Source organism: Rhizobium sp. A37_96, from assembly GCF_053521765.1.
The window spans coordinates 559,318-615,453 of the sequence record NZ_JBNWDS010000002.1 but is presented as its reverse complement, the minus strand read 5'-3'; the positions used below and the strand labels follow the sequence as shown (position 1 = coordinate 615,453).

General features: G+C 62.0%; 51 protein-coding genes and 1 tRNA gene (2 of these 52 cut by a window edge). 15 read left to right on the top strand and 37 right to left on the bottom strand.

The window, feature by feature from the left end:
- The 4 genes from ACQZ6J_RS09430 to ACQZ6J_RS09415 form a co-directional block, all read right to left on the bottom strand.
- On the bottom strand, nt 1-96 hold the start of the coding sequence (locus ACQZ6J_RS09430; protein ID WP_163984618.1) for an MAPEG family protein. Its footprint begins 327 nt before the window's first position; only the first 96 of its 423 coding nucleotides appear in the window; the start codon lies at nt 94-96; the stop codon falls past the left edge of the window.
- Between the two features lie 42 nt (nt 97-138).
- Nucleotides 139-729, bottom strand: a complete 591-nt coding sequence (locus tag ACQZ6J_RS09425; RefSeq protein ID WP_449083566.1) for a hypothetical protein — start codon at nt 727-729, stop codon at nt 139-141.
- Between the two features lie 3 nt (nt 730-732).
- The gene (gene guaB, locus ACQZ6J_RS09420) at nt 733-2,217 is read right to left on the bottom strand and encodes an IMP dehydrogenase (protein WP_163984620.1); all 1,485 of its coding nucleotides are present in this window, start codon (nt 2,215-2,217) and stop codon (nt 733-735) included.
- A gap of 180 nt (nt 2,218-2,397) precedes the next feature.
- A complete protein-coding gene (locus tag ACQZ6J_RS09415; RefSeq protein ID WP_449083564.1) occupies nt 2,398-3,270 on the bottom strand; it encodes an MBL fold metallo-hydrolase in 873 nt (290 codons plus the stop codon).
- Nucleotides 3,271-3,616: 346 nt separating this feature from the next.
- Here ACQZ6J_RS09415 and ACQZ6J_RS09410 point away from each other — a divergent pair, with 346 nt between their 5' ends.
- Nucleotides 3,617-5,059 (top strand): MFS transporter, encoded by a 1,443-nt coding sequence (locus ACQZ6J_RS09410; RefSeq protein ID WP_163984622.1) that lies wholly within the window; start codon nt 3,617-3,619, stop codon nt 5,057-5,059.
- A gap of 34 nt (nt 5,060-5,093) precedes the next feature.
- Here ACQZ6J_RS09410 and ACQZ6J_RS09405 read toward each other — a convergent pair whose 3' ends face one another.
- The 6 genes from ACQZ6J_RS09405 to ACQZ6J_RS09380 form a co-directional block, all read right to left on the bottom strand.
- Entirely contained in the window at nt 5,094-5,477 is a 384-nt protein-coding gene (locus ACQZ6J_RS09405; RefSeq protein ID WP_449083562.1) for a VOC family protein, read from the bottom strand.
- Between the two features lie 65 nt (nt 5,478-5,542).
- Complete coding sequence (locus ACQZ6J_RS09400) at nt 5,543-6,262, bottom strand: SAM-dependent methyltransferase (RefSeq protein ID WP_163984624.1); 720 nt, start codon at nt 6,260-6,262, stop codon at nt 5,543-5,545.
- A complete protein-coding gene (locus ACQZ6J_RS09395; RefSeq protein ID WP_163984625.1) occupies nt 6,259-7,839 on the bottom strand; it encodes a Ppx/GppA phosphatase family protein in 1,581 nt (526 codons plus the stop codon). Before ACQZ6J_RS09395 ends, ACQZ6J_RS09400 begins: the two co-directional genes overlap by 4 nt.
- Nucleotides 7,840-7,983: 144 nt before the next feature.
- Nucleotides 7,984-8,787 carry an anti-sigma factor family protein gene (locus ACQZ6J_RS09390; RefSeq protein ID WP_449083559.1) on the bottom strand — a complete coding sequence of 268 codons (804 nt, stop codon included), beginning with the start codon at nt 8,785-8,787 and terminating at the stop codon, nt 7,984-7,986.
- Nucleotides 8,780-9,424 carry an RNA polymerase sigma factor gene (locus tag ACQZ6J_RS09385; protein ID WP_449083557.1) on the bottom strand — a complete coding sequence of 215 codons (645 nt, stop codon included), beginning with the start codon at nt 9,422-9,424 and terminating at the stop codon, nt 8,780-8,782. Before ACQZ6J_RS09385 ends, ACQZ6J_RS09390 begins: the two co-directional genes overlap by 8 nt.
- Nucleotides 9,425-9,486: 62 nt before the next feature.
- Nucleotides 9,487-10,029 carry a tetratricopeptide repeat protein gene (locus ACQZ6J_RS09380; protein ID WP_449083555.1) on the bottom strand — a complete coding sequence of 181 codons (543 nt, stop codon included), beginning with the start codon at nt 10,027-10,029 and terminating at the stop codon, nt 9,487-9,489.
- A 198-nt stretch (nt 10,030-10,227) separates the two neighbouring features.
- On the opposite strand from ACQZ6J_RS09380, the gene ACQZ6J_RS09375 reads away from it, so the two are divergent.
- The 3 genes from ACQZ6J_RS09375 to ACQZ6J_RS09365 all read left to right on the top strand — a co-directional run bounded on the left by ACQZ6J_RS09375 (nt 10,228) and on the right by ACQZ6J_RS09365 (nt 13,153).
- Nucleotides 10,228-11,280 carry a type III polyketide synthase gene (locus ACQZ6J_RS09375; RefSeq protein WP_449083553.1) on the top strand — a complete coding sequence of 351 codons (1,053 nt, stop codon included), beginning with the start codon at nt 10,228-10,230 and terminating at the stop codon, nt 11,278-11,280.
- Entirely contained in the window at nt 11,280-11,777 is a 498-nt protein-coding gene (locus ACQZ6J_RS09370) for an isoprenylcysteine carboxyl methyltransferase family protein (RefSeq protein WP_449083551.1), read from the top strand. Before ACQZ6J_RS09375 ends, ACQZ6J_RS09370 begins: the two co-directional genes overlap by 1 nt.
- A gap of 128 nt (nt 11,778-11,905) precedes the next feature.
- Nucleotides 11,906-13,153, top strand: a complete 1,248-nt coding sequence (locus tag ACQZ6J_RS09365; RefSeq protein WP_163984630.1) for an NAD(P)/FAD-dependent oxidoreductase — start codon at nt 11,906-11,908, stop codon at nt 13,151-13,153.
- Nucleotides 13,154-13,162: 9 nt separating this feature from the next.
- Here the strand turns inward: ACQZ6J_RS09365 and ACQZ6J_RS09360 are convergent, their stop codons facing one another.
- The 11 genes from ACQZ6J_RS09360 to ACQZ6J_RS09310 all read right to left on the bottom strand — a co-directional run bounded on the left by ACQZ6J_RS09360 (nt 13,163) and on the right by ACQZ6J_RS09310 (nt 24,626).
- Nucleotides 13,163-13,690 carry a gluconokinase gene (locus ACQZ6J_RS09360; RefSeq protein WP_449083549.1) on the bottom strand — a complete coding sequence of 176 codons (528 nt, stop codon included), beginning with the start codon at nt 13,688-13,690 and terminating at the stop codon, nt 13,163-13,165.
- A 74-nt stretch (nt 13,691-13,764) separates the two neighbouring features.
- Nucleotides 13,765-14,718 (bottom strand): peptide ABC transporter ATP-binding protein, encoded by a 954-nt coding sequence (locus ACQZ6J_RS09355; protein ID WP_163984632.1) that lies wholly within the window; start codon nt 14,716-14,718, stop codon nt 13,765-13,767.
- The gene (locus tag ACQZ6J_RS09350; protein ID WP_163984633.1) at nt 14,715-15,731 is read right to left on the bottom strand and encodes an ABC transporter ATP-binding protein; all 1,017 of its coding nucleotides are present in this window, start codon (nt 15,729-15,731) and stop codon (nt 14,715-14,717) included. The genes ACQZ6J_RS09355 and ACQZ6J_RS09350 overlap by 4 nt, the downstream gene beginning before the upstream one ends.
- Nucleotides 15,731-16,624, bottom strand: a complete 894-nt coding sequence (locus ACQZ6J_RS09345) for an ABC transporter permease subunit (RefSeq protein WP_163984634.1) — start codon at nt 16,622-16,624, stop codon at nt 15,731-15,733. Before ACQZ6J_RS09345 ends, ACQZ6J_RS09350 begins: the two co-directional genes overlap by 1 nt.
- Before the next feature lie 9 nt (nt 16,625-16,633).
- Nucleotides 16,634-17,638: an ABC transporter permease subunit gene (locus ACQZ6J_RS09340; RefSeq protein WP_163984635.1), complete on the bottom strand. Its 1,005-nt coding sequence runs from the start codon at nt 17,636-17,638 to the stop codon at nt 16,634-16,636.
- 90 nt (nt 17,639-17,728) lie between these two features.
- Nucleotides 17,729-19,324, bottom strand: coding sequence for an ABC transporter substrate-binding protein (locus ACQZ6J_RS09335; protein ID WP_449083546.1), 1,596 nt, complete (start codon nt 19,322-19,324; stop codon nt 17,729-17,731).
- Nucleotides 19,325-19,665: 341 nt separating this feature from the next.
- Entirely contained in the window at nt 19,666-20,154 is a 489-nt protein-coding gene (gene rirA / locus ACQZ6J_RS09330; RefSeq protein WP_449083544.1) for an iron-responsive transcriptional regulator RirA, read from the bottom strand.
- Nucleotides 20,155-20,264: 110 nt separating this feature from the next.
- Entirely contained in the window at nt 20,265-21,350 is a 1,086-nt protein-coding gene (locus ACQZ6J_RS09325) for a M48 family metallopeptidase (RefSeq protein ID WP_449083542.1), read from the bottom strand.
- A complete protein-coding gene (locus ACQZ6J_RS09320) occupies nt 21,340-22,410 on the bottom strand; it encodes a YjgN family protein (RefSeq protein ID WP_449083540.1) in 1,071 nt (356 codons plus the stop codon). The genes ACQZ6J_RS09325 and ACQZ6J_RS09320 overlap by 11 nt, the downstream gene beginning before the upstream one ends.
- Before the next feature lie 229 nt (nt 22,411-22,639).
- Nucleotides 22,640-22,987: a VOC family protein gene (locus tag ACQZ6J_RS09315; protein WP_163984640.1), complete on the bottom strand. Its 348-nt coding sequence runs from the start codon at nt 22,985-22,987 to the stop codon at nt 22,640-22,642.
- A gap of 142 nt (nt 22,988-23,129) precedes the next feature.
- Nucleotides 23,130-24,626, bottom strand: coding sequence for a CoA-acylating methylmalonate-semialdehyde dehydrogenase (locus ACQZ6J_RS09310; protein ID WP_449083538.1), 1,497 nt, complete (start codon nt 24,624-24,626; stop codon nt 23,130-23,132).
- A 112-nt stretch (nt 24,627-24,738) separates the two neighbouring features.
- Between ACQZ6J_RS09310 and ACQZ6J_RS09305 the strand changes: the two genes are divergently transcribed.
- Entirely contained in the window at nt 24,739-25,620 is an 882-nt protein-coding gene (locus ACQZ6J_RS09305; RefSeq protein WP_449083536.1) for a LysR family transcriptional regulator, read from the top strand.
- 48 nt (nt 25,621-25,668) lie between these two features.
- Here the strand turns inward: ACQZ6J_RS09305 and ACQZ6J_RS09300 are convergent, their stop codons facing one another.
- On the bottom strand, nt 25,669-25,878 hold the full coding sequence (locus ACQZ6J_RS09300) for a hypothetical protein (RefSeq protein WP_163984643.1): 210 nt from the start codon (nt 25,876-25,878) through the stop codon (nt 25,669-25,671).
- Between the two features lie 179 nt (nt 25,879-26,057).
- On the opposite strand from ACQZ6J_RS09300, the gene ACQZ6J_RS09295 reads away from it, so the two are divergent.
- Nucleotides 26,058-26,204, top strand: coding sequence for a hypothetical protein (locus tag ACQZ6J_RS09295; RefSeq protein ID WP_449083534.1), 147 nt, complete (start codon nt 26,058-26,060; stop codon nt 26,202-26,204).
- 52 nt (nt 26,205-26,256) lie between these two features.
- Here the strand turns inward: ACQZ6J_RS09295 and ACQZ6J_RS09290 are convergent.
- Together ACQZ6J_RS09290 and ACQZ6J_RS09285 are read right to left on the bottom strand one after the other, a co-directional pair.
- Nucleotides 26,257-26,333: transfer RNA gene (locus ACQZ6J_RS09290), tRNA-His, on the bottom strand.
- Between the two features lie 214 nt (nt 26,334-26,547).
- Nucleotides 26,548-26,994 (bottom strand): phasin, encoded by a 447-nt coding sequence (locus ACQZ6J_RS09285; protein ID WP_163984644.1) that lies wholly within the window; start codon nt 26,992-26,994, stop codon nt 26,548-26,550.
- A gap of 222 nt (nt 26,995-27,216) precedes the next feature.
- Here ACQZ6J_RS09285 and ACQZ6J_RS09280 point away from each other — a divergent pair, with 222 nt between their 5' ends.
- Nucleotides 27,217-30,900 (top strand): ATP-binding protein, encoded by a 3,684-nt coding sequence (locus ACQZ6J_RS09280; RefSeq protein WP_449083532.1) that lies wholly within the window; start codon nt 27,217-27,219, stop codon nt 30,898-30,900.
- Nucleotides 30,901-30,918: 18 nt separating this feature from the next.
- On the opposite strand, the gene ACQZ6J_RS09275 is transcribed toward ACQZ6J_RS09280, so the two are convergent.
- Together ACQZ6J_RS09275 and ACQZ6J_RS09270 are read right to left on the bottom strand one after the other, a co-directional pair.
- The gene (locus tag ACQZ6J_RS09275) at nt 30,919-31,320 is read right to left on the bottom strand and encodes a GFA family protein (RefSeq protein WP_449083530.1); all 402 of its coding nucleotides are present in this window, start codon (nt 31,318-31,320) and stop codon (nt 30,919-30,921) included.
- A gap of 170 nt (nt 31,321-31,490) precedes the next feature.
- Nucleotides 31,491-32,381, bottom strand: coding sequence for a LysR family transcriptional regulator (locus ACQZ6J_RS09270; RefSeq protein WP_449083528.1), 891 nt, complete (start codon nt 32,379-32,381; stop codon nt 31,491-31,493).
- A gap of 190 nt (nt 32,382-32,571) precedes the next feature.
- On the opposite strand from ACQZ6J_RS09270, the gene ACQZ6J_RS09265 reads away from it, so the two are divergent.
- Nucleotides 32,572-33,468: a DMT family transporter gene (locus ACQZ6J_RS09265; protein ID WP_449083526.1), complete on the top strand. Its 897-nt coding sequence runs from the start codon at nt 32,572-32,574 to the stop codon at nt 33,466-33,468.
- Between the two features lie 16 nt (nt 33,469-33,484).
- On the opposite strand, the gene ACQZ6J_RS09260 is transcribed toward ACQZ6J_RS09265, so the two are convergent.
- From ACQZ6J_RS09260 to ACQZ6J_RS09250, 3 genes are all read right to left on the bottom strand, one after another.
- Nucleotides 33,485-33,973 carry an AAA family ATPase gene (locus ACQZ6J_RS09260; protein ID WP_449083524.1) on the bottom strand — a complete coding sequence of 163 codons (489 nt, stop codon included), beginning with the start codon at nt 33,971-33,973 and terminating at the stop codon, nt 33,485-33,487.
- A 137-nt stretch (nt 33,974-34,110) separates the two neighbouring features.
- Nucleotides 34,111-36,033 carry a DEAD/DEAH box helicase gene (locus ACQZ6J_RS09255; RefSeq protein WP_449084157.1) on the bottom strand — a complete coding sequence of 641 codons (1,923 nt, stop codon included), beginning with the start codon at nt 36,031-36,033 and terminating at the stop codon, nt 34,111-34,113.
- Between the two features lie 354 nt (nt 36,034-36,387).
- A complete protein-coding gene (locus tag ACQZ6J_RS09250) occupies nt 36,388-38,340 on the bottom strand; it encodes an acetoacetate--CoA ligase (RefSeq protein WP_449083522.1) in 1,953 nt (650 codons plus the stop codon).
- Between the two features lie 166 nt (nt 38,341-38,506).
- Between ACQZ6J_RS09250 and ACQZ6J_RS09245 the strand changes: the two genes are divergently transcribed.
- Nucleotides 38,507-40,411, top strand: coding sequence for an AsmA family protein (locus ACQZ6J_RS09245; protein WP_163984650.1), 1,905 nt, complete (start codon nt 38,507-38,509; stop codon nt 40,409-40,411).
- A gap of 33 nt (nt 40,412-40,444) precedes the next feature.
- Here ACQZ6J_RS09245 and ACQZ6J_RS09240 read toward each other — a convergent pair whose 3' ends face one another.
- From ACQZ6J_RS09240 to ACQZ6J_RS09225, 4 genes are all read right to left on the bottom strand, one after another.
- Nucleotides 40,445-41,260 carry an ABC transporter permease subunit gene (locus tag ACQZ6J_RS09240; RefSeq protein WP_112802704.1) on the bottom strand — a complete coding sequence of 272 codons (816 nt, stop codon included), beginning with the start codon at nt 41,258-41,260 and terminating at the stop codon, nt 40,445-40,447.
- A 3-nt stretch (nt 41,261-41,263) separates the two neighbouring features.
- Complete coding sequence (locus ACQZ6J_RS09235) at nt 41,264-42,175, bottom strand: ABC transporter permease subunit (RefSeq protein ID WP_163984652.1); 912 nt, start codon at nt 42,173-42,175, stop codon at nt 41,264-41,266.
- Nucleotides 42,176-42,177: 2 nt separating this feature from the next.
- On the bottom strand, nt 42,178-43,320 hold the full coding sequence (locus ACQZ6J_RS09230) for an ABC transporter ATP-binding protein (protein WP_163984653.1): 1,143 nt from the start codon (nt 43,318-43,320) through the stop codon (nt 42,178-42,180).
- A 129-nt stretch (nt 43,321-43,449) separates the two neighbouring features.
- A complete protein-coding gene (locus ACQZ6J_RS09225) occupies nt 43,450-44,547 on the bottom strand; it encodes a polyamine ABC transporter substrate-binding protein (protein WP_163984654.1) in 1,098 nt (365 codons plus the stop codon).
- 323 nt (nt 44,548-44,870) lie between these two features.
- Here ACQZ6J_RS09225 and ACQZ6J_RS09220 point away from each other — a divergent pair, with 323 nt between their 5' ends.
- Nucleotides 44,871-45,869, top strand: coding sequence for an aldo/keto reductase (locus ACQZ6J_RS09220; RefSeq protein WP_449083518.1), 999 nt, complete (start codon nt 44,871-44,873; stop codon nt 45,867-45,869).
- 36 nt (nt 45,870-45,905) lie between these two features.
- Here ACQZ6J_RS09220 and ACQZ6J_RS09215 read toward each other — a convergent pair whose 3' ends face one another.
- A complete protein-coding gene (locus ACQZ6J_RS09215; protein WP_449083516.1) occupies nt 45,906-46,778 on the bottom strand; it encodes a LysR family transcriptional regulator in 873 nt (290 codons plus the stop codon).
- An 88-nt stretch (nt 46,779-46,866) separates the two neighbouring features.
- On the opposite strand from ACQZ6J_RS09215, the gene ACQZ6J_RS09210 reads away from it, so the two are divergent.
- Nucleotides 46,867-47,124, top strand: coding sequence for a hypothetical protein (locus ACQZ6J_RS09210; RefSeq protein WP_449083514.1), 258 nt, complete (start codon nt 46,867-46,869; stop codon nt 47,122-47,124).
- Here ACQZ6J_RS09210 and ACQZ6J_RS09205 read toward each other — a convergent pair.
- From ACQZ6J_RS09205 to ACQZ6J_RS09195, 3 genes are all read right to left on the bottom strand, one after another.
- Nucleotides 47,100-49,637, bottom strand: coding sequence for a methyl-accepting chemotaxis protein (locus ACQZ6J_RS09205; protein WP_163984658.1), 2,538 nt, complete (start codon nt 49,635-49,637; stop codon nt 47,100-47,102). The two genes, ACQZ6J_RS09210 and ACQZ6J_RS09205, sit on opposite strands and share 25 nt — an antisense overlap.
- Before the next feature lie 322 nt (nt 49,638-49,959).
- Nucleotides 49,960-50,103, bottom strand: a complete 144-nt coding sequence (locus tag ACQZ6J_RS09200; RefSeq protein ID WP_204326221.1) for a hypothetical protein — start codon at nt 50,101-50,103, stop codon at nt 49,960-49,962.
- 155 nt (nt 50,104-50,258) lie between these two features.
- Entirely contained in the window at nt 50,259-51,455 is a 1,197-nt protein-coding gene (locus tag ACQZ6J_RS09195; RefSeq protein ID WP_449083511.1) for an NAD(P)/FAD-dependent oxidoreductase, read from the bottom strand.
- A 122-nt stretch (nt 51,456-51,577) separates the two neighbouring features.
- Between ACQZ6J_RS09195 and ACQZ6J_RS09190 the strand changes: the two genes are divergently transcribed.
- The 4 genes from ACQZ6J_RS09190 to pgl all read left to right on the top strand — a co-directional run.
- Nucleotides 51,578-53,014 carry a glutamine synthetase family protein gene (locus tag ACQZ6J_RS09190; protein WP_163984660.1) on the top strand — a complete coding sequence of 479 codons (1,437 nt, stop codon included), beginning with the start codon at nt 51,578-51,580 and terminating at the stop codon, nt 53,012-53,014.
- An 11-nt stretch (nt 53,015-53,025) separates the two neighbouring features.
- Nucleotides 53,026-54,324 carry an FAD-dependent oxidoreductase gene (locus ACQZ6J_RS09185; protein WP_449083509.1) on the top strand — a complete coding sequence of 433 codons (1,299 nt, stop codon included), beginning with the start codon at nt 53,026-53,028 and terminating at the stop codon, nt 54,322-54,324.
- Nucleotides 54,325-54,455: 131 nt separating this feature from the next.
- Entirely contained in the window at nt 54,456-55,931 is a 1,476-nt protein-coding gene (gene zwf, locus ACQZ6J_RS09180; RefSeq protein WP_163984662.1) for a glucose-6-phosphate dehydrogenase, read from the top strand.
- 15 nt (nt 55,932-55,946) lie between these two features.
- Nucleotides 55,947-56,136 carry the start of a 6-phosphogluconolactonase gene (gene pgl / locus ACQZ6J_RS09175; RefSeq protein ID WP_449083507.1) on the top strand. Its footprint extends 509 nt past the window's final position, so 190 of the gene's 699 nt are visible here — the first part of the coding sequence; the start codon lies at nt 55,947-55,949; its stop codon lies off the right edge, out of view.

Genomic DNA, 56,136 nt, shown 5'->3' with positions numbered 1-56,136 from the left:
TACCAGGGTGCGGCGGCGCCACCCCAGAAGGGCATAAAGAATGAAGACCAGCACCGCATGCGCCACCATGGGCCAGAACATTTCGTAGCCTGTCACGCCGCCAACTCCTTTAGAATTTCCGAAAGCCGATAGGATCGATCAGGACGGTCTGGAGCCGTCTGGCGACAGGTAGCGAAAAATTGCGAAACGGGCCAGTAGAATAACCGTCACCACCAGCGTCAGGAATTTCAGCCTGACGATGATCGGTAGCAGGCCCGCCAGCAGCGATATCGTGGCATCGGATGGCGTTGCCGGCGGGTAAAGCATCAGGCCGGCGATATTCTCGGCATAATCGACAATCGTATAAAAGATCGGCAGGCAGAAAATGACTGTCGCCGCGCCGGGCGGGATGGGGCGGCCGAAGAAGAAGCCGCCGGGGCCGACCAGCCGCATCAGGCAGAACAGCAATCCACCCAACACCAGCGGGAAGATCAGTTCCGGTCCGAGATACATGGAGTGCAGGATCGTCGCCGGATCGGGATGATCCTTGAGATAGCGCAGCATGGCGATGACGTCGTCGCGCTCATAGCCGCCGATGCGCACGTCGAGCATCGACTGCCCGGCTGCGGCATCGCTGAATGCCCTGACGAAACCAGCCTGGATCCAGGCGAAAAGAGCGAGCGAAAGAGCCGCGAGGATCGCCGCCAGGCCCTGCAAGGACCTGGCGTTGCCCTGAGCGCGATCCGCCATCGATCAGCCGCCCGCGCCCGGGTAGTTCGGGCTTTCGCGGGTGATCGTGACGTCATGGGCGTGGCTTTCGCGCAGGCCCGCGCCGGAGATGCGCACGAAGGTCGCGCGCCGCTGGAAATCCTTGATATCGGCGCCGCCGACATAGCCCATCGCGGCCTTGAGGCCGCCGGCGAGCTGGTGCAGCACGCCGGAAACGGACCCCTTGTAGGGAACCTGACCTTCGATGCCTTCCGGCACGAGTTTCAGCGTGTCGCGGACCTCGGCCTGGAAATAGCGGTCGGCCGAGCCGCGCGCCATCGCGCCGACAGAACCCATGCCGCGATATGCCTTGAAGGAGCGGCCCTGGTAGAGGAAGACTTCGCCCGGGCTTTCGTCCGTGCCGGCCAGCAGCGAGCCGATCATGACGGCCGATGCGCCGGCAGCGATCGCCTTGGCAAGATCGCCGGAGAACTTGATGCCGCCATCGGCAATGACGGGGATGTTCTGTTCCTGCGCCGCCTCGACCGCTGACATGATGGCTGCAAGCTGCGGCACGCCAACGCCGGCAACGATGCGGGTGGTGCAAATCGAACCGGGGCCGATACCGACCTTGACGGCGTCGGCGCCGGCATCGATCAGCGCCCGCGTGCCGTCATAGGTGGCGACATTGCCGGCCATGATGCGGACGGAATTGGAGAGCTTCTTGACGCGGGTGACGGCGTCGAGAACGCGCTGAGAATGGCCGTGGGCGGTATCGACGACCAGAAGGTCGACGCCGGCCTCGATCAGGCGCTCGGCGCGCTCGAAGCCATCGTCGCCGACGTTGATGGCGGCGGCGGCGCGAAGGCGGCCCTGTGCGTCCTTGGAAGCGTTCGGGTTAAGCTGCGACTTCTCGATGTCCTTGACGGTGATCAGGCCGACCAGGCGACCGTCGCCATCCACGACCAGCAGCTTCTCGATGCGGTGCTTGTGGAGCAGGCGCTTGGCTTCCTGCTGCTGCACGCCATCCGTGACCGTGATGAGGTTTTCACGGGTCATCAGCTCATAGATCTTTTGCTGGGGGTCGGAGGCGAAACGAACGTCGCGATTGGTCAGGATGCCGACGGGGCGCTGCGACTTCTCAACGACCGGAATGCCGGAGATGCCGTTTTCCTTCATCAGGCCGAGCGCATCGGCAAGCGTTGCCTCGGGGCCGATGGTCACGGGATTGACCACCATGCCGCTTTCGAACTTCTTGACCTGGCGAACCTCTTCGGCCTGCTGCACCGGCGTCAGATTGCGGTGGATAACGCCGATACCGCCGGCCTGCGCCATGGCGATCGCCAAACGGCTTTCGGTCACCGTATCCATCGCCGCCGAAATGATCGGAAGGTTGAGCTCGATGTCCTGGGCGATACGGGTGGCTACGTTGGTCTGGCCGGGCATGACCTCGGAGTGTCCCGGCTGCAGGAGCACGTCGTCGAATGTCAGCGCATCCAACCCGGTTGACGTTTCAATAATGCGTGCCATGGCCAATTCCTTCGTCTGTGAAAAACAGGAAAGCCCGGAACGAATCGTCTACCGGGCGATCTTGCAAGTGTTGCTTGGAAGTTGGCGAGGGCTGGTAACACGTTCATGACAGGAAGGGAATAGCAAAAAGGCGCCCGGCAGATATGCCGGGCGCGCAAGCTTCTTCCCGGCCTTCCGGCGTCAGATTTCCAGCTGGTAGGTTTTCGGAATGTAACGGAAGCCTTCCGGCTGCTTCTCCACGAAGCCGACAGCAGGGAAAGGCATATGGAAGCCGAGGAAGGGAATGCGGTCGGCGGCGATCATGTCGAAGATGCGACGGCGGGTTTTCGCGGCCTGCGTCTTGTCCGCATCGAACCGGACCTCCCAATCGGGGCGACCGACCGACAGGATATAGTGATTGGCGGTATCGCCGGTCATGACCAGCTGCTTGCCGTCCGATTCGAGATGAAAGACGAGATGGCCGGGCGTGTGGCCGGGCGCCAGCATCGCGGTCATGCCGCTGACGATCTGGTCGCCGTCCTTGAGGAAGGTCATCTTTTCGGCGAAGGGCACGATATTGGCAAGAACGGCCTTCTGTCCGCCTTCCGCCGGCGTTCCCTCGCGCGCCTTGTCGGTCCAGAAGGCATATTCGATCTCGCCGGCAACATAGCGGGCGTTCGGAAAGGCCGGGGCGCCCTCTTCCAGCAAGCCGCCGATGTGATCGCCGTGCAGATGGGTGAGAGCGACGACGGTCACCTGCTCCGGCGTGTAGCCGGCAGCCTTCAGCCCCTCGCGGAAACGGCCGAAGCCGCGGGCGCGGCCGGCTTCACCGAAGCCGGTGTCGACGACGATCACATCGGAACCGGTATCGATGATGGCGGGCGTATAGCTGTTGACGAACTTTTCCGTCGGCAGGAAATTCTGCTCCAGCAGTTTACGCACGGTGTCGGGCGTCTGGTTCGAGCCGAAGATTTCCCAGGGATTGTCCATGACGTTGGCGCCGTCCCTGACGGCGGTGACGGTACAGGATCCCAATTTGAACTGGTGCGTCTCTGGGGGCGGGACAGCAGTCATGATCTCACTCCTTGTTATAAGGCGTAGCGTAAGCTGCGCCTATCGCCGTCGCCGGCAGCAGCGGTACCGGGCGTCATCGTGCTCGACCGAAAGTTTGGTCATGACAATCCCATACAAATCCGCTAATACACCGAACGACGTTTTATGCGTTTAGCATTTCCATGCTCTTAGCATATGTCAAATCTTGCGTTCCGCACCATGCGGCAATGGATATCACGAAGACGTGATCCCCAAGCAGTCATGGAGCAAAATCCGGGATTGGCAGCAGCCTCGCATAGGACTACAGAGCGGCTGACCGCCCTTGGCGGCAGCCTTCCCGAAGACAGACCTATCAAGGCAGATGCCTATGAATCGCATCGTTCCATTGATCCTCGCCGTAGCTCTCTTCATGGAACAGATGGATTCCACGGTCATCGCGACAGCGCTGCCGGCCATCGCCAACGATCTCCATGTCGGCCCGATCACACTGAAGCTGGCGCTTACCTCCTACATGGTGTCGCTGGCCGTGTTCATACCGATCAGCGGCTGGATGGCGGATCGCTTCGGCGCGAAGAACATCTTCCGCGTCGCCATCTGCGTCTTCGTCATCGGCTCCATCATGTGCGCCGTTTCCGGCGGCCTGCTGGAATTCGTCTTCGCCCGCTTCCTGCAGGGCGTCGGCGGCTCGATGATGACGCCGGTCGGGCGTCTCGTGCTGGTGCGCACGACGCAGAAGAGCGATCTGGTTTCCGCGATGGCGCTGCTGTCCATTCCTGCCCTTGTCGGCCCGCTCGCCGGCCCGCCGCTTGGCGGCTTCATCACCACCTATGCCTCCTGGCACTGGATCTTCCTGATCAACGTGCCCGTCGGCATTCTCGGCGTCATCCTGTCGTCGATCTTCCTGCCCGACGTCGAAGCGACCATGCCGCCGAAGCTCGATGTCATCGGCTTCCTGCTGACGTCCTTTGCGGCGTCCGGCGTGGTCTTCGGCATGTCCGTCATCAGCCTGCCGGCGTTGCCGCCCTATATCGGCATCTCGGCCGTCGTGATCGGCTTCATCTGCGGCTTTCTCTATGTCGGGCATGCGCGCCGCCACCCCGCGCCGATCCTCAACCTGTCGCTTCTGAAAAACACCACTTTCCGCGCGTCGGTCACCGGCGGCACGCTGTTCCGCATCTGCATCGGCGCCATGCCGTTCCTGACGCCGCTGATGCTGCAGCTCGGCTTCGGCCTCAATCCGTTCCAGTCCGGCCTCATCACCTTTGCCGGGGCGATCGGCGCGATTACCACCAAGTTCATAGCCCGCCGGGTGTTTACCGCGGTCGGCTTCAAGACCGCGCTGCTTTCCGCTGCGGCCGTGACGACGGTCACGACGATCTGCACCGGCCTCTTCCAGCCTTGGACGCCGCATCTCGTCATCATCGCCATATTGCTGGTCGGCGGCTTCTCGCGCTCCTTCTTCTTCACGGGCATCAATGCGCTTGCCTTTGCCGATATCAGCGACAAGCAGGCCAGCCAGGCGACGTCCATGAGCTCCGTGATGCAGCAGATCAGCCTGGCGCTCGGCGTGGCCGTGGCTGCGATGATCCTGGAAACCTCCACATTCTTCCGCGGCACGGAACTGCAGGTCAGCGATTTCCACGTCGCCTTCTTCTGCATCTCGATCCTGACTGTCGTTGCGACCATCCCGTTCATTCGGATGGATCGCAATGCGGGCGCCATGGTCTCCGGCCACAAGGCCGGCCTGAAGCGCGTCGCCGCCGCGCAGCCGCAGCCGCAGCCTCAAGTGCAGCAGCCTGCTGCAAAATGAGCCCATCCCGGTCGCGTCTCAGCGCAATCGGGATCTATTCCGGTCTTTCACAGACGGCGCTCAGCTTGTTGCCGTCGGGGTCGCGGACGTAAGCCGCATAGAAATTGGCGTGGAAGGAGCGCAGGCCCGGCTTGCCTTCATCCGTGCCGCCATGCGCCAGGGCCGCGGCATGAAAGGCATCGACGGCAGCGCGGCTTTCGGCATGCAAGGCAACCATTGAGCCATTGCCGATGGTTGCCGCTCGCTGATTATAGGGCATGACCACCCAGAACCGGCAACGCGTATCACCATCGGCGGCATAGCCGATTTCCTCATCCGATTCACGCTGACGCCGATAGCCGAGCACAGGCATAACGGCATCATAAAAACCTTGAGCGCGAGAGATGTCGTTGGAGCCGAGCGTTACGTAGAGGAGCATGATGGGGTCTTGATCGTCCGTGATGCCTTGGGAACCGGCATCATCGGACGAAAGAGACAATGGGATCAAGCCTGCGTGTCTTCCCCATCGGCCTTGCGTCCCTTGAAGCCCTTCGCCAGCAGGAACATTTCCACCGATTCTGCTCTGGAGGCGCCCGGCTTCACATGGATAACCTGACGGAAGTTCTGCTTCAGGAATGCCAGAAGATCGCGCTCCGTACCGCCCTGGAACGTCTTGGCGAGGAAATGCCCGCCTTCCGCCAGCACTTCGACGGCAAAATGCGCCGCGACTTCGCAGAGATGCATGGTGCGCAGATGGTCGGTGCGATGATGGCCCGTGGTCGGCGCGGCCATGTCCGACAGGACGAGATCGGGCGTACCGCCGACCGCATCGATCAGCCGCTGTGGCGCATCCGGCTCCAGAAAGTCGAGCTGCAGGATGGCAACGCCTGGCAGAGGCGCCATTTCCAGAAAATCGATGGCTGCGACGCGGATTTCCTCTTCGGTCGATCCGGTCACCTTGGCGGCGATCTGCGACCAGCTGCCCGGTGCGGCCCCCAGATCGATGATGCGGCGCGCACCCTTCAGGATCTGATGCTTCTCGTCGATCTCCAGCAGCTTGAAAGCGGCGCGGGCGCGATAACCTTCAAGCTGGGCGCGCTGGACATAGGGATCGTTGATATGCCGCTGCAGCCATTGGCGCGAGGAGGCTTTCAGCTTCTTCTTCTTGACGCGCTGGCCGAGCTTACGGCCCGTGCGGTTGCCGGCGATGGTTGGCTTGGTCACGTCTGCGGCCCCTTCATATCCCTCGGTCGATGGCCGCCGCGGCGCGCGCGGCCCCGCCGCCACACGCCATCGTCTGCCATCATGTCGGTCAGCAATCCCTCGCGCAGGCCGCGGTCGGCAACCCGCATGCGCGGGCTCGGCCAGCGGCGGCGGATCGCCTCCAGAATGGCGCATCCGGCCAATACCAGATCGGCGCGATCCGGCCCGATGCAGGGATTGGCGGCGCGGCCGGCAAAATCCCAGGACAGGAGCTTGGCCTGCATCGCGCTCACTTCGTCATCCGACAGCCAGACGCCGTCGACCCTGCGCCGGTCGTAGCGCGGCAGATCGAGATGGACGCCGGCGAGCGTCGTCACCGTGCCGGATGTCCCGATCAGATGGAAATCGCCGCTATCGCGCGCGGCACCGTACACCGGCGGGCAATCGAAACGCTCGAGCATGCGCTGGACTTCGCACACCATCGTCTCGAACAGCTCCGGCGTCACGTCGCGTCCGCCATGCCGCTCCGAGAGCGTCACGACGCCGACAGGCAGCGAGGTCCAATGGGTGATATGGTTGGCAAGCCGGCTGGAGCGGTTCTCGCCGATCCGGATGACGGCGATTTCGGAAGAGCCGCCGCCGATATCGAACAGCACGACCGAGCGCGCCTCCGGCCCGACCAGCGACGAGCAACCCGAGACGGCAAGCCGCGCTTCGGTTTCGCGATCGATGATCTCCAGCCGCAATCCCGTCTCCTCGGTCACCCGCGAAAGGAAAGCTTCGCCATTGTCGGCAGCACGGCAGGCCTCGGTCGCGATCAGCCGCATACGGCGGATTTCGCGCGTCTTCAGCTTGGCCGCGCAGATGCGCAGCGCCTCGACAGCCCGATCCATGGCATCGCCGGATAGCCGTCCGCTGGCGCCGAGCCCTTCGCCGAGGCGTACGATCCGCGAAAAGGCATCGACAACCCGGAACTGTCCGGGGCGGGTCGGCTGCGCTATGAGCAGGCGGCAATTGTTGGTGCCGAGGTCGAGGGCGGCATAGAGGTCGAGCGGACGGGAATCGGCGTCGGCATGATGATGTTGCCCCTGCCCCTCGCGTCGCGGCTGCGACTGCCGGTTCTGACGGTGATCGTCATAGGCCGGAGCGTGCGCGTTTGAAGGCGTGGTTGCGGGAGCGACGACCTGCGCCGTCTTCTCATGCGCCAGCGGCCGGCCCTGCAGGCCGCGCTTGCTGCGATGCTTGCGCCGGTTCTTGCCGCCTTTGTGCGATGAGGGATGGCCGTGATCCGCCGCGATCCGGTGTTCGGGCGCGGACGAAGGTTGTTGCGTCTGGGAAGCAGGTTGCGCACCACCCTGGGCTCCGCCGCGTGCACGGCGTCGGCGCTTGCGCTTTCGGGCCGGTGAGCCGGCATCATCCTCTGCTGGGCGTTGCGCCACCTGGCTGGACTTGCCTGCCTGGCTGGCCTCCGCAGAATGAGCGTTCGGGCGGCCATGGCCACGCTTACGCTTCGCGCGCCGGGAGGATTTACCCTTCCTGCGCTCTGCTGCCGACGCCCCGTCTGCCTGCGGCGCTGAGCCGCTGTCGGGGTCACTCACGTATCTTTTCCACCACGCCGCGCAAGGCCCTGGGGCATGCAGCTGGCGCTCGTTCGATTTTCGTTGGGCAAAGAATACCAGCAGGAAGGGTTTTCGCCAAATTCTTTTTGAATCACGCCGGTTTGGACGTGCGGGAAGCAGCCATCAGGCGATCAGATGCGCCCTGACATCAGCCGCAAGTTGCTGCATGCGATCGATCGGCGCATGGCCGATCAGCATGAAGGCATGGGTGGGGCTCGACCAGTAGACGACATTCATGCCCCGGCGATTTTCCATATCCGGCGCGGATGCCCCCTTGGTGGACTGGACGATGCAAAGCGCCATGGGGCCGCTTTCCGGATCGAGATAGGCGATCTGGGCCAGCGGCTTGCTGTCATAATTCAGGATCTGGGCGCGCTTGAATTCGACGCCCGGCATGGCAACGGCTTCCGGCTTCAACGGCAGGTCCAACTTCGCGCCGACATCATTCAGCTGCGCGACCTGCTGCGCATGGTCGCCGGCCGGGGCGCTCAGCGTATCCGCCGTATAGAGCGAGAGATATTCCGCGACCACGGCTCGCCATTCGGTATCCTCATCCGGTTTCGAAAGCCGATGGCCGATGTCGATCACCGCGCGGTCTATGGCAATGGCCGCGACAAAACTGGCCGCGACCGCCGCAAGGAAACCACGGCGACCGAAGCCGACAGAGCGTGCAGTGCTTTCCCGTCCGGAGGGAATGGCCGCAAGCATGGCCTCGAGCTTTGCCGCCGGGGCTTCGGCAAGTATCGGCTGGAATGCCTCCGTGAAGGGCAGCGAGCTCCGCGACAGGAAATCGAACCGCTCCGCCACACGCTCGTCGTCGGCGATCAACCGTTCGATCCGTTCACAATCGGCCACATCCAGCTCGCCATCGATGAAGGCGGTAAGCTGCTCGTCCGTGGGCATCTGTCCTTTGTTCAATTCACTCATTTCCATTCCCCAGTCGCCCGCTCCCGGAAGGCCCGGCGCCGGCCATCGTCCCCATGCCCTCCGCGAGCTTTGCCCGCGCCGCCGCCAGCCGGCTCATAACCGTGCCGATCGGCACCTCCAGGATCTCGGCCACTTCGCGATAGGAGAGCCCCTCGACATAGGCCAGGAACACGGCGGTACGCTGCGCCTCCGGCAATGTCTGCACGCGCTGCAGCACCTGCCCGGCCAGAATATGCGTTTCGGTTTCATGCGCACCGTCGAAAACCAGCGTCTCGTCGGCATCCACGAAGCCCTGCCCCATGCGCACCCGGCGCGAACGGACCTCGTTCAGCCAGATCGAATGGAGGATGGCAAACAGCCAGCGATCGAGCCGCGTGCCTGCCGTAAACTGGGCCGCCCGCTCCAGGGCCCTGACGCAGGTCGCCTGAACGAGATCGTCGGCGACGTCCCGCTGGCGCGACAGCACCACGGCATAGCGCCACAGCCGCGTCAGGTGCTGGGACAGACCTGCCCTGATATCCTCTTCACTCGCTATGGCATCCTCCGCCGCATTGGCACGTCCGGGAGCCGCCGACCGTTTCGGCGGCTCCATTGCGGACCGACTATAAGCAGAAATAGCGCCTCGAGCGACTGGCATCACTCCCATATCTCTCGCAAAGCTCCCTGCTCACCGTCGTCATCGTTGATCTGAACCCGTGTTCAGAGGCTGGAAGGATTGAGGATCGCGGCGTGAAGGTCGCGATATTCCTCGCAGCTCGTGTTGCCGCAGAGCGTCTTGATCGTGCTCAGCTGATCCTTGGCGAGATCCATCTGACCCTTGATGACGTAGGCTTCGCCGAGATATTCGCGAACCAGCGTATACTTCGGGTCCATGGCCACGGACTTCGTGTAGTAGGAAATGCCTTCGTCCGTGCGACCGAGCTTGCGGGTGGCATAGCCGCGATAGTTCAGCGCCTCGGCCGTGTTCGGGTTCTTCATCGTATCCAGAACCGCCAGGGCTTCCTGATAGCGATGATCCTTCTTGGCCAGCGAATAGGCGTAGTCGGCGCGATTTTCATCGGTGACGTTGGCGCCCTGCTGCTTGACGCATTTCTTCGTCTTCTGATCGTAGATCTCGCCCTTCTTGCAGGTCGGCGTCGTGCTCGAATCGTCGCCGGCGGCAAAGACGGGAACGGCGAAGGCGCCGAGTGTCAGGCTTGCGCCGAGGGCGATGGAAGCCAGGCGAAATGCTTTGGTCGTCATGGAATGTCTCCTTGGCAAAATGAACGTTGCGAGAGGAGAACACACCGGCCGCGCCTTTTATTCGGACGGGCGATGAATTTTTTCCGTGCGTTGCGGGCTTGGCAGCCGTCACTCTTTCGTGACTGCGCCGATATCGAATAGACCGCCGTCATCGCGTGTTTTCGCCGACATGCCCTTCAAGGGCCGCAGGAGAAAATCGTGAACGATACCGTCAAACTTCTAAGCCTCGCCGTCGCAACGCCTGATAACATCATTCTCCAGACGGAGGCCGCCGAGACGGCGAGCCGCCTGTTTTCACAGCGCTTCCAGGACTTCAAATACCTCGCCCGCGTATTCGAGAGCGCGGGTATACGCAAACGCCACGCCGCTCGTCCGCTTTCCTGGTTCGAGCAGCCGCATGGCTGGCAGGATCGCATGGGCGCCTATACGGAGGTCGCGTCCGAGCTTTTCCGCCGGAGTGCGACCACGGCGCTGCAGCGCGCAGGCGTCGAGGCCAATCAGGTGGACTGCATCGTCACGGCATCATCCACCGGAGTTGCGACGCCGAGCCTGGAGGCACGGCTTGCCGGCGAGATGGGTTTCCGCTGCGATATCGAGCGGGTGCCGATCTTCGGCCTTGGCTGCGCGGCGGGCGTATCCGGCCTTGCCGTCGCGACGAAAATGGCGCGAAGCCGGCCGGGCGCCGTCGTCCTTTTCGTTGCGATCGAACTCTGCTCGCTCGCCTTCCGCCTGGACGAACTGACGCGGCCCAACATCATTGCGACGGCGCTGTTTGGCGACGGTGCCGCAGCCTGCGTGCTGCGGGCCGGTGAAAGCGGCATCGTGGAGATCGAATCAACCGGCGAACACCTCTTTCCCGACAGCCTTGGCATCATGGGCTGGAAAATCGACGACACCGGCTTCGGCATCGTGCTCGAACAGTCGCTGCCGGTCTTTGCCGAGACCCATCTGAGAGGTGCCGTCGCCGGCATTCTGGAACGATCCGGGCTTCTGCTCTCGGATATCGATCGCTTCATCTGCCATCCCGGCGGGGCCAAGGTACTTGCAGCTCTCGAGCGCGCGCTTGGCCTCGAAAGCGGCTCTCTCGATGTCGAGCGCGAGGTGATCGGCGACTACGGCAACATGTCCTCCCCCACCGTGCTGTTCGTGCTGGAGCGCATGATTGCGTCGGGATTGCCGGACCGCTCGGCCTTGCTCGCCATGGGCCCGGGCTTCTCGGCAAGCTGCATCACCCTGAGGAGGGCCGCCTGATGCTGTGGCCATCGATCGCGCTTCTGACATTCGTGACGCTGCAACGACTGGCGGAGTTGGTCCATGCCCGGCACAACACCGCCGCCCTGCTTGCCCGCGGCGCCCGGGAATACGCGCCGGAGCACTATCCCCTCATGGTGGCGATGCACGCAGCCTGGCTGATCGGATTGTGGCTCCTGGCCATCGGCAAACCGGTCGATCCCGCCTGGTTCCTGCTGTTCATGGTTCTGCAGGGATTGCGTCTCTGGGTGCTGGCGACGCTGAAAGAGCGGTGGACGACGCGCATCATCATTCTGCCCGGCGCGGCTCTCGTGAGGAAAGGACCCTATCGCCTCCTCAGCCATCCGAACTATGCGATCGTCGTGGGCGAGATCGCCGTATTGCCGCTCGCCTTCGGCATGCCGCTTTACGCCGCGATCTTTTCGCTGCTGAACGGCATCATTCTGACAATCCGCATTCGTGCCGAAAACGCCTGCTTGCGACAGAGTGTGCACTGATCGCATTTTTCATTTGCGCCGCCGAAATTTGGCAGGCATTTTCGATGCTTAGAGCACGGTCCGGGCAATGGCAGCCAGCCTTGAAGAACCGCGGGGCCGTGCAATGAGCATGCGGATAGCAGGATAAAATGACAAAGGACGCAATCGTTCTCGGTGCGGGCATCGTCGGTGTTTCGACGGCAATTCATCTCCAGCGGCGGGGCCGCCAGGTCGTTCTCGTCGACAGGAAGGAGCCCGGCCGGGAAACCTCCTTCGGCAATGCCGGCCTCATCCAGCGCGAAGGCGTCGTTCCCTACGGCTTTCCGCAGCAATTCGGCCTGCTGCTGCGCTATGCCTTCAACAATCGCGTCGATGCGCATTATCATCTGCGCGCCCTGCCCGCGCAGATCGCCTTCCTCGCGCGCTATTGGTGGAACTCCAATACGAAGCGCCACGAGATGATCTCGCGCGCCTATGCGCCGCTGATCGAACATTCCGTCAGCGAGCACAACGACCTTATCGAAGCCTCGCATGCCGAGGAACTGATCCGCAAGAACGGCTGGGTCGAGCTGTTCCGGTCGAACGAGAAGCGCGACGCGGAATTTGCCGAAGCCGAGCGCCTCAACCGCGAATTCGGGATCGGTTCCGACGCTTTGAGCAGCGCGGAACTTGCGGCCGCCGAGCCGCATCTGAGAGGCAGCTTTGCCGGCGCCCTGCGCTGGCGCGATCCCTGGTCCGTTCTGGACCCGCATGGGCTGACGGCGGCCTATCGCCGCTACTTCGAGAGCATCGGCGGCCGTGTGACGACGGGGGATGCGGTCTCGCTCGGCATGGCCGGCTCTTCCTGGAGAATGGTGACGGCGGAAGGGTCGATCGAGGCGGAGGATGTCGTCGTCGCGCTCGGTCCCTGGGCCGACCTGGTGACGAAACGCTTCGGCTACGCCTTTCCGCTCGGGGTCAAGCGCGGCTATCACATGCATTATGCGGCCGAGGGCAATGCCGTCCTCAACAACTGGACGCTGGATGCCGAGCGCGGCTATCTGCTGGCGCCGATGAGCCGCGGCATTCGCCTGACGACCGGCGCCGAATTTGCTCTGCGCGATGCGCCGAAGACGCCGGTACAGCTGGATCGCGCCGAAGCCATCGCCCGCGCCGCCTTCCCGCTCGGCGAGCGGCTCGACCCGGAACCCTGGATGGGCGCCCGCCCCTGCACTCCCGACATGATGCCGATCATCGGCAAGGCTCCGCGCCACAACGGTCTGTGGTTCGCCTTCGGGCACGCCCATCACGGCCTGACGCTCGGGCCGGTGACCGGCCGAGTGCTTGCCGAACTCATCACCGGCGAGAAACCGTTCATCGATATTTCGGCTTACGCTCCGAACCGGTTCGCGCCCTGAGCCGTTGATTCAGAGAATTGCCTTGAGGCTCTTGACGGCCGCATCGACGATCGCATCGATCGTATCGTCGATATCAACGGTCACGACGCCGGGCTCGCCGGTCGGCACTTCCAGCGTCTGCAGCTGGCTTTCGAGCAGCGAGGCCGGCATGAAATGCCCCTTGCGTTCGCCCATACGCTTCGTCAGCAGCGCCTTCGAGCCTTCGAGATAGATGAAATAGAGATGGCCGCCGGCGGATGCCCGCAGGCGCTCGCGATAGGAATGCTTCAGCGCCGAGCAGGAGACGGCGATCCCCTCGCCCTTGGCAAGGCTTGCGGTGATCACCTCGCCGATCTTTTCGAGCCAGGGCCAGCGATCCTCGTCGGTCAGCGGAATGCCCTTGCTCATCTTCTCGACATTGGCGGCCGGATGCAGCGCATCGCCTTCGATGAAATGGACGCCGAGCCGAGCCGCCACACCCTCGCCGATCGAGGATTTGCCGCTGCCGCTCACACCCATGACGATGATGGCGAGGGGCGTGTCTTGGTTATCGTGCATCGGGCCTGTCCGGAATCATTGAACTGAACCGGGCAAGACCGCTCTCGCTGGCCATGCCCGATTCGCAACTTGGATCAATCCAGCGGAAAGAAACAGGAAAATTTATGTGTTCCCTCGCCCGCCAGTTCCGGCGCAACCTGCCGGCATTGATCCTGAGCACGCCAGCAACGTGGATTGAAGTGGCAGCCCTTCGGCGGGTTCAGCGGCGAAGGCAGCTCGCCTTGCAGCCGGATGCGGTTCTTCTCGCGTTCCGGGTCGGCGATCGGCGTCGCCGACAGAAGTGCCGCCGTATAGGGATGGCGCGGCCGGCTGAAGACCTCTTCCGCCGTGCCGGTCTCGACCGGGCGTCCGAGATACATCACCATCACGTCGTCGGCGATATGGCGAACGACGGAAAGGCCGTGCGAGATGAAGAGATAGGCAAGCCCCATTTCCTTCTGCAGGTCCATCAGCAGGTTCAGCACCTGTGCCTGGATCGACAGGTCGAGCGCGGAGACCGGCTCGTCGAGCACCAGCACCTTCGGCCGCAGCATCAGGGCGCGGGCGATGGCGATGCGCTGACGCTGGCCGCCGGAGAACATGTGCGGGTAACGATCGTAATGCTCCGGACGCAGGCCGACGCGCGCCATCATCGCTTCGGCCTTGCCGCGGCGGGTGGCGGCGTCGTCATCGGTGTTGATCTTCAGCGGCTCCTCCAGGATGGAGCCGACCTTCTGACGCGGGTTCAGCGAGCCATAGGGGTTCTGAAACACGATCTGCACGGCGCTGCGCAGACTGCGGTCGCCAAGCTTGGCGGGCTTGCCGTCGATCAGCAATTCGCCCGATGTCGGGTTTTCGATCATCGTCACCAGGCGGGCGAGCGTCGACTTGCCGCAACCGGATTCGCCGACGACTGCCAGCGTGCGGCCGGACTGCAGGCTGAAGCTGACGCCGTTCAATGCCTTGACGGTCGCCTCCGGTTTGAAGCTGCCGCGCTTGACGGTGTAGAAACGGGCGAGATCGCGCCCTTCGAGAACAGCGCCGGTCATGCGGCACCTCCTGCTGTTTGCGTGGCGGCAATGCCGGGGTGGCCGAGCGGCTTGCCATGTTCCAGCGGGTAGTTGCAAAGGGTCAGGCCGAGCTCCGCGCCCTGGCGCTTGACGCCCTTGTCGCATTCCGGCGTGGCGAAGGAACAACGCGGCGCAAAGAGACAGCCCGTCGGACGATCGTGCTGACCGGGAACGACGCCGGCAATCGACGGCAGGCGCTCGCCGACTTCGGCGCGCTCCGGCAGAGCCGAGAGCAGCGCTGCCGTATATGGATGATGCGGATCGCGGAACAATTCCTTGACCGGCTGCTCCTCGACCTTCTGGCCGGCATATTGCACCTGCACGCGCTCGGCCGTTTCGGCCACGACACCCATGTCGTGGGTGATGAGCACCAGCGCCATGCCCTGCTCCTGCTGCAGGCGAACGAGCAGATCGAGGATCTGCGCCTGGATCGTGACGTCGAGCGCGGTGGTCGGCTCGTCGGCGATCAGGAGCTTCGGGTTGCAGGCCAGCGCCATGGCGATCATGACACGCTGGCTCATGCCGCCCGACATCTGGTGCGGGAAGTTCGACAGGCGATCTTCGGGCGCCGGAATGCCGACGAGATTCAGAAGCTCGATCGAGCGCTGGCGGCGTGCCTTGCGGTCCAGACCCATGTGAATGCGCAGGGTTTCGCCGAGCTGGAAGCCGACCGTGAAGCACGGATTGAGGCTCGACATCGGCTCCTGGAAGATCATCGCCATATCCTTGCCGATGATCTTGCGGCGCTGGCGGGCGGAAATGCCGCGCAAATCCTTGCCGTCGAAGGTCATGCGGTCGGCGGTGATCTTCGCCGTCCAGGGCAGAAGTCCCATCATGGCAAGCATGGAGACCGACTTGCCGGAGCCGGACTCGCCGACGATCGACAGGATTTCTCCCTTGTCGCATTTCAGCGAGACGCCATCGACCGCCCGGAACAGGCCGGACGAAGTCTGGAATTCAACGGATAGATTGGAAATATCGAGGAGTGCCATTACGACCTCTTCAGCTTCGGGTCGAATGCATCGCGCAGGCCGTCGCCCATCAGATTGATGGCGAGCACCGTGATCAGGATGCAGAGACCGGGGAAAGTAACGAGCCAAGGGTTGCTCTGGAAGAATTCGCGCGAATCCGCGAGCATCGTGCCCCATTCCGGCGTCGGAGGCTGGGCGCCCTGACCGAGAAAGCCGAGGGCGGCGGCATCGAGAATGGCCGACGAGAAGGCAAGCGTCGCCTGCACGATCAGCGGCCCGAGACAGTTCGGCAGGATCGTCTTGAACATCAGGCGCAACGGACCGGCGCCGGAAACGCGCGAGGCGATGACATATTCCTTGTCACGCTCGGCCATGACGGATGCGCGCGTCAGGCGAACGAAATGCGGCTGGTTGACGATGGAGATCGCGATCATCGCATTGGTAAGGCCCGGCCCGAGGATGGCCACCAGCACCAGGGCGAGCAGCAGCGACGGCACCGCGAGAATGATATCCATGACACGCATGATGATCGTATCGGTGCGGCCGCGAACATAGCCGGCGACAAGGCCGATCAGGATGCCGGCGATCGCCGAAAGCGATGCGACGACGAGGCCGATGAACAGCGAGAACCGCGTCCCGTAGATGAGGCGCGACAGCAGATCGCGGCCGTTGGCATCCGTGCCGAGCAGGAAGCTGCTGTTGCCGCCTTGACCCCAGGCCGGCGGCAGGCGCTGCATGGCGCTGCCATAGGCGGTATCGGGGTCATGCGGCGAAACCACGCCGGCGAAGATCGCCAGGAACAGGACGAAGAGAAAGATCGCAAGGCCGATGACGGCGCCCTTGTTGCGGGAAAAGTAGTACCAGAACTCCGCGAGAGCGGAAGGACGGTCGGATTTGACGCTTACCGTGCTCATGGACCGCTCCTAGTGACGAATGCGTGGATTGACGAAGCCGTAGAGCAGGTCGACAGCGAGATTGACGAGCATGACGATGCCGGCAATCAGCAGCAGCCCGCCCTGCACCACGGGATAATCGCGCTTGAAGACCGCGTCGATCATCCATTTGCCGATGCCCGGCCAGGAGAAGATGCTCTCGGTCAGGATGGCGCCGCCGAGCAGCACGCCGACCTGCAGGCCGATCGTCGTGACGACCGGAATCATCGCATTGCGCAGCGCATGCACGGACACGACGCGCAGCGGCGACAGGCCCTTGGAACGGGCCGTGCGCACATAGTCCTCGCCGAGCACTTCGAGCATGGCGGAGCGCGTCTGGCGGGCGATGACGGCGAGCGGAATGGTGCCGAGCACGATGGTCGGCAGGATCAGAGAATTGAGAGCGGACCAGAAGGCGCCCTTCTGGCCGGACAGCAGGCTGTCGATCAGCATGAAGCCGGTGATCGGCTTGAAGAAGTAGATGAGGCCGATGCGGCCCGAAACCGGCGTCCAGTGCAGATAGCCGTTGAAGACGATGATGAGCAGCAGGCCCCACCAGAAGATCGGCATGGAATAGCCGATGAGGGCAACGCCCATGACACTCTGGTCGAACCATGTGCCGCGCTTGACGGCGGCGAAAACGCCGGCCGGGATGCCAAGACAGATCGCCAGGATCATGGCGCAGATCGACAGCTCGAGCGTCGCCGGGAAGAAGGTCATGAAGTCGGTCAGTACGTCACGCTTGGTCGTGATCGAGGTGCCGAGGTCGCCGTGCAGGGCATTCCAGATGTACCTGCCGTACTGGACGATCATCGGCTGGTCGTAGCCGAGATCGTGGGAGATCTGTGCATGGCGTTCCGGCGACATGACACGTTCGCCCGACAGCAGCATGACAGGATCGCCGGGAAGCAGGCGAATGAAGGAGAAGGCAACGATCGATACGCCGAGGAATGTCGGGATCAGCACCGCTAGGCGGCTGAAAAGAAATCGCAACATGGCAGATGTCCAAATTTTTCCGGCGGTCAGGCAAGGGGCCTGACCGCCGGGGTAGCCCGGTCTTGGCCGGGCATTCTCACAGATTTTTCGTTATTCGGCGATATCGACGCCGTCGAAGCGATGAACGCCGACCGGATCCTGAGAATAGCCGGAGACATTCTTCGTCATCGGGATGAACTCTTCCGAATGGTCGATGGTCATCCATGGTGCTTCGCGCTTGAAGACGACCTGAGCCTCTTCATAGAGCTTCGTGCGCTCCTTGATGTCGGCCGTCTGCTTGGCCTTCTTCACCAGATCGTCGAATTCCTTGTTGCACCACTGCGCGCGGTTGTTGCCGCCGACGGCATCGCAGCCGAGCAGCGTGTCAAGGAAGTTGTCCGGATCGCCGTTGTCGCCGGTCCAGCCGAGGATAGCCGCACCATCACGGTCCTTGGCGGAGGAGAGCTTCAGGTACTTGGCCCAGTCGTAGGTGACGATCTCGACCTTGACGCCGACCTTGGCCAGGTCCGCCTGCATCAGCTCGGCGGCGCGGCGCGCGTTCAGCATGTAGGGACGCGAAACCGGCATGGCCCAGATCTTCATGCTGAGATCCTTGACGCCTGCCTTTTCAAGCAGCTTCTTGGCCTCGTCCGGGTTGTAGGCGTCGTCCTTCACGTCCTTGTTGTAGGACCACATGGTCGGCGGGATCGGGTTGGTCGCAACCGAGGCCGAGCCCTGGAAGACGGCGTCGACGATGGCCTGCTTGTTGACGGCCATGTTGATCGCCTTGCGCACTTCGACCTTGTCGAAGGGAGCAACCAGCGTGTTGTAGGCGAGGTAGGAAACGTTCAGGCCGGCCTGCTCGAGAACCTTGAGGTTCGGGTCCGCCTTCAGGTCCTTGATGTCGGCTGCGTTCGGGTAAGGCATGATGTTGCATTCGCCGGACTTCAGCTTCTGCGCGCGAACGGATGCGTCCGGCGTGATCGCGAAGACGAGATCGTCGATCTTTTCCTTGCCCTTGAAGTAGGATTCATTCGCCTTGTAGCGGATGACTGCATCCGGCTGGTAGGCGACGAAGGTGAACGGGCCGGTGCCGAGCGGCTGCTGGTTCATCTGCTCCATCTTGCCGTCGGCCTGCAGCTTGTCTGCATATTCCTTCGACAGGATCGAGGCGAAGTCCATGGCCAGGTCGGCGATGAACGGAGCTTCCGGACGGTTCAGGACGAACTTGACGGTGAGATCGTCAACCTTCTCGACCGACTTGATGAGCTTCGGGAAGCCCATGCCATCGGCATATTCATACGAACCGCCGGCGACATACTTGGCCCACGGATTGTCCGTGTTGAGCTGACGGCTGATCGAGAAAACGACGTCGTCGGCGTTGAGGTCACGCGTCGGCGTGAAGAAATCGGTCGTCTGGAACTTCACGCCCTTGCGGAGCTTGAAGGTGTATTCCTTGCCGTCGGGGGAAACGGTCCAGCTTTCGGCGACGCCGGGCTCGACCTCGGTGCTGCCATGCTTGAATTCGACGAGGCGGCTGTAGACCGTACGCGAAGAAGCATCGAACGTGGTACCGGCAGTGTAGATACCCGGATCGAAACCTTCCGGCGAACCCTCCGAGCAATAGACAAGCGTTTTCGACCAGGCGGACGTTGCCATGACCGAAGTCAAGGCTGTCACTGCCAGCAGGACAGAAATCTTTTTCATGATATCGTTTCCCAGGTTTGTTATTCTTTTGAAGCCGTGGACACCACGAGGGTTCCTATTCGGATCGCGCCGATGGAACTTTATTTTAAGTTTGAAAGCAACAAGCGCCGCCTAAAATTTTTCCAATTTATAGAGTTTGGAAATTTTCAGGCGAAAAGACCTTTGAATTAGTAATATTCTGGCAAAATTTTGCTGCTTTTTAGCAGATTCAGAACGATTTGACGTTTTCTTCTCGCGATCCGTTAACCACCTGTTGCCCGTATACGAGGCAATACAAACGAAAATCCGCAGCTGCCGGAGGCAACTGCGGACCTAAAATGATCGATTTCGGAACGGATGCGTCAGGCGGCCGGCGCCGCGATCGCCGGCTTCTTGGCAATCACCTTGTGATCCCGGTCGGTCAGGCCGAGCAGGAAGTTGATCTGCGGCCGTGCCTTCACCAGATCGTCGATGGAATATTCCGTCAGAACGTCGAAGAAGGCGTTCAGCGCCTTGCGCAGTGCCGAGTTAAGACCGCAGCTATCGACCAGCGGGCATTCCACCACGCCCTCCTCGAAGCACTCCGCCATGGCGAAGCTATCCTCGGTGACGCGGACGACGTCGAACAGGCTGATATCGGCCGCGGGTTTGGCGAGGCGCACACCGCCATTGCGACCGCGCACCGTTTCGACAAGGCCCGCCTTGGTCAGCGGCTGCAGGATCTTGAAGAGAAACAGCTCGGAAACGCTGTAGGCCCTGGCTATTTCCGGGATGCGGCTCAGATAGCCATCATTGGCGGCGCAATACATCAACATGCGCACCGCGTAATTTGTCTGCTTTGTCAAACGCATGCCGATCTCCTGGAATCAAGGCTGCTTGGGGGCTGGACCGTATATAGTGGCTTTCTCAGTTTTGAACAATTCCAAAATATGAAATTCATATTCACGTTATTCTGAGAGCGTCAGAAGCCCGGCTTCGACTGCTTCTCCTTCAGCTCCCTGGCATAATCAAGGATCGCCTGCTTTCGCTCCGGTGTGCCTGGGTGCGTCGCCAGCATACTTGTGCTGCCGTGATCGTCGAGTTTCGTTTCGAGAGTATCGAAGAAACGCGACAAAGCCGCCGGGTCCATGCCCGCCGCCTGCATCAGCTCGACCGAGCGGCGGTCGGCCTGTGTCTCGGCCTCGCGGGAATAGGAAAGCGCAAGCAAGCCTCCACCCTGGGTCAGCAGGTCCTGCACGCCGGAGCCGACATCGCCGCCAATCAGCAGGACCAGACCCGCAACACCGGCGGCACGATAAAGCTGGCGCAGGCTGTGCTTGTATTCGACGTGACCGACCTCATGCCCCAGAACGGCCATAACCATCTCCCGATCGCCGCCCGCAAGCTCGACGAGTTGATCCGTGAGAACGAGATTGCCATCCGGCAGAGCAAAGGCATTCGGGCCGATAAGGCCGCCATCGCGGAAGTTCAGGTGATAGCGCCCTGCTCCGCCCTCCGCGTTCGCGGCCAGCCGAGCAAAGTCATTGCGGATTTCCGCCTGTTGCGCCTCCGGAAGCTTGCTGGGGCCGAAGGTCACCTTGTCGAGCGTCTTCAGCGTTCCCGCTGACATCATCTGCGGGACTATGGGCGGAGTTACAACAACGGCGACTTCCACCAACGCCGGCAAGGCGTAGTGATAAATTGCCGTAGCAAGGACAACTATCGCCAGAGCGAAGGCGATCAGCCGAGGGCGAACGATCTCGAGCGCATGAATGAGGCCGCTGCGCCCTTCGCCGCGGCCTCGCAGATAGGCGTCGATGGCGTCGTTATCACGGGTTTCGAAAACCGATTCATTTCCGAACACAATGCGACGCGGGATGGAACCGACACGCTGGCTGACCTCGATGTCGGCGCGGATACCCCAGGCAAGCCGCCTGCCTTCATCCTCCTTTTCGTCCGACAGCACCATGAGCGATCCGCCGATGTCCAGCAAACGGGCTGGAACTTCCCGGCTGGAATGCGGCGGATGCCAGACGCCCGTCGCGATCGCTTGCTGATCAGAACCCAAAGTCGAATCCGTCTATGTCGAGATATTCCGCGCTTATGGCACTGCCGGTCGAGCGGATCTGATCGAAGACGACACCGATCTCGCCATCGACATGGACAGAAGTATGCTCGGCAAGAAAAGCCTGCATGCGGACTGCCGCCCAGGGGCGCATCAGTCCGAGGGTTATCAGGGTCACAACCACGTTCGAAATCGCAATCCACGCATAGCGCCGACGACCGATGTCGCTCTTGAGCTGATGGCGATGATCGAGCATTGCGGCCGACCAGATGATGTTGCGCACCGTCGCGCGATAGTAGAGCGCGGCGAATATGTAGACCGGGAAAATAAGCACAACCATCCAATGCCATAGGCTGATGCTACCCATTCCCGCACCCATGGAGCGGTCGCCGAAACCACCTGCGACAGCACCGAAAAGTCCCAGGATCACGACGGCGGCAATCACGATCGCGATTACCGTGAAGAATGCCTCGTAGAGAGCGCCCAATCGCGGATCGGTCGAAAATGGTCGATCACCATAACGGAGGTTGTCGAAGACATATTTGTAGAACCAGCGACTGGCAATGGGAGACAGCAATCCGACGGATATCACCGTCACGACCGCACCCAGGAAGACCGCCTTGAACGCGCCGCCATAGTAGGTTCCCACAAAATCAAAACGTACGTTGCGATAGCTTGTCACGCGGGCGTTGAACCGCAGTCCTCGCATGAGAAACCAGGGAAATATCACCAGCAAGACCGGCCAAACCGCCAAGACTGCCAGGGGTGCCACATGCGCAAGTATGTTCAGCACGATGAGAAGACCAAAGACGATAAGCCGGCCGATCAATATCTGCTTGCCCTGGGCGTGATACTCGAAACTATGGCCCAAAATGGCCGTGTTACCGTAGAAATAGCGGTTGCGACGCACCTTTGCCCAGGCGGAATAGATGCCGAGCGTCACGATTGTCAGCAGGATATTGACAATCCAGATACCGAAATATTCGGAGGCACTCCCGGTAAAAGATGCTCTTTGGAAAAGTGATCCGCCACCCGCCGGATAATTTTGTTCAACAGCTGCCATATTCTGGTCCTCCACCCCACAAGAGGACGAGCACTTTCCAGGAAGCAGTTCTGGCAACGGCCGCCGGGAGACGTGTTGCGCCACACATCGCTCGCCTTACCGTTGCATTTGAGAGCAGGAAAATCGACGCCGAGCAACAGGAAAATATTGATCCACAGCGCCATGCGTATCCGCAAGCAAATCAGCCCGCGACACTGCGGCCTTGATGCCATGCCCGCACAGGCGGCTTCTACGTCGAGGAAACCCAGACGGCCATTTCGCAGCCGCCCGGCTCGCGGAAATGGAAGCGGCGGCCGCCGGGAAAATCGAAGGCCGGGCGGGTGATGACACCGCCGGCGAACTCGACAGCGCGCTGGGCGGCTTCCAAATCGGTCGTGCGCACGACGGGCAAAGGTGCCCCCGCCGCCTCACCTGCGTCCCCATCGATGCCGGCATCTATGCCGGCAGCCTCGATGACATGGTAGGTCGGACCGTAGCTGACAAAACTCCAGTCGAAGGCTTCCTCGAAGAAGCGGCGGGTTTTCAGGCCGTCTTTCGACGGAAATTCAAGATAGTCGATCTGATAGGTCACGGACATCGCGCGGCCCTCCCGTTGTTCTCTTTTTGTTCTAATCGAAAACGACGGCTTAGGCAAGATGACTCGATCGAAAACAGACGCAACAAAAAACCGCCGCCCGAAAGATGTCGGACGGCGGCGGTTATCATCACAGCAGCAAAGCTTATTTCATCGTCGGCATGACGAACTCGGCGCCGTCCTTGATGCCGGAAGGCCAGCGGGCGGTGATCGTCTTGGTGCGCGTCCAGAACTTGATCGAGTCCGTGCCATGCTGGTTGAGATCGCCGAAGCTCGAAGCCTTCCAGCCGCCGAAGGAATGATAGGCGAGCGGAACCGGGATCGGAACGTTGACGCCGATCATGCCGATGTTGATGCGCGAGGCGAAATCGCGGGCGGCATCGCCGTCACGCGTGTAGATGGCGACACCGTTGCCATATTCGTGCTTCATCGGCAGATCGAGCGCTTCCTCGTAGTTCTTGGCGCGGACGACCGAGAGAACCGGCCCGAAGATCTCGGTCTTGTAGATGTCCATATCCGGCTTGACGTGGTCGAACAGCGTGCCGCCGACGAAATAGCCGTCCTCGTAGCCCTGCAGCTTGAAGCCGCGGCCATCGACGACGAGCTTGGCGCCTTCCTCGACACCGCGGTCGATCAGGCCGTTGACACGGTTATAGGCGTCCTTGGTGACGAGCGGGCCCATGTCGGCCTTGTCGTCGGTATAGGGGCCGATGCGCAGCGATTCGATCTTCGGCACCAGCTTCTCGACGAGACGGTTGGCCGTGTCCTCGCCGACCGGAACTGCGACCGATACCGCCATGCAGCGCTCGCCGGCGGAACCGTAGCCGGCGCCCATCAGGGCGTTGACGGCTTGGTCCATGTCGGCGTCGGGCATGATAATCATGTGGTTCTTGGCGCCGCCGAAGCACTGGGCGCGCTTGCCGTTCATGGCGGCCGTGCCATAGACATAGCGGGCGATCGGCGTGGAGCCGACGAAGGAAACGGCAGCGATATCCGGATCGGTCAGGATGGCGTCGACCGCGGCCTTGTCGCCGTTGACGACGTTGAGGATGCCTGCCGGCAGGCCGGCTTCGATCATGAGTTCGGCCAGACGGATCGGCAGGGACGGGTCACGCTCGGACGGCTTCAGGATGAAGGCATTGCCGCAGGCGATCGCAGGCGCGAACATCCACATCGGGATCATGCCCGGGAAGTTGAACGGCGTGATGCCGGCACCGACGCCGACAGGCTGGCGGATGGAGTACATGTCGATCGACGGGCCGGCGCCTTCGGTGAACTCGCCCTTCTGCAGGTGCGGAATGCCGCAGACGAATTCGCAGACTTCGAGGCCGCGGATGATGTCGCCCTTGGAATCCTCGACCGTCTTGCCGTGCTCCGAAGAGAGCAGGACAGCCAGCTCATCCATGTTCTGGTTCAGAAGCTCGACGAACTTGAAGAAGACGCGGGCGCGGCGCTGCGGATTGGTTGCGGCCCATTTCGGCTGCGCGGCCTTGGCATTTGCGACCGCGGCGCGGAGCTCCTCGACGCTTGCGAGCGCGACGGTCGCCTGCACTTCGCCGGTTGCCGGATTGTAGACGTTGCTGGTGCGTCCGCTGGTGCCGGCGACGTGCTTGCCGCCGATGAAATGACCGATCTCACGCATGGATGTGCCTCCTCGTTTTCTTGGATGATGACAGGATGGCACTTCAATTTGCACAAATCAATGAGCTGTTATAAGCAACCGTTGTGCAAAAATTGAAGTCCCGGATGTGCAAATGGATTGGGATGACGTCCGCATGTTTCTCGCCGTGGCGCGCACTGGCCAGATCCTGGCCGCCTCCAAGCGGCTCGGCGTCAACCATGCAACCCTCTCGCGGCGGGTCACGACGCTGGAGGAGCGCCTGAAGACGCGGCTGCTGGTGCGCCGCACCAATGGCTGCGACCTGACCGCGGAAGGCGAGATTTTCCTGCATGCTGCCGAGCGCATGGAAACCGAGATGCTGCGCGCTCAGGCAAGCGTCGGCCATCTCGACAGCGCCATCACCGGCACGGTGCGCATCGGCGCGCCCGATGGTTTCGGGGTATCCTTTCTCGCACCGCGGCTCGGGCGGCTGATCGCGCGTTATCCGGAGCTGCGCATCCAGCTCGTGCCCATTCCCCGCTCCTTTTCGCTGTCGCAGCGCGAAGCCGATATCGCGATCACGCTGGAACGCCCCGAACAGGGCCGCCTCGTCTCATCGAAGCTGACGGACTACACGCTCGGCCTCTATGCCTCCAAAGCCTATCTGGAGCAGGCGGGATTGCCCGAGAGCGTCGAGGCGCTGAAGCTGCATCCGCGTGTCGGCTATGTCGAAGACCTGATCTTCACCGCGTCGCTGAATTTTTCCGGCGAGATCATGCGCAGCTGGGATGCCTCCTTCGAGATTTCCACGGCGATCGGCCAGACGGAAGCGGTGCGCTCCGGCGCCGGCATCGGCATCCTGCACGATTATATTGCCCGGCAGTTTCCGGAACTCGCCCGCATCCTGCCCGATGTCTCCATCAAGCGCGCCTATTGGACCACCTATCACGAAAGCGCCCGCGACCTTGTGCGCGTCCGCACCGTTGCGGATTTCCTGCAGGAGCTTGTCAGCGAAGAGCGGCGGATGTTTTTGTGACGTCCGCGCAATAACCCCATGACTGGAAGGGCTTGGCTTTCACAAGGATCATGGAAGCAAATTGCTCCACCATGACGGAGGATGCGGCACCGCCGAAGCCGCCGCGTGCTTCGGCGGCTCCTCGTTCTCGTCCGGGTTGGGAACGGGAATCTCATCCGGCAATCTGTCCGGCTCCGGCTCTTCGATCGGCGGCTTCGGCGTCCAGCCGGGTTCCGGCATGGGAGGCGAGTCTGGGATCGGCTCGTTCGGTACAGACATGGTCCGCTCCTTTCGTCTCGTTGCTCTCACGAACAGAACGGGCGGGAACGGGCACGGTTCCAATATGAATCCGGCATAACGGAAAGTGACGCCGTTCGGCCTTTCGACGCTGCACCACGATGCTGGACAAAGGCCGGGCGAAGCCTAGTATCCTTGGGAAAAGCCAGGGAGCAAGGATGATGACCGACAAGAAGCCGCAGAAACCCAGCGAAAAAGAGCACAAGGAACAGGACGACTATCTCGAGGAAGCGCTGGAAGAGACCTTTCCCGCCAGCGATCCGATATCGCCCGGACATGTGGAAAAGAAGCCGAAAGACAAGAAATAAGCTCCGGCCGCTGATTGCAGCGACGCATGCCCGACATTCTGTGTGGAGAAAATGGTACGGTTGGGGGGTCTCGAACCTCCGACCTCAGGTGCCACAAACCTGCGCTCTAACCAACTGAGCTACAACCGCACTTGCTCGCGTCGCCGCGAACGGGGGTGACATACGAGGACTTTGAAATTATTTCAAGTCCTATCTCCCCGCAATATAAAAAAGCTTTGCAGATATCCAAGCCAAGATGCGCGCCGAGGCTTGAATCCCCCATCCACGCAATAAAAAGCCCCGCCCCCAGGTCTTTCGCCTGAGAACGGGGCGTTCATGCCTTTGGAGGCGTATTGGAAATGCGTTAAGCCTTGAAGGAGGCCATTGCCTTTTCGGCAGCGTCCTTGCTCGGCTTCGCCAGCTTTTCGGCAACCTTCTTCGTGGTTTCCTGAATGGACTTGGCCTGCTCGACGGTGACTTCCGCCTGCTTGCGGATGAAAGCGGTCTGAAGTTCGAAGAGTTCGCCAACGGACTTGACGCGAAGCAGGGCTTCCATGTGCGCCAGCGAGCTTTCGGCATTGGTGCGCAGAACGTCGATTGCCTTGAGGCCGATTTCCAGCGAACCAGCCTGTGCGTTCTGCACGGTTGCTTCAACGGTCTTGCCGGCTTCCTCGGTCGCCGTCTTCAGCTTCGCGAAGGCTTCCTTGGACTGGGCAGCGCCCTTTTCCGCGAAGTCGCGGAACGATTCAGAGAACTTGGACGGGTCGAATGCAGCCGTTGAAAAAACGTCGTCTTTCTTTACAGTAGCCATGATTACGCTCCTTTGGGGGCCTCCCGGAGGCACCAGTCGTTAAAGTTTATGCAGCTTATATAGTTCAAAAAATTGTGCAGTGCAATATAATTTTTGCAGCGCACAACGCGTTAACCTTTTCGGCCGAAAAATGGACCCTTCGCTGGACCGGGAAGCGGGGCGCCGATATTAATAAACTGTTAAAGCAAGAGAGGCGGTTACGCCCGCAAAACAGGTTGGAATATGCCCGCAATTCAATATCCGTTCATTGACATTGCCGTGCATCCGCGCGTTCGGGAGCGCTTTGCGCGCGGTGAAGCCATGGTCATGTTTTCGACCGGCATGGATCGCGTGCTCTGGGCCAACGGCGCCGGTGCCAACCTTTTCGGCTATGACGCCATTTATGATTTTGTCGAGCAGGGACCAAAGCCCGGCGACGTCTCGTTCCGACAGATCGACGCGACGGCGCGCGGTCTCGGCGCGGTCGGTGACCAGCGGACATTCCTGATCCGCATGGCCTCGGGCTTCCAGCGGGCGGTCGTCAACGCGGCCGTCGAGCTTATCCGCATCCAGGCGGGCGAAGAGGCCGTGCTGTTTTCCTCTCCGGTCTCTTCCAAGCCGCTTGCGGCAGTCGAGTGTGCCCGGCGCATGATCGACGGGTTCGACGATCCCGATACCCATATGGCCGTCATCGGCCGCGATGGCGAAATCATCACCGCATCCACGCGGTTCGGCTCGCTCGATATTACGCCGCAGACGGCGCGAATGCTGACGACCATGGCCGGCGCGCAGCCCGACCGGCTGATCAAGCGGCCCATCCCGACCGGGCGCGGCTACCTGCCTGCCGCCATCGGCAAGCTCTCGGAAATTCCCGCCCTGCACCTGCTGTTCGTGGTGGAAACGGTGCTGGGCCATCTCGACCCCACGGAAAGCCTGGCCGACGCCGCGCGCGCCGCCGCAACCGTGGAGCCGCAGGTGGAGGAAGCCCGGGAGGAGCTGGAAGCAGCGGCGGCGGACGAGACACCGAAAGCAGCTCCTATAGCCGAGGGGACAGCGCCGTTCGGCGACGTCATCGATGCGGTGGCCGGCATCGAGGAGCTGGACGAGACGCCGGAATATCGGGCAGACGAACAGCAGGACCCGGCACCGGCCGCTGAAAGCTCAAGCGAAGCGGAAGTGAAGGCGGATACCCATGCCTCACCCGACAGCGCACCCGAGGCTGCTGCCGAAACGGCAGCCCAAGCCGACGAACACCAGCCGGACGCCGCAGCGAGCGACGACGGCAACACCGCAATAGAGACAACGACGGAAGCGGAGCCGCCTTCCCCGGCAACTCAAGCCGGCACTGACAGCGCTCCGGAGGAAGGTTTCAGCTTCAAGCGCAACGGGCGCGCTACCCGGTTCGTCTGGAAGATCGACGCCGCGGGCCAGTTCAGCGAGGTTTCCCGCGAATTCGCCGATGCGGTCGGCCCGCATGCCGCCCAGATTGCCGGCACTGCCTTCGCCGATGTCGCCCACCGCTTCAATCTCGATCCGGACGGCAAGATCGCCGAACTGCTGGCGCGACGCGACACATGGTCCGGACGGACGATCTACTGGCCGGTGGAAGGCACGAGCCTGATGGTGCCGGTCGATCTTGCCGCCTTGCCGACCTATACACGCAGCCGCGAATTCGATGGCTTCAGAGGCTTCGGTGTCGTCCGTCTCGCTGATGCCATCGAAGATCCGGTGAAACGCGGCATGGCCCTCGTTGGCCGGGAAACCGATGGGGCGGCCCCTATTGCCGAGGCGGCGGCGGAAACAGACGCCGCATCGAACGAGCCGCCGGCTCAGGAACCGGAAGAGACTCTGACGGCGGCAAAGGCCGCGGAAGAGATCGAAAGCCCGATGCAGGACGCGGCGGAAGATACTTCCGCGCCGCATTACGAACCGCCTGCCCTGCGGATTTCCGACACGCACAACCGTCGTGAATCGGACAAGGTCGTTCGGCTGCACGAGCGCCGGACACTGACACAGGCCGGACTTTCGCTCAGCGAGCAGGCGGCGTTCCGCGAAATCGCCCGGCAGCTCGAGCCCTTCGGCAAACGCACGGAACCGCCAGCGGAGCAGCCCCGCCACGAGCGGCATGATGACGATGCCGATATCGCCCCGCAACCGAATGCGGCCGACGAAATCCTGTCCGACGCGACGGAAACGACCGATGAAAACAGCCACGACGATGACCGGCAGACGGAAGCTGCGCGCGCGGAAGAGAGCGCACCTCCGCCGATCGTGAAGCTGGTCGAGAGCACGGGGGAAGATATTCCCGTTGCGGGCGACGGTGCCCATGCGGAGAACCCTGCCCCTTCCGCCGAGCCGGAAGAGGATTTCGATCCGCTGGATGTCCTCAGCAACGCCATTCCGCCGCGCGTGAAAATGCGCACGGGCTTGTCGTCCGATATCGTCGATCAGCTACCGCTCGCCGTCCTCGTCCATGCCGGCGATCGCCTCATCCACGGCAATCCGGAATTCCTGCGACTGACCGGCTATGACAGCCTGGAAGACCTCGAGCAGGTCGGCGGCCTCGATGCGCTGCTGCAGCGCAACGATCTGGAGAACAAGACCGAGCGGCCCGGCACGATGATGGTGGTGCGCGCCGACGACGCGCTGGTGCCGGTGACGGCCCGGCTGCAGTCGATCCGCTGGGAAGACGGCACGGCCTTGATGCTGGCGCTGATGCCGGTGGAAAAAAGCGAGCCGCCGGCACCGCAGCCGCAGCCCGTTCCCGAGGAAGCCCGACCGGAACGCATCCTCGAAAAGGTTGCCAAGCTGCAGGTCGAGATCGAGGAACTGCGCTCGACGCTGGAGACGGCGACGGACGGCGTCATCATCATCGGCCAGGAGGGCGAGATCCGGTCGATGAACCGCTCCGCGAGCGCCCTGTTCAACTACGACGACCAGGAAACGCGCGGCAAACCCTTCGTCATGCTGTTTGCGCATGAGAGCCAGAAGGCGGTGCTCGATTATCTCGGCGGCCTTTCGGGCCATGGCGTCGCCAGCGTGCTCAACGACGGGCGCGAAGTGATCGGCCGCGAAGCGTCCGGCGGCTTCGTGCCGCTGTTCATGACCATGGGCCGGCTGAACTCCTCGAACGGCTATTGCGCGGTCATCCGCGACATCACGCAATGGAAACGCACGGAAGAAGAGCTGCGCAACGCCAAGCGCGCCGCCGAAACCGCCAATGCCCACAAGACGGATTTCCTGGCCCGCGTCAGCCATGAAATCCGCACGCCGCTCAACGCCATCATCGGCTTTTCCGACATGATGGCCGGCGAGCGCTTCGGGCCGATCGGCCATTCGCGCTACGTCGAATATGCGACCGATATCGGCCGCTCCGGCCGCCATGTGCTCGACATCGTCAACGATCTCCTCGACATCTCGAAGATCGAAGCCGGCGAGATGGACCTGGATTTCGCCTCTGTCGGCCTCAATGAAGCGATCACCGAAGCCGTGTCGCTGGTGCAGCCGCAGGCCAACAGCCAGCGCGTCATCATCCGCACGGCGCTGTCGCAAGCGGTGCCGAATGTCGTGGCCGACCTGCGCTCCATCAAGCAGATCGCGCTCAACATCCTCTCCAACGCCATCCGCTTCACGCCATCCGGCGGCCAGATCGTCGTGTCGACCTCCTATGAGGGCAATGGCAGCGTCGTGATGCGCATCCGGGATACGGGCGTCGGCATGACGCGCTCGGAGCTGGAGCAGGCGATGAAGCCGTTCCGGCAGGTGTCCACCAACTCCCGCAAGCGCGGCGACGGCACCGGCCTCGGCCTGCCGCTGACCAAGGCCATGGTCGACGCCAACAGGGCGACCTTCTCCATCAACTCGGCCCCGAACGAAGGCACATTGGTCGAGATCACCTTCCCTTCGCCAAGGGTATTGGCGAACTGACAGACGATCGGCCCGCCATCAAAACCAGAGATCGCGCACGCATTTGCCCTGGGACGGCAAGTCCTCGAACGTGTCGAGCCCATCGAAATGATCGATAGGCAAGCCTGAGACGAGATCCGGCGGCGCGAGCCGCAGGTTGACGGCCATGCGGCGGCGGCCATCCTTTTGAAGCCGCAAGCCGCGCCAGCTCAAGACATTGGCGCAGGACGGGCAGAACAATATTTCGAGGGACGGCTGTTTTTCTTCGGCCCGGGTATAGGAAGCCGTCTGTCCGGCGACAGAGACGCGCTCTCCTTCATAATCATAGGCCCACAGCGCACCGTAGCGCCGGCAGAGCGTGCAGTTGCAGGCCGTGATCGACCCCGGATCGCCGTCGAGCGTCCAGCCCGTCTTGCCGCAGTGGCATGAACCGATGAGCATGAGTGGGCCGCTCCTTCCGCCGTCTCGTCTTGGGCGGCATTCTGCCTCAGTCATGCAAAGCCTGCAAATCTACAGAAAGAACACGCCTTCCCCTCTCGAACGCCAGCGAACGCTCGAGTGAATGATGCGCGGCGCAAGCACCGATTGCCCTGATCGACAGGCCGGTTCGCCTAGCTCGCCAGAGCCAGGCCTCCGTAACGGCTGATTTCGCTCTCGATTTCCGCCACAAGCGTATCGAGCGCGGGGTTTCTCACCTTGCGTCCGCGACGCACCACATAAGCCAGGGCGGGCGGCGCCGGCAGACCATGGGTGATGATTTCCATGTCGGGCTGCAGATGACGACTGCTCAGAAGCGCCGCACCCAGGCCCGAGTTAACGGCCGCAACAATCCCCGCAGCGCTCGAGCACTCGAATACGGTTTCAAGGACGACGCCGCCGTCCTGTCCGATATCGAACACCCATCGGCGATAGAAGCACTCATCGTCGAAGGAGAGAAACGGAACCGGCCCGTCCGCCGGCAAAGAGAGGTCCGGATGCTTGACCCAATGCAGCTGTTCGCGAAAGAGGACGGCATCGGTCGGCCGGACCTCATGGGCGAAGACCTGCACGATGGCGGCGTCGAGTTCTCCCCGCTCCAGCATCCCCCGGAGAATCAAACTCATGCGGACCTTGGTGCGCACGGAGACGTTGGGGTGCAGGCGGCGAAAACGCCCCAATATGCGGGCAAGATCCGTGCAGGTCGTATCCTCGGTCAAGCCGAGAGCGACCCGCCCGGCAAGCGAGGTCTTCGTCAGGTTCAGCAATGCCTCGTCATGCAGGCTGAGGATGCGCCCGGCATAGTCAAGCAGATCCTCCCCGGCCGCGGTGAACATCGTCGCTCCGGGCTTGCGGCTCAGCAGATCGCAATCGAGGCTCGTCTCAAGCCGCTTGATCTTGTGGCTGACGGCGGATTGCGACAGGCCCAACGCCTCCGCCGCGCGGGTGATGCCGCCATGATGGCGGATCGCCCACAAGGCGCGAAGGGCGTCGATTTCTAAGCGTCGGCTCGTGAAGTCGGTCATGGCTAGTTCAGCTCGAATGACAATCTTGCGGGAGAGAATGCATGTTCCGGCGGCAGTTGGCAAATAGTCATGAGATACGAGACTGAAATGTCATATTGCGATCGATATTTGTCATGTGTCATCGCGCCGGCGCTCGCCTATGGCTGGACCGTGAAAGACGTTCGATCGAGCGCCACCAGACGAGAACCAGATGACAGACGAATGCCCATCGCGGCCTGCACCGAGCCAACGCCGCTTCCTTTGGCCCGTGATGGCGACGCTGCTGATCTTCAGCTGGAGTTCCGGCTTCATCGGCATTCGCTATGTCAGCCAGGAGGCCAGCGTCATGCTGGTCCTATTCTGGCGCACGCTTGTTTCGGGTTTGATCCTGCTGCCTTTTGCCCTGGCCATCGGCCCCCGGCCGAGGCTGCGCGCAATAGCTGGACAGATGCTGTTCGGCGTGATGTCGGTTTTCCTCTATCTCGGCGGCTTTGCGCTCGCGATCGAGCAACGGGTGCCGACCGGGCTGGTGGCGCTGATTTCCGACCTCCTGCCGCTGGCGATTGCGGCGCTTTCGCAACCCGTCCTGGGGGAGCGGCTGAGCGCGCGCCAATGGCTGGGCACGGCGATCGCGGTCACAGGCGTGCTGATCGTGTCGATAGACAGCCTCAGCTTCGGCGCAGCGCCCGTCTGGGCCTATGGCGTGACCGTGGGATCGATGCTGGTCTTCGCCTTCGCATCGGTTCTGCACAAGCGGCAGCGGATGGGGCATATGCCCGTCCATCAAAGCCTTTGCATCCACACGCTCACGGCCTCGGTGCTGTTCGGCATCTGCGCGACGATGCAGGGCGATCTCGCGCCGCCGCTGACCCGCGGCTTCGCGATCGGCATAACATGGCTGGTGCTGGTCGCGACCTTTGCCGCCTATTCGATCTATTATACAAGCCTGCGCCTCTTTCCGGTGGCGCAAGTCAGCGCGGCTATCTATCTCAGCCCGCCCGTGACCATGCTCTGGGCCTGGGCGCTGTTTTCCGAACCGCTGACGACGGCGATGTTCGCAGGATTGGCGGTGACATTGGTCGGTGTCTGGCTGACGTCGCGCGGTTGAGGCAGCTGGCTTCGGCCTAGCTGCACTTTTCCAGAATCCTGTCTACGACAGGTTCAATCGGCACCGTGGCATCGATGACGACGCCACACTTGGGGATATCTTCTTTCGTTGCATGCAAGCGCCGAATAAGCTGCCGTTCGGCAGATCTTCCTCCCCATTCTGTTTCCGGCCTTTCGGCGAGCCGCCTCTCCAATGTATCCAGATCGACATCAAGAACAAAAACCCGATCGAACACATCAATGAAGCTCGGGAAATTTCGGGAGCCGCCGCAGAAGAATGTCGCCGCATGGCTTTGGTCGGCCACCAGTGCTCCGAGTTTATCCACGTTCCAGATATGATGCTCGTGGGCGAGCCCATCCGAGGGTTTCCCCGTCTTTGGATCGCCCTGATAAGCCAGCTCGACATCGCCATTGATGGCCTGGTAGCCACGCCGCCGCAGTTCGTGGCAGACCGACGTCTTACCGGTGCCGGAAACACCTTCGATCAAATAGTTCCTGACGCCCATCCTGTTGCTCTTTACCAGTAGAGTCCGTTGCCGCGAAATTAGCGGGTCGGTCGGTCAAGCCGGTCATCGAAAGCGAAGGGCGCATGCGTGGATGCACGAGAAGGGGCGCCGCGCTTTCTTGAGCGCGGCGAAGACGTTTATTCCCCGCGCACCTTCGCAGCCTTGCGCGCCGCCCTGGAATTCGGACTGCCGCCCTTGGGTGGGCCGTCGTTCTTGGTAAAACTCGGCTTACCGGGCTTCTTTGCCCAGGGCTTCTTGTCCGAACGTTCGGAGACGGCGCCCTCACCCGCATGCGCCCGCTCCGGCTTGCGATCGGACTTCCATTTCGGCTTGGGGCCGTCGTTGGCGCGGGCGCCCTTGTCGGCGAAAGGCTTCTTCTTCGCGAAACCGCCTTCCCGCTTGACCTGCTGAAAATCCGGCACGCCGGCGAGCGGCTTGACGCGGATGCCGCGCTCCAGGGTTTTGTCCTGGCCGATGGCCGAGAGGAAACGCTCGGCACCTTCCGGCGAAAGCTCCACGAAGGTTTCCTCGGGCTGCATCTTGATGGCGCCGATGTCGCGCTTCGTCAGGTTGCCGTTGCGGCAAAGCATGGGGATCAGCCAGCGCGGCTCGGCATTCTGCTTGCGGCCGACGGAAAGCGATACCCAGACACCGTCGGTAAAATCGTTCCGCCCCGCGGAAGGGCCATCATCGCGCGGCGTAACGGGAAAGTCGTCCCGGCGGGACTTCTTGCGTTCGCCTTCGGCAGGCACGTCCTGCAGCTCCTCGGGCGCGGAGTGGCCGGCCCGGTACTGCCGCAGGAATGCAGCGGCAACCTGCTCGGCGCCATGGCGCTCCAGCAATTGCTGCACGATCGACTGCTCATCTTCGCCGAGCGCTCCGGTAAAGACCGGATCGGCAAGAAGTCGCTCGTCGTCGCGCTGGCTCACTTCGTCAGCCGACGGCGGCTTTGCCCAGGTGGCGCGGATGCGGGCGGCTTCCAGCAGGCGCTCGGTGCGGCGGCGGGCGCTGAGCGGCACGATGAGGGCGCTGACGCCCTTGTTGCCGGCGCGGCCGGTGCGGCCGCTGCGGTGCAGCAGCGTATCCGGATTGGTCGGCAGATCGGCATGAACGACCAGTTCCAGACCCGGCAGGTCGATGCCGCGAGCAGCGACGTCGGTGGCGATGCAGACGCGGGCGCGGCCGTCGCGCATGGCCTGCAGGGCGTGTGTGCGCTCGTTCTGGCTAAGCTCGCCCGACAACGCGACGACAGAGAACCCGCGATTGTTGAACCGCGCCGTCAGATGATTGACGGCGGCGCGCGTCGAGCAGAAAACGATGGCATTGCGCGCTTCGTAGTAGCGCAGCACGTTGATGATGGCGTTTTCCCTGTCGCTCGGAACCACGGTCAGCGCGCGGTAGTCGATATCGACATGCTGCTTGGCTTCGGAGGCAGTGGCGATGCGAACGGCATCGCGCTGATAGTTTTCGGCAAGCTTGGCGATCGAGCGCGGCACGGTCGCGGAGAACATCAGGGTGCGGCGATCGGACGGCGCGCTTTCCAGAATGAATTCCAGATCCTCGCGGAAACCGAGATCAAGCATCTCGTCGGCCTCGTCAAGCACGACGGCGCGCAGCTCGGATATGTCGAGCGAGTTACGGCGAATGTGATCGCAGAGACGGCCGGGCGTGCCGACGACGATATGGGCGCCGCGTTCCAGCGTCCGCCGTTCCGTGCGCATGTCCATGCCGCCGACGCAGGAAGCAATGGTCGCGCCGGTCTGCGCATAGAGCCATTCCAGCTCGCGCTGAACCTGCAGCGCCAGTTCGCGGGTCGGTGCGATTGCCAGTGCCAGCGGTGCCCCTGCACGGCCGAAACGCTCGCCGCCGTCGAGCAGGCCGGGCGCCAGCGCCAGGCCGAAGGCAACCGTCTTGCCCGAGCCGGTCTGGGCCGAGACGAGCGCATCCTTGCCGGCAAGGCCAGGATCGAGCATGGCCTTCTGTACCGGCGTCAGCGTTTCGTAACCGCGCTTTGCCAAAGCCTCAGCAATCGCCGGAGCGATGCCTTCGAATTCAGTCATCATCTGTCTTTCGGAATTCTTCGCACGCCAGCGGGCAGCGATCATCGTGGTTCGCACGTTGCGAACCTCTTCTTCAGGCGTGCACATACTTGCTCAACGGGCTAATGTACAGAGCAGACGCGGATTCGCGGCGACGAAACGAAAAAAAGGCAGCGAATCGCGCTGCCTTTGAAGTTGATGCTGCCTAAAGAAAGCTCGAGTCGGTGAACTTCATGTCTCGGGAGCCAACGGCAGCTCCAATCCGCTCTAGCTCATGCGAACGGTCTCAAGTCGGCCTTTACCTTTGACCAAGCTTTCTTAACGCAGGATTACCAAACGGGGGTCATCGTTTGCCCCTCAGTTTTAAGGTCTGCCTTAACTTTTCAGTTCTTCGAGCCCCGCAAAAAGGTCCAGCGCCTCCGGGTTGGCGAGCGCTTCCTTGTTCTTGACTGGCCGGCCATGCACCACCTCGCGCACCGCAAGCTCGACGATCTTGCCGGATTTCGTGCGTGGAATATCGGTAACGGCGATGATCTTGGCCGGGACGTGACGCGGCGAGGCGCCGGTACGAATGCGGGTCTTCATCGCCTTGACCAGATCCTCGGTCAGGGAAACGCCGGGTGCCAGGCGGACGAAGAGCACGACGCGGACATCGTCGTCCCAATCCTGGCCGATGCAGAGCGCCTCCAGGACCTCTGGGATCTGCTCGACCTGATTGTAGATTTCTGCCGTACCGATGCGTACGCCGCCGGGATTGAGCGTCGCGTCCGAACGGCCATGGATGACCAGGCCACCATGAACGGTCCATTCGGCGAAATCGCCATGGCACCAGATATTGTCGAAGCGCTCGAAATAGGCGGCACGATATTTGGCGCGTTCGGGATCGTTCCAGAACATGACCGGCATGGAGGGAAACGCCTTGGTGCAGACGAGCTCGCCCTTCTCACGGCGCACCGGCTTGCCTTCGTCGTTCCAGACATCGACGGCAAGGCCTAATCCGGGGCCCTGGATTTCGCCGCGCCAGACAGGCTGCAGCGGGTTGCCAAGCACGAAGCATGAGACGATGTCGGTGCCGCCGGAAATCGAAGCGAGCTGGATATCGTCCTTGATGCCCTCATAGACGAAAGTGAAGCCCTCCGGCGACAGCGGCGAACCGGTTGATGTCATCAGCCGCAGGTTCGACAGGTCATGCGATGTCTTCGGCGTGAGGCCGCTCTTGTGTACGGCGTCGATATATTTGGCGGACGTGCCGAACAGCGCGAACTTCTCTTCCTGCGCGTAGTCGAACAGGATGTTGCCGTCGGGTGCGAAGGGCGATCCATCATAGAGGCAAAGCGTCGCACCGGCAGCAAGGCCGGTCACCAGCCAGTTCCACATCATCCAGCCGCAGGTGGTGAAGTAGAAGACCTTTTCGCCGGGCACGACGCCGCAATGCAGCCGGTGTTCCTTGACGAGTTGCAGCAACGCCCCGCCGGTGGAATGCACGATGCACTTCGGAACGCCGGTCGTGCCGGAGGAAAACAGGATGAACAACGGATGCGAGAAGGGAACCGCGACGAACTCGACCGACTTTGCCTCGAAGGGCGCGACAAAATCATCGAGACTCTTTGCACCCGGCGTCGCAGCCACGACGGCCCCGGCACTCCCGGCATAAGGGATGATGACGGCAGGGGCATTCAGGCGCTGCGCTATGGCGCTGACCTTGGCCGTGACATCCTGCAGCTTGCCGCCATACCAATAGCCGCTGCAGGCGATGAAGAGCTTCGGCTCGATCTGGCCGAAGCGGTCCATGACACCCTGCTCGCCGAAATCCGGAGAGCAGGAAGACCAGATCGCGCCGATCGACGCGGCCGCCAGCATGCAGGCGATGGTTTCGGGCATGTTCGGCATCATTGCCGCCACACGATCTCCCTTGCCGATACCGAGGGCACGATAGGCCTGTTGGAGACGCGAAACCATTGCGGCCAGCCGGTCCCACGACCAGCGGTCGCGCACCTTGTCCTCGCCCCAGAACACCAGCGCATCGCCCTCGCCGCTCCGCGACAGCAGGTTTTCGGCAAAATTCAGCCTGGCGTCGGGAAAGAAGCGGGCTTCCAGCATGATGTCGCCATGGATGAGCGCCCGTTCCCCGCGTTCGCCCTTCAGGCCGCAGAAATCCCAGACCGCAGTCCAGAAATTTTCCCGGTCGGCAATCGACCAGGCATGGAGGCCGGCGAAATCGGACAAGGACAAGCCGAAACGCCGGTTGCATTCCTGCATGAAGGCGAACATCGGGCTCTGGCGGCGAGATTCTTCCGATGGTGTCCAGAGCGGCTGCTGATCCTGCATATTTCTCTCCCCCGCTTTTCGTTCTATATAACGATGCTGCAGCGCATTATAAAATCACGGTGTTGTGGCTATTGCCAGTGCGTGGTGTTTGCATCCGCCAAACATTTCCTATATCCGGCAAACGCAGGCAGATCATCCCTATCAGTTCGAGAGTCCCCACGGGATCATGAGAGCTTCGAAAAACAATAAGTGGCGGTTGACGATGCGATCGGCCTCGCGTTGGCTGCCAGCTGTCGCCCGCACGACCGGCATCATTCTTCTCACGATCCTTATCGTGTTCGCTGTCTTCAGAGCGACCGCGCCTTTCCTCATTTCCAGCGGGCTTGTGCGTTCCGGCATCGAAAAGGCGCTCTCGGAATGGACGGGCTATCGTGCCCAGATCGAGGGCGATCCGACGCTGGAATTCTGGCCGACGGCGCGCGTCACGCTCAATCAGGTGACCATCCGCGAGCCGACGAAAAACGGCAAGGTCCTCGGCCATGTCGACAGTCTCTCGGCGGATTTCTCATTGCTGTCGGCCATCCGCGGACATGCGCGGTTTCATGAGTTCCATTTCCTGCGTCCGATCCTCTATATCCGCCGCGACGAGAACGGTCTGATCGATTGGACGAACGAAGGCCGCCTCTCCAAGGCGATCGCGCAGGCCGAGACCTCCTCCGGCCAAGGCATAACGATGCGGAAGGATCAGGACGCCGCCATCGGCATGCTGACCATCGAGGACGGCAGCATCGAGATGACCGACGACCGCAGCGGCGATGTCTACAAGCTCAACGGCATCAATGCGGACATCTCCTGGCCGCGGCTGTCGCGACCGATGGCCGCCGTCATTCTTGCGCGCTTCAACGGCCAGGACATCAAGCTCAATTTCGACTCCGCTCAACCACTGCTCTTCTTCGCCGGCAAGAGCGTGGACGCGAAAACCAGCTTCGCCTCGTCGCTGATCAACTGGACCTATGCCGGAACGACCAGCATATCGGATTTTTCGGCGCTTTCGGGCAATCTGGAGCTCAGCGTGCCGAATGTGCCCGCCTTCCTGGCCTGGAGCGGGCAACGCCTGCCGGCGGCCGATGCGCTAAAGAATGTTTCGCTCAGCGCCGACATTGCGGCGATCGACAACGGCCTGCGCTTCAACAATCTCAATTTCAACGTCAACGATTCCGCCGCTTCGGGGGTCATGGATCTCAATTACACGGCGGCTGGCAAGCCCAAGATCTCCGGCACGCTTGCCTTCGACCAGATGAACCTTAATCCGTTCCTGGCCGCCTTTTCCATGCGCCTTGCGGCCGAAACCGCGATCGATGCGCTTTTGAACGGCAATCCGCTGCAGCGGCTCGACCTCGACATGCGCCTGTCCTCGAACAAGGCGGCGCTCGGCCCCTTCCAGTTCGAGAATATCGGCGCCAGCCTGCTGGTGGCGGGCGGCAAGGCGAAGTTCGACATCGGCGACAGCGGCTTCGAAAACGGTTCGCTGACCGCGCATCTGGAGGTCGCCCCGGGTGATTTCGACGGCGGCGGCAAATTGCAGATTTCCATCCGAAACGCCGATTTCGGCGGGCTCTTTACCCGATTGAAGCTGACAGGCCCGCTGCCGATGCCGTCGTCAGGGTCGCTGGACCTGGCGCTCAGCACCTCCAAGCCGATCTGGGTCGCCACGCTCAGCGACGTGGCCGGCACACTGCACTTCGCGTCGACGGCGGGGTCGCTGCGCCAGTTCGACATCTCCGCGTTCCGGACACTGGCGGCCGAGAAGGCGTTTTTCCGGATGAGCGATGTCGCCGACGCATCCTTCGATTTCGACAGCATCAATGTCGACGCAAGCTTTGCGAAGGGGTCAGCCGAGGTGAAGAATGCCTCGATCGCGGGACAGAACGAAACGATTACCTTCAATGGCGTCGTTCCCTTCCGCACCAATGGCCTGGCGCTCTCGGGCGCGATCGAGGCGACCTCGCCCTCCGACGCCGACGAACTGCCGATGCTGCCCTTCTTCATCGGCGGCAGCTGGCCTAACCCGGTCGTCTCGCCGGTCGCGACGCTGTTGCAGAAGCCGATACAGCCATTGCCGGAGCAATGATCTTCCGGGGCTTGCAGTCCGGACCGCCGCGCCTCAGGCTGCGGCGGCCGCCTGTTCGTCCCTCTGGCGCTGGACTTCGCGGCGTTTCGTCACGATGGACGCACAGATGACGCCAATGGTGACGACGCCGATCAGGATGGTGCAGATGGCATTGATCTCCGGCGTGACGCCGAGCTTGACCTGGCTGTAGATCAGCATCGGCAGCGTCTTGGCGCCGGCGCCGGACGCGAAGGTCGCAATCACCAGATCGTCGAGCGACAGGGTCAGAGCCAGCACCCAGCCCGAAAATACGGCCGGCGCGATGATCGGCAGCGTCACCTCGAAGAAAGTTCGCACCGGCGGAGCACCGAGATCCAGCGCCGCCTCCTCGATCGAGCGGTCGAAGGTCAGCAGGCGCGACTGCACGACGACGGCGACGAAGCACATGGTCAGCGTCGTGTGCGCCATGACGATCGTCCAGAAACCGCGATCGACGCCCGACGTGACGAAGAGCAGCAGCAGCGACAGGCCGGTGATGACGTCAGGCATGACGAGCGGCGCATAGATCATGCCGGAAAACAGGATGCGGCCGCGGAAACGCGTGTAGCGCACGAGGGTCAGGGCCGCCATGGTGCCGAGCACCGTGGCGATGGTCGCCGACAGGAGCGCGATGCGGACCGTCAGCCAGGCAGCGCTCAGCATGGTGTCGTTGCTGAAAAGATGCACGTACCATTGCGTCGAGAAACCGCCCCAGACGGTGACCAGCCGCGACCTGTTGAAGGAGTAGATGACCAGCAGCAGGATCGGCAGGTAGAGGAAGGCCAAGCCGAGCGTGACCGAGACGATGTTGAAACGGGACCAGCGGATCATCGACTATCTCCCCTTCTCGTCGGCCTTGGCCTGGAAATGCTGGAAGAACACGATGGGCACCACCAGCACCAGAAGGAGGATGGTCGCCACCGCCGAGGCCAGCGGCCAGTCGGTATTGCTGTAGAATTCCGTCCAGAGCACCTTGCCGATCATCAAGGTTTCCGAACCGCCGAGCAGATCCGGAATGACGAATTCGCCGACGGCGGGGATGAAGACCAGCATGCAGCCGGCAACCACCCCCGGTATGGAGAGCGGAAAGGTGACGCGCCAGAAAGCGCCGATCGGCGTGCAGCCGAGATCCTGAGCCGCCTCGATCAGCGTGCCGTCCATCTTCTCCAGCGCCGAATAGAGCGGCAGCACCATGAAGGGCAGATAGGAATAGACCATGCCGATATAGACCGCCGTATTGGTATTGAGGATGACCAGCGGCTCGTGGATGATGCCGAGCGCCATCAGCAGCTGGTTCAGCAGGCCCGTCGTGCTGAGGATCGACATCCAGGAATAGACGCGGATCAGGAAGCTCGTCCAGAACGGCAGGATGACCAGCATCAGCAAGGTGGGCCGGATCGTGCGCGGCGCCTGCGCCATGCCGTAGGCGATGGGATAGGCGATGATCAGCGTCAGCAGCGTCGAAATCCCGGCGATCTGCAGGCTCTGCAGATAGGCATTCATGTAGAGCGGATCGCCGGTCAACCATACGTAATTGTCGAACGACATCGCCTGCAGTTTGTCCCACCAGTCGCCGAAGCTGTCGCTCCAGGCGAAGGACGGATCATAGGGCGGCACCGACATGGCCTTCGTCGACAGCGAGATGCGGAAGACGATAAGGAACGGCGCGAGAAAGAAGATCAGCAACCAGGCATAGGGAACGATGATGACGAGGCGCTGATAGATGGAGGAACCGAGCGCTCTCATGGTCAATCCTTCAGCAACACGCCGGCATTTTCGTCGAAGGAGACCCAGACGTTCTGGTCGTAGGTGAAAGGCTCTTCCACGGCGCGCACTGCGTTCAGCGACGAGGCCTTGACCACCTGCCCGCTCTTCAACTTGACGTGGAAAACCGTCATGTCGCCGAGATAGGCGATGTCCCAGATCTCGCCTTCGGCGGCATTGAGGGACGCGTTGGCGGGCGGACGCGGCGTTACCCGCAGCTTTTCCGGACGGATGGCAAGGCTGGCGCGGCTTCCCTCGGACGGCGCGTCGCCCGAGGCGGTGCGGACCGTAAAGCCGGAATCGACCGATATCTCGACGATGCCCGATTGGGCCGAGGTGACGTTGCCGTCGAGGATGTTCACGTCGCCGATAAAATCGGCGACGAAGCGGCAGTTGGGCGCCTCGTAGATTTCGGCCGGCGTTGCCACCTGCACCACCTTGCCGTGGCTCATGACCGCGATGCGGTCGGCCATGGTCATCGCTTCTTCCTGGTCATGGGTAACGACGACGAACGTCAGGCCCAGGCTCTGCTGCAGGTCCATGAGCTCGAACTGGGTTTCCTCGCGCAGTTTCTTGTCGAGCGCGCCGAGCGGCTCGTCGAGCAGCAGCACCTTCGGGCGCTTTGCGATGGAGCGGGCCAGGGCCACGCGCTGGCGCTGGCCGCCGGAGAGCTGATTGGGCTTGCGCCTCGCAAACTGCTCCAGCTTGACGAGCTTCAGCATCTGCGTGACGCGATCGGCGATCTCGTTCTTCGCCATGCCGTCCTGCCGCAGGCCGAAGGCTATGTTCTTCTCCACCGACATATGCGGAAAGAGCGCATAGGACTGGAACATCATGTTGACGGGGCGGCGATAGGGCGGCGTGCCGGCAAGATCCTGGCCGTCCAGCACGATCTCGCCCGTCGTCGGCTGCTCGAAGCCCGCCAGCATGCGCAGAAGCGTGGACTTGCCGCAACCCGACGCGCCCAGAAGCGCGAAGAACTCGCGGTTGTAGATATTCAGGGAGAGGTCGTCGACAGCGGTGAAATCACCGAACTTCTTCGTGACATTCTTGAAGGAAATGTAAGGCTTGGCCGAAGGATCGGTCCAAGGAGCAAAGGAACGCCGGATATTACCGAGTGACTTCATCATCTATCCCCAAATGGATGCCCGGGTGGGCGCGCGTCGCGCCGGCTCTTCCCCATCCCGGCGCGCTCGTGATTCCTGCATTATCCTCTTAAGGAAAGGCCCGGACGTTGCCGTCCGGGCCATCTCAACTTATTGGCCAGTTGTGACCTTTGTCCACAAGCGCGTTGCCACGCGCTGCGTTTTCGGATCCCAGGGGGTCAGCGTGAACAGCTTCTCGCGGACCGCGTCGGTCGGATAGACGGCCGGATCGTCGAGCACGTCCTTGCTCACGAACTGCTGCGACGCCTTGTTGCCGTTGGCATAGGCCGTGAAGTCGCTGGCCTTGGCGATGACTTCGGGTCTCATGATGTAGTTGAGGAAGATATGCGCCTCTTCGACATGCGGCGCATCCGCCGGGATCGCCATGACGTCGAACCACATCTGCGCGCCCTTGGAGGGGATCGAGTAGCCGATGTTCACGCCGTTCTTGGCTTCGGTTGCACGGTTGCGCGCCTGCAGAACGTCGCCGGAATAGCCGAAGGCGATGCAGATATCGCCGTTGGCGAGTGCATTGATATATTCGGAGGAGTGGAACTTGCGAACGAAGGGGCGGATCGCGGTCAGGAGATCCTCAGCCTTCTTGAAGTCCTCCGGCTTGGTCGAGTTCGGATCGAGACCCAGATAGCGCAAGGCTGCCGGGATGACGTCGGTCGGCGAGTCGAGCACGTAGATGCCGCAATCCTTGAACTTGGCGGCCAGCGCCGGATCGAAGATCACGTTGATATCCGGCGCCTCGTCCGTGCCGAGAATCTGCTTTACCTTGTCGATATTATAGCCGACGCCGCTGGTACCCCACATGTAGTCGATGGCGTACTGGTTGCCGGGATCGTAGGTTGCGATGCGCTGCTGCACCGTATCCCACATGTTGGAGAGGTTCGGCAGCTTGGACTTGTCGAGCTTCTGGAAGACGCCGGCCTTGATCTGGCGCTGCAGGAAGTAGGCCGTCGGAACCACGACGTCGTAGCCGGTCTTGCCCGCAAGCAGCTTCGTTTCCAGGGTCTCGTTCTGGTCGAACGTATCGTAGACGACCTTGATGCCGGTTTCCTTGGTGAAATCGTCCAGGATCGAATTGTCGATATAATCAGACCAGTTGTAGATATTGACGACTTTGTCTTCTGCCTGAGCGGCCGCCGCCAGCGAAACGACCGCGAAAGCCGTTGCTGCAAGCCGTGCGAACATGGACTTCATAGTCTCTCCTGTTTTGTTCAGGGGTATCCAGGCGACACCCAACCCTCTGTTTTTCCCGTTAGACTAGAAAGGAAATCGGACGGCCACAAGGGGGAAAAAGCAAGCCATCATGAGCTTTGGCGGATTTACGGAGAAACGGTGGAGCGCACGACAAACAGCCACGCCGACCGTTCGCACGCGATTGTGAACTCCAGCCCCGCTTCCCGCGTGAATGCGCAAACCAGCTTTGCTAACATCGCGGCGTCTCACTCCAAGAATAGTCTCATGCCCGTTTCGCAGCCCCGCCCAGCGGGCAAACCCAATCCATCGTTGAAGGGTGCATCATGCAGTATCAAAAATTCGGCAATACCGGTCTCAGCGTCTCGCGCCTGTGCCTGGGTACAATGACGTTCGGCCTGCAGATCGAGCAGGAAGACATAGCCCATGCGATTCTCGACAAGGCGACCGATGCCGGCGTCAATTTCATCGACACGGCCGACGTCTATCCGCTCGGCGGCGGCGAGCAGCTTGCCGGCCGCACCGAAGAGATCGTCGGCCGCTGGCTGAAGGGCAAGCGTGACCGCTTCATCGTCGCGACCAAGGCCGTCGGCAAGGTCGGCCCTTCCTCCTGGGACCAAGGCGCATCGCGCAAGCACCTTCTCGATGCCATCGACGCGTCGCTGCGGCGTCTCGGCACCGACTATGTCGACCTTTATCAGCTGCATTCGGACGATCGCGAAACGCCGATCGACGAGACGCTGGAGGCGCTCGAGGTCATCGTGCGCTCGGGCAAGGCCCGCTATGTCGGCGTGTCGAACTTCCTGGCCTACCGGCTGGCATTGGCGCTCGGCCGCGCCGACGTCCTGCGCACCGCCCGCTTCGTCTCGGTGCAGCCGCGCTACAACCTCCTGTTCCGCCAGATCGAGCGCGAACTGCTGCCGCTTGCCGAAGAACAGCGCATCGCCGTCATTCCCTACAACCCGATCGCCGGCGGTCTTCTCACCGGCAAGCACAAGCACGATGTCGCGCCGACGGAGGGCCGCTTCAGCGCGCAGCTGCGCAGCGCCGGGACCAACTATCTGCAGCGCTATTGGCATGAACGCGAATTCGCGACGATCGAGAAATTGCGCGGCATCGCCGAGGAGGCCGGCCAGTCGCTCACCAAGCTCGCCGTCGCCTGGGTGGCGGCCAATCCGGTCATCACCTCCGCCATCATCGGCGCCAGCCGGCCGGATCAGCTCACCGACACGCTCGCGGCAATCGATCTCAAGCTCGATCCCGAGCTGAAGGCAAAACTGGACGACGCAACCGTCGAATATCGCTGGGGTGACGCGGCGCGCTGAGCACAAGCAAACCGGCGGCCGATCGCCGCCGGTTTCTCACAGATAGGTCGGGCGCTTGCCGGCAAACAGCTCGGAGTGGCTTTTCAACAGCTTGGCCATGCGGTCGACCACGGTGCGAATTTCCCTGCGGTGACGGTCGGCATTGTTCATGACGATCCATTGTCGATGGCGCAATGCCGCGATCTCCTCGCCGACCCGCTCCAGCCTCGGCTCCTGGTCGCCGACGAAACAGGGCAGAACGGCCGTGCCCGCCCCGGCGAGCACCAGATCGTGCAGCGAACGCGGGCGGCTGACGGTGAAGGCGATCTCCTCCCGGCGGTTCTGATGCGGCCAGCGCAGATAGGCCGAAATCGCCTCCTCCTCCGCCACCGCGATCCAGCGCTGGGGGCCGGCAAAGCGCATGTTGCGGGCCTGATAGGCGGCATAGGCGACATCGCCGGTCTTGATGGCCGCAAGATTGGTTTCCTCCGGCTCGAAGGCGCGGATGCCGATGTCGCTCTCGCGATGGGCAAGGCTGGCCCGGCGCTCGCCAAGGTGCAGATCGATGCGGAATCCGTCGCGCTCCGAACAGATCGTCGGCATGTTCTGGCTCAGCAGCCAGCCGACCCATGTGCCGGCGGCAATGCGGACGATGGATGTGCCCTGCGCATCGCGCTGCCAGCTATCGACCTTGCGGGCAGCGGCTTCCATCTCCAGCAGCTGGTCGAACAGCGCCTGGCCATCGCCCGTCAATGCGTAACCCGCCTGGCTGCGCTCGAAAAGCGGCCGGCCGATCTGCTTTTCCAGTTCCAGCATGCGCCGGCCGATCGTGGCGGGACTGAGGCCGCTCGACGCGACTGCGCCGGTCAAGCCGCCACCGCGGGCGACATCCAGAAAGAGCTGGTAGGAATCCCATGCCGTGTTTTTCATAATTGAAAAACATAGGGCGAAAACGGCTGTTTATAAAGCAAATTCCCATGTGTAGTTGAAGAGATGCCTCAAAACACGGAGACATCTCATGATGGACGGTATTGCTTTGGCCAAGGCCATTGAACTGCAAAGCCTGGCGCGCGAAGAACAATGGCGCCGCAACGAGGATCTGTTCTACCTCGACTACGCGCGAGATCCCCTGCCCTTCTTCCATTGGCTCGGGCGGATGGTCGCCCGCTTACGCCTCCACCGCGCAGCCATGAAAAAGGCGAACCGGCCGGAGACCGGTCGGTTCGCCTGCGATCACGACGATGGCAGCGATCAGGCTGCCTGTTCCCGCATATAGCCGGCGCTGTATCCGGCCTCGATCTTGAACTGCTGGATGAGATGCAACAGGGCGTCGGCCTCGCCGGCAAGTTCGCGGCTTGCCGCCGTGGTCTCTTCCACCATGCCGGCGTTCTGCTGCGTCATCTGGTCCATGTGATTGACCGAGGAATTGACCTCCTGCAGGGCGCTTGCCTGGTCGTGGCTGGCGCGGGCGATCATTTCCACATGCTGGCTGATGGTGACGATCTGGCCGCTGATCTGCGCGAGCACCGAACCGGCCTCCTGGACGAACTGCGAGCCGGAATTGACCTCCTGCGTCGACTTGTTGATCAGCCCCTTGATTTCCTTCGCCGCAGCGGCGGAGCGCTGCGCAAGCTCGCGCACTTCCATGGCGACGACCGCGAAGCCCTTGCCGGCATCACCGGCGCGGGCGGCCTCGATCCCGGCATTGAGCGCCAAAAGGTTGGTCTGGAAGGCGATCTCGTCGATGACGCCGATGATCTGCTCGATCTTGCGGGAGGCGTCCTCGATGCGGGTCATCGCATCGATGGCGTTGCCGACGACGACGGAACTGTCATCGGCGCTGCGCTTGGCTTCGCGCACGATGGCATCAGCATCCTTGGCACGTTCCGCGGAAGACCGAACGGTGACGGTGATCTCGTCGACCGCGGCGGCGGTCTGCTCCAGCGACGCCGCCTGCTGCTCGGTGCGCTTCGACAGGTTCTCGGCGGAGGCCGCCATCTGATTGCCGTTGCTCTGGATCAGCTCCACATTGCTGCGGACCTGGCTCAGCGTCTGCTGCAGGCGCGACAGCGAACTGTTGAAGTCCTGGCGCAGCTGCTCGAGACGGCCGATGAAGGGCGTCTCGATGGTCGCGGAAATATCGCCCTGAGCAAGACGCTCGAGGCCGGCAGCAAGCTCGCTCACCGCATAGTCGATCTGGCGGTCGAGCTCGCGCTTTTCGGCATCGTTGCGCTGGCGCTCGTGTTCGGCCGCGGCACGCTCTTCGTCGCTCTGCTCCTCGATGCGGATCTTCGAAATGGCGTTTTCCTTGAAGATGCCGAGAGCGCGGGCCATGTCGCCGATTTCGTCGTGACGCTGTTCACCGGAGATCGCCGTCTCCAGCATGCCATCGGCGATGCGCCGCATGGCGGCGGTGATCTGGCCGATCGGGCGCTGCAGGGTCAGGACGAGCGCAATGCCGCCGGCAACCGAGAGGATGATGCCGAGAGCCGTTGCCAGGATGGATATGGAGTTCGCCTGGTTGCGTTCGCTACCCGCGCTCTGCTTCTGCGTCTCGGCAAAAGCGGTGAGCTGGCCCCAGACCTGATCGAGCTGCTGGCGGGCGCTCGCATATTCGCCGATACGCTGCGTGATGGTGTCGACCAGCTTGCCGCCGGCATCGTCCATGGATTTGATCGCCGGGCGGATGGCGGCATCGATATCGTTGGCGAAATCCATGCTCTTGGCGCTCTGGTTCAGCGTGTCGATATCGCCGGCGAGCTTCGAGATTTCCTGGCGCAGGCGGACGAGGTTGTCCTTATTGGTATTCGCGTTGAAATCGGCGAGCACGAGCTGCAGCGAATAGATCGAGTCTTCCAGCCGGCGTGTGTCCTGCAGGACCGAATTGGTCTGCGCGACGCGGGCGTCGAGCGATACGAAGCTCGTGGTGGCCTGACGCATCATCTGCGTCGCCGTCAGCTGCGTATAGGTCGAGGTCTGGCGAAAGCGCGAAAGCAACCGGCTGATATTGGCAACGGTGTCGTCCGTCGGGACGTCGGTGCTTTCAGTGAAGGCGGAGAGATCCTTGATCGTGCTCACGAGCGACTGAACGACGCTCTTTTGATTCTGCGGCAGTGCGAGGTCGATGGAGCGCTGCGCCCTGTTCAGATCCGTCAAGCGGTCCTTCAGGAGCTTGACCTTGTCTGCCGGCGTGGCCGCCTTGTTGAAATCCTCGGCGACGGCAACCAGCAGGTCGCCGCCCTTCAGCAGGCGATCGGCCGAGCGCAGCGTCGAGGTCGCATCGGCCTGATCCTGGCGCATCTGGTCTTCCAGCTGCTGGCTGTTGAAGTTGACGTTGAAGCGGGCGCTGATCAACGCACGCTGCGCGTCGTCGATCGTCTTGCGCACCGAGAGCTCCTGGTCATGCAGCGACCACAGCCTGCCGACGAGGTTGGACATGTCGGCGGTCTTGGCGGCAGCCTCGGTCAGGTTGTCGCGACCCTCGGCCTCCTGGCCAAGCTGGCCGAGTGTCGAATTGAGCACGCTCTGCTGAGACTTGATGTCCTGGTAAAGCTTGTCGCGCTGCTGCTCGTTGGTGATGCGCAGGAAGTCGTCCATCGAGCCATAAAGATTCTTGAAGCCGGTCAGAGACTGCAGGACGCTGTTGGAAATCTCCATGCGCCCCTGAAGCAGACCCGACGCATAAAGCCCGGTGAGACCTACGGCGGAAATACTGATGACGAACGGCAGGACGAATATCAGAACCTTCGTCTTGATGTTGAAACGCGACAATATCTTATCAATGAACATAGTGGCTCAAACCTCTCACACACCGCTCCCCGTCGGCGCCACCTAGGCGCTGACCGGATGTATAACCATCGTTCTTGAAATATCCGCAGGCGGGGTTCCCGAGTGATGTCAGGAAGCAATCATTGCTTCGGCTCTATCTTGCAGTAGAGCGCCCCAATAAATCGGCTGGGATTGTCCGTGTGATTAATTAATTTTCAGATAAGGGTGTTGTGTGGCCTGCAGCATACAATCAAACGCTGAAAAGCGGGCGCCAAAATCTATATTTGTGCGCGAACAACAGCCGTCGTCCTGCGACGGCTCGGAGCATAAAAGCGGCTGAAGATCAGAAGCCGCGGATGGCGAGATAGGCGATACAGGCGGCTGTAACGCCGGTCGCCAACATCAATAGCCTTGCCGCCAAGAGCTTGGCGTTGTCCTGGGTCTGAGCGATTGCAATGGCGCGAGCGCGACGCTGTGTTCTGTTCATGAGTATATTCCCATTTTCGCACTGACACGATAACCGGCAAACGGTACTTTCGGCAACTGCCAATGTATTCACTAAAGATGTAGGAAAGGAAAACGCGAGAACCAAGGGGCAGGTTCCATTTTGTCGCAGTGCCGGCATGGCCTCGAAATTGAGGCTCAGGCCGCTTCGCCGGCAACATGGCCGGACGCCCATGCCCATTGGAAATTATAGCCGCCGAGCCAGCCGGTGACGTCGACGCATTCGCCGATGAAGAAGAGGCCGGGAATGGTCTTTGCCTGCATCGTACGGGAATCGAGGCAGGCGGTGTCGATGCCGCCGAGCGTCACCTCAGCGGTCCGATAGCCCTCCGAACCCGACGGCTTGACCGCCCAGGCCTGGACGGCTGCCGCAAGCCGCTGCAGATGCTTGTCGGATTGATCGGCCATGTTGCCCGAGATGCCTTCGCTTTCGACGAGGTGCTGCGCCAACCGCTTCGGCAGGATCTCCGCAAGAGCCGTCTGCGCCGATTGCCGGCCACTTACCTGCTTGGCTTTCTTGAGAAGCGCGAAGATATCGACGTCGGGCTCGATCACCACGGTAATGTCCTCGCCTTCCCGCCAATAGGAGGAAATCTGCAGGATGGCGGGGCCGCTGAGGCCGCGATGGGTAAAGAGCAGGGCTTCGCGGAATGCCGTCTTGCCGTGGCGGATCTCGGCGGGTGCGGCAATGCCCGACAACGGTGCCAGACGCTGGAGCAATTGCGGATCGAGCGTCAGGGGCACGAGACCCGGCCGGGTTTCGACGACAGGCAATCCGAACTGCTCGGCGATGCGATAGGCAAATCCGGTGGCTCCCATCTTGGGGATCGACTTGCCGCCGGTGGCGACGACCAGCGAGGATGTCTCGAAGACGCCTTCGGACGTTCCGATGCGATAGCCGCCGGAGGTTTGCTCGATGTCACCGATCTCGGTGCGCAATCGCAATTGCGCTCCGGCCGCGCGCATCTCGTCCGTCAGCATGCGGATGATATCCTTGGCGCTGTCGTCGCAGAAGAGCTGGCCGAGCGTCTTCTCGTGCCAGGCGATGCCATGGCGCTCGACCAAGGCGATGAAATCCTGAGGCGTGAAGCGGGCAAGCGCCGATTTGGCAAAATGCGGATTGGCGGACAGGAAGTTCTTCGGGCCGGCATTGACATTGGTGAAATTGCAGCGGCCGCCTCCCGAAATGCGGATCTTCTCGCCAGGTGCGCCGGCATGATCCAGCACGAGGACGGATCGTCCGCGCTGGCCGGCGCGGATGGCGCACATCATGCCTGCCGCGCCCGCGCCGAGGACGATCACATCATATCTGGCAGCCACGCTTGGACCCTTCATTCTTCACCGCTCGCTCTCTTCATTTTTCCATCATATGGCGAAAGTCCGGGCGGTTTTCCCCCTCGCCAATTGGCAAACTGCGGTTATGATGCAATCACCGATCAACCCAAATACGGTGTTTTATGCCTGCGAGAAAGACCCCGCTGAAAGCTTCAGTGCCTGCCTCGAAAATCCCTACGGTTCCTCCAAGTCTGAGATCGGCACGCGGCGTGGCAAACTGGAAGGAAGCGGCCCAATGGCTGCGGGCGCGCGGGATCGAAGACATAGAATGCATCACGCCCGACCTTGCCGGCGTGCCGCGCGGCAAGATGATGCCGACCTCGAAATTCACGTCCAACACATCGCTGGCGCTGCCTTCGGCGATCTATCGCCACACGATTTCCGGCGAATATCCGGAGGAGACCGAAAGCTTCCGCTACGAGCCGCGCGACAGCGATCTGAAGCTGGTGCCCGACCTTTCGACGCTGTCCGTCGTTCCCTGGGAAACCGATCCGACGGCGCAGGTGATCTGCGACATCGTCAATTCCGAAGGACATGCGGTGTCCTATACGCCGCGCAATCTGCTGAAGAAGATCATGGGGCTCTACCGCGACCGCGGCTGGAAGCCGGTGGTCGCCCCTGAGATCGAATTCTATCTGGTCGCCAAGAATGACGACCCAGACTATCCGCTGCATCCGCCGAAAGGCCGCTCCGGCCGCTCGATCCTCGGCGGTCAGGGCTATTCGATCGCCGGCATCAACGAGTTCGACGAGCTGATCGACGACATCTACCATTTCTCGGAGAAGCAGGGTCTGGAGATCGACACGCTGATCCATGAAGAAGGTCCGGCGCAGCTTGAAATCAACCTTCGCCACGGCGATCCGATCGAGCTTGCCGACCAGGTGTTCATGTTCAAGCGCACCATTCGCGAGGCCGCGCTGAAGCACGGCATCTACGCGACCTTCATGGCCAAGCCGATGCAGAGCCAGGCGGGCTCGGCGATGCATATCCATCAGTCCGTCGTGAATATCGAGACCGGCAAGAACGTCTTCACCAATCCGGACGGGAGCCCATCGCAGGAGTTCTTCCATTTCATCGGCGGCATGCAGCGCTACGTGCCGAATGCGCTCGCCATGCTTGCGCCCTATGTGAACTCCTATCGGCGGCTGGCGCCGAACATGTCGTGCCCGGTCAACAATGCCTGGGGCTACGACAACCGCACCACGGCGTTCCGCGTGCCCGTTTCCGATCCGCAGGCGCGCCGCGTCGAGAACCGGCTGCCGAGTTCCGATGCCAATCCCTACCTCGCGCTTGCCGCCTCGCTTGCCTCCGGCCTGCTCGGCATCATGAAGAAAGTGGAGCCGACGGCACCGACCGAGGATTCGGCCAACGAAGGCTCGATCGACCTGCCGCGCGGCCTTCTGGAAGCCATCGCGCTGCTGGAGGACGAGCCGGCCTTCGAGGAGGTCCTCGGCAAGGACTTCATCGACATCTACGCCGGCGTCAAACGCGGCGAATTCGAGACCTTCATGCAGGTGATCAGCCCGTGGGAGCGGGAATTCCTTCTGCTCAACGTGTGAGGGGATCGCCCATGACATTGCAGGAAACATGGCAGAGCCCCATTGCGCCGGGCCTTTCCTTCTATCAGGCGACCGTCGGCCCGCGTGCGAGCTATCCGAAGCTCGACGGCTCGCGCCGGGCCGATGTCGCGATCGTCGGCGGCGGCTATACCGGCCTTCAGGCCGCCTATAACCTTGCCAAGGGCGGCGTCGACGTCGTTCTGATCGACGCCAACCGCTTCGGCGACGGCGCGTCCGGCCGCAATGGCGGGCAACTCGGCACGGGCCAGCGCTGGTGGCCCGAGGAGATGGAGGAGAAGATCGGCTACGAGCGCTCGAAGGCGCTTTTCGACCTGGCCGAGACTGCCAAGCACCACCTTCTCGATTTCGCTTCGGAACATGGCATCGACATCGACTTCCTGCCCGGCCAGATGAACGTCACGCACAAGCGCAGCTACAAGCGCGACTACATGGACAATGCGGAAATAGCAGCGACCCGCTACGGCTATCCGCACATGAAATTCATGGAGCAGGACGAAACCCGGGAGCGGCTGGGTTCGCAATTCTATCTCTACGGTGTCAGGGATATGGGCACCGGCCATATCCATCCGCTGAAGCTGCTCATCGGGCTTGCCCGCGTCGCCGCCGAAGCCGGTGCAGCCCTCTTCGAAATGACGAAGGCGAAGGGCTTTCGGCAGGCGGGCGGCAAGACCACGATCGAAACGGATGGCGGCGAAATCATCGCCGACCGGGTGCTGATCGCCTGCAACGGCTATATCGGCAACCTCGAGCCGGTGACGGCGAGCCACGTCATGCCGATCCGCTCGTTCATCGGCGCCACCGAACCGCTCGATCGCTTTCCGACGGTGCTTCCCGGCAACGAAGCCGTCGCAGATTCGCGATTCGTGGTGCGCTATTTCCGCAAATCGAAGGATGGGCGGCTGCTGTTCGGCGGCCGCGAAGCGTATACATCAGACAATCCACGCGACATAACGCAGCACATCCGCCGGCAGATCGCCGAGATCTATCCCGATCTGGGCGAGATAAACATCGACTACGCCTGGGGTGGCTCCGTCGGCATCACCATGCCGCGGCAACCTTTCGTGCGCGAGGTCATGCCGGGCGTCACCTCCATCGGCGGCTATTCGGGCCATGGGGTGATGCTGTCAAACTATTGCGGTAAACTCTATGCGAAAACGGTTCTCGGGAATGCGGACGAACTTCATCTCTTCAAGGAGCTGAAAATCCCGCCTTTCCCCGGCGGTGCGCGAATGCGGGCGCCTCTGCTGTTCCTGGCGCTCTCGTGGTTCGCGTTGCGCGACAGGTTCTGAAACCGGAAGATGATTTCCTCCGTCGGCAATCCGCTCTAAAAGGCCGAGTCTGAATTTTGCGATGCACACTGGCCTTTTTAAATCGATTAGATTAAAAGAGGCCTCAACCAAGACCGATTGAGAGATAGCTCATGAGCAGCCAAATCATTCCTGTTGAACCATTTGATTATGTCGTTTTCGGCGGCAGCGGCGACCTTGCCGAGCGCAAGCTCCTGCCCGCTCTTTATCATCGCCAGATCGAAGGCCAGTTTTCCGAACCGACTCGCATCATCGGCGCATCGCGCAGCGCGCTGTCGAACGAGGAATACCGCAAGTTTGCCGACGCCGCCCTCAAGGAACACCTGAAGAAGGGCGAATATGACGAGCCGGAAGTCAAGAAGTTCCTGGCGCGCCTGTTCTACGTTCCGGTCGATGCGCGCAGCGATGCCGGCTGGGACCAGCTCAAGAAGATCCTGGATGAGGGCAAGGACCGCGTTCGCGCCTTCTACCTCGCCGTCGCTCCGGGCATCTTCGGCGACATCTCGCAGAAGATCCACGACCACAAGCTGATTACCAAGCAGACCCGCATCGTCGTCGAAAAGCCGATCGGCCGCGACCTTGCGTCCGCGCTGCAGCTCAACGACACGATCGGCAAGGTCTTCAAGGAAGAGCAGATCTTCCGCATCGACCACTATCTCGGCAAGGAAACCGTGCAGAACCTGATGGCCCTGCGCTTTGCCAATGCCCTCTACGAGCCATTGTGGAACGCCAACCATATCGACCATGTGCAGATCACGGTGGCGGAATCGGTCGGCCTCGAAGGCCGTGCCGGTTACTACGATACCGCCGGCGCCCTGCGCGACATGGTGCAGAACCACATTCTGCAGCTGCTTTGCCTGACCGCGATGGAAATCCCCTCCTCGATGGATTCCGAAGCCGTCCGCGACGAGAAGCTCAAGGTGCTGCGCGCGCTGAAGCCGATCAACGCTTCCAACGTCGAGCAGGCGACGGTTCGCGGCCAGTACCGCGCCGGCGCATCCTCGGGCGGCCCGGTCAAGGGCTACCTCGATGAACTCGAAGGCGGCGTTTCCAACACCGAAACCTTCGTCGCCATCAAGGCCGAGATCGGCAACTGGCGCTGGGCCGGCGTTCCCTTCTACATCCGCACCGGCAAGCGTCTTGCCGGCCGCATGTCGGAGATCGTCATCACCTTCAAGCCGATCCCGCACAACATCTTCGATCAGGCCGCCGGCCGCACCGTCGCCAACCAGCTGATCATCCGCCTGCAGCCGGATGAAGGCGTCAAGCAGTCGCTGATGATCAAGGATCCGGGTCCGGGCGGCATGCGCCTGCGCAACGTCTCGCTCGACATGAGCTTTGCATCGGCCTTCAACGTCCGCAACCCGGACGCCTATGAGCGCCTGCTGATGGACGTCATCCGCTCCAACCAGACGCTGTTCATGCGCCGCGACGAAGTGGAAGCGGCGTGGGAATGGGTCGATCCGATCCTCAAGGGTTGGGAAGAAGCCGGACAGCAGGTGCAGGGCTATACCGCCGGCACATGGGGTCCGAGCCAGGCTATCGCGCTGATCGAGCGCGACGGCCGCACATGGCATGACGACATCTAATCCGGGACGATAACGATGACAGCGAATATGCATGCTTTCGCCAATGGTGCCGACCTCGCCGGCAAGCTCGCGGACAAGGTGGCCGAGACCCTCTCGGCCGGCATCGCCGCGCACGGCTCCGCGAGCATCGCGGTCTCCGGCGGCTCCACGCCGAAGGCCTTCTTCCAGGCGCTGTCATCGCGTTCGATCGATTGGGGCAAGGTGA

What these genes read in the sequence shown, in the direction of transcription:
- ACQZ6J_RS09425 (WP_449083566.1), bottom strand. Translation starts at nt 729, where the DNA reads ATGGCGGATCGCGCTCAGGGCAACGCCAGGTCCTTGCAGGGCCTGGCG.
- guaB (WP_163984620.1), bottom strand. Translation starts at nt 2,217, where the DNA reads ATGGCACGCATTATTGAAACGTCAACCGGGTTGGATGCGCTGACATTC.
- ACQZ6J_RS09415 (WP_449083564.1), bottom strand. Translation starts at nt 3,270, where the DNA reads ATGACTGCTGTCCCGCCCCCAGAGACGCACCAGTTCAAATTGGGATCC.
- ACQZ6J_RS09410 (WP_163984622.1), top strand. Translation starts at nt 3,617, where the DNA reads ATGAATCGCATCGTTCCATTGATCCTCGCCGTAGCTCTCTTCATGGAA.
- ACQZ6J_RS09405 (WP_449083562.1), bottom strand. Translation starts at nt 5,477, where the DNA reads ATGCTCCTCTACGTAACGCTCGGCTCCAACGACATCTCTCGCGCTCAA.
- ACQZ6J_RS09390 (WP_449083559.1), bottom strand. Translation starts at nt 8,787, where the DNA reads ATGAGTGAATTGAACAAAGGACAGATGCCCACGGACGAGCAGCTTACC.
- ACQZ6J_RS09385 (WP_449083557.1), bottom strand. Translation starts at nt 9,424, where the DNA reads ATGCCAGTCGCTCGAGGCGCTATTTCTGCTTATAGTCGGTCCGCAATG.
- ACQZ6J_RS09380 (WP_449083555.1), bottom strand. Translation starts at nt 10,029, where the DNA reads ATGACGACCAAAGCATTTCGCCTGGCTTCCATCGCCCTCGGCGCAAGC.
- ACQZ6J_RS09370 (WP_449083551.1), top strand. Translation starts at nt 11,280, where the DNA reads ATGCTGTGGCCATCGATCGCGCTTCTGACATTCGTGACGCTGCAACGA.
- ACQZ6J_RS09365 (WP_163984630.1), top strand. Translation starts at nt 11,906, where the DNA reads ATGACAAAGGACGCAATCGTTCTCGGTGCGGGCATCGTCGGTGTTTCG.
- ACQZ6J_RS09360 (WP_449083549.1), bottom strand. Translation starts at nt 13,690, where the DNA reads ATGCACGATAACCAAGACACGCCCCTCGCCATCATCGTCATGGGTGTG.
- ACQZ6J_RS09355 (WP_163984632.1), bottom strand. Translation starts at nt 14,718, where the DNA reads ATGACCGGCGCTGTTCTCGAAGGGCGCGATCTCGCCCGTTTCTACACC.
- ACQZ6J_RS09350 (WP_163984633.1), bottom strand. Translation starts at nt 15,731, where the DNA reads ATGGCACTCCTCGATATTTCCAATCTATCCGTTGAATTCCAGACTTCG.
- ACQZ6J_RS09345 (WP_163984634.1), bottom strand. Translation starts at nt 16,624, where the DNA reads ATGAGCACGGTAAGCGTCAAATCCGACCGTCCTTCCGCTCTCGCGGAG.
- ACQZ6J_RS09340 (WP_163984635.1), bottom strand. Translation starts at nt 17,638, where the DNA reads ATGTTGCGATTTCTTTTCAGCCGCCTAGCGGTGCTGATCCCGACATTC.
- ACQZ6J_RS09335 (WP_449083546.1), bottom strand. Translation starts at nt 19,324, where the DNA reads ATGAAAAAGATTTCTGTCCTGCTGGCAGTGACAGCCTTGACTTCGGTC.
- rirA (WP_449083544.1), bottom strand. Translation starts at nt 20,154, where the DNA reads ATGCGTTTGACAAAGCAGACAAATTACGCGGTGCGCATGTTGATGTAT.
- ACQZ6J_RS09320 (WP_449083540.1), bottom strand. Translation starts at nt 22,410, where the DNA reads ATGGCAGCTGTTGAACAAAATTATCCGGCGGGTGGCGGATCACTTTTC.
- ACQZ6J_RS09315 (WP_163984640.1), bottom strand. Translation starts at nt 22,987, where the DNA reads ATGTCCGTGACCTATCAGATCGACTATCTTGAATTTCCGTCGAAAGAC.
- ACQZ6J_RS09310 (WP_449083538.1), bottom strand. Translation starts at nt 24,626, where the DNA reads ATGCGTGAGATCGGTCATTTCATCGGCGGCAAGCACGTCGCCGGCACC.
- ACQZ6J_RS09305 (WP_449083536.1), top strand. Translation starts at nt 24,739, where the DNA reads ATGGATTGGGATGACGTCCGCATGTTTCTCGCCGTGGCGCGCACTGGC.
- ACQZ6J_RS09300 (WP_163984643.1), bottom strand. Translation starts at nt 25,878, where the DNA reads ATGTCTGTACCGAACGAGCCGATCCCAGACTCGCCTCCCATGCCGGAA.
- ACQZ6J_RS09295 (WP_449083534.1), top strand. Translation starts at nt 26,058, where the DNA reads ATGACCGACAAGAAGCCGCAGAAACCCAGCGAAAAAGAGCACAAGGAA.
- ACQZ6J_RS09285 (WP_163984644.1), bottom strand. Translation starts at nt 26,994, where the DNA reads ATGGCTACTGTAAAGAAAGACGACGTTTTTTCAACGGCTGCATTCGAC.
- ACQZ6J_RS09280 (WP_449083532.1), top strand. Translation starts at nt 27,217, where the DNA reads ATGCCCGCAATTCAATATCCGTTCATTGACATTGCCGTGCATCCGCGC.
- ACQZ6J_RS09275 (WP_449083530.1), bottom strand. Translation starts at nt 31,320, where the DNA reads ATGCTCATCGGTTCATGCCACTGCGGCAAGACGGGCTGGACGCTCGAC.
- ACQZ6J_RS09270 (WP_449083528.1), bottom strand. Translation starts at nt 32,381, where the DNA reads ATGACCGACTTCACGAGCCGACGCTTAGAAATCGACGCCCTTCGCGCC.
- ACQZ6J_RS09265 (WP_449083526.1), top strand. Translation starts at nt 32,572, where the DNA reads ATGACAGACGAATGCCCATCGCGGCCTGCACCGAGCCAACGCCGCTTC.
- ACQZ6J_RS09260 (WP_449083524.1), bottom strand. Translation starts at nt 33,973, where the DNA reads ATGGGCGTCAGGAACTATTTGATCGAAGGTGTTTCCGGCACCGGTAAG.
- ACQZ6J_RS09255 (WP_449084157.1), bottom strand. Translation starts at nt 36,033, where the DNA reads ATGACTGAATTCGAAGGCATCGCTCCGGCGATTGCTGAGGCTTTGGCA.
- ACQZ6J_RS09250 (WP_449083522.1), bottom strand. Translation starts at nt 38,340, where the DNA reads ATGCAGGATCAGCAGCCGCTCTGGACACCATCGGAAGAATCTCGCCGC.
- ACQZ6J_RS09245 (WP_163984650.1), top strand. Translation starts at nt 38,507, where the DNA reads ATGAGAGCTTCGAAAAACAATAAGTGGCGGTTGACGATGCGATCGGCC.
- ACQZ6J_RS09240 (WP_112802704.1), bottom strand. Translation starts at nt 41,260, where the DNA reads ATGATCCGCTGGTCCCGTTTCAACATCGTCTCGGTCACGCTCGGCTTG.
- ACQZ6J_RS09235 (WP_163984652.1), bottom strand. Translation starts at nt 42,175, where the DNA reads ATGAGAGCGCTCGGTTCCTCCATCTATCAGCGCCTCGTCATCATCGTT.
- ACQZ6J_RS09230 (WP_163984653.1), bottom strand. Translation starts at nt 43,320, where the DNA reads ATGAAGTCACTCGGTAATATCCGGCGTTCCTTTGCTCCTTGGACCGAT.
- ACQZ6J_RS09225 (WP_163984654.1), bottom strand. Translation starts at nt 44,547, where the DNA reads ATGAAGTCCATGTTCGCACGGCTTGCAGCAACGGCTTTCGCGGTCGTT.
- ACQZ6J_RS09220 (WP_449083518.1), top strand. Translation starts at nt 44,871, where the DNA reads ATGCAGTATCAAAAATTCGGCAATACCGGTCTCAGCGTCTCGCGCCTG.
- ACQZ6J_RS09215 (WP_449083516.1), bottom strand. Translation starts at nt 46,778, where the DNA reads ATGAAAAACACGGCATGGGATTCCTACCAGCTCTTTCTGGATGTCGCC.
- ACQZ6J_RS09210 (WP_449083514.1), top strand. Translation starts at nt 46,867, where the DNA reads ATGATGGACGGTATTGCTTTGGCCAAGGCCATTGAACTGCAAAGCCTG.
- ACQZ6J_RS09205 (WP_163984658.1), bottom strand. Translation starts at nt 49,637, where the DNA reads ATGTTCATTGATAAGATATTGTCGCGTTTCAACATCAAGACGAAGGTT.
- ACQZ6J_RS09200 (WP_204326221.1), bottom strand. Translation starts at nt 50,103, where the DNA reads ATGAACAGAACACAGCGTCGCGCTCGCGCCATTGCAATCGCTCAGACC.
- ACQZ6J_RS09195 (WP_449083511.1), bottom strand. Translation starts at nt 51,455, where the DNA reads ATGAAGGGTCCAAGCGTGGCTGCCAGATATGATGTGATCGTCCTCGGC.
- ACQZ6J_RS09190 (WP_163984660.1), top strand. Translation starts at nt 51,578, where the DNA reads ATGCCTGCGAGAAAGACCCCGCTGAAAGCTTCAGTGCCTGCCTCGAAA.
- ACQZ6J_RS09185 (WP_449083509.1), top strand. Translation starts at nt 53,026, where the DNA reads ATGACATTGCAGGAAACATGGCAGAGCCCCATTGCGCCGGGCCTTTCC.
- zwf (WP_163984662.1), top strand. Translation starts at nt 54,456, where the DNA reads ATGAGCAGCCAAATCATTCCTGTTGAACCATTTGATTATGTCGTTTTC.